General features: G+C 71.9%; 52 protein-coding genes and 4 pseudogenes (2 of these 56 cut by a window edge). 46 read left to right on the top strand and 10 right to left on the bottom strand.

Annotation, left to right across the window (positions count from 1 at the left end; all coding sequences use genetic code 11):
* The 13 genes from ACXN5W_RS00550 to ACXN5W_RS00490 all read left to right on the top strand — a co-directional run.
* On the top strand, positions 1-723 hold the 3' portion of the coding sequence (locus ACXN5W_RS00550; protein WP_473156088.1) for an acyltransferase domain-containing protein. The gene continues 519 nt to the left of window position 1, outside the view; 723 of the gene's 1,242 nt are visible here — the last part of the coding sequence; its start codon lies beyond the left edge, outside the window; the stop codon is at positions 721-723.
* 29 nt (positions 724-752) lie between these two features.
* The gene (locus ACXN5W_RS00545) at positions 753-1,706 is read left to right on the top strand and encodes an ABC transporter ATP-binding protein (RefSeq protein ID WP_473156087.1); all 954 of its coding nucleotides are present in this window, start codon (positions 753-755) and stop codon (positions 1,704-1,706) included.
* Entirely contained in the window at positions 1,703-2,542 is an 840-nt protein-coding gene (locus tag ACXN5W_RS00540) for an ABC transporter permease (RefSeq protein ID WP_473156086.1), read from the top strand. Before ACXN5W_RS00545 ends, ACXN5W_RS00540 begins: the two co-directional genes overlap by 4 nt.
* A gap of 9 nt (positions 2,543-2,551) precedes the next feature.
* The gene (locus tag ACXN5W_RS00535) at positions 2,552-4,285 is read left to right on the top strand and encodes a glycosyltransferase family 2 protein (RefSeq protein WP_473156085.1); all 1,734 of its coding nucleotides are present in this window, start codon (positions 2,552-2,554) and stop codon (positions 4,283-4,285) included.
* Entirely contained in the window at positions 4,273-5,568 is a 1,296-nt protein-coding gene (locus ACXN5W_RS00530) for a glycosyltransferase (RefSeq protein ID WP_473156084.1), read from the top strand. The genes ACXN5W_RS00535 and ACXN5W_RS00530 overlap by 13 nt, the downstream gene beginning before the upstream one ends.
* Complete coding sequence (locus ACXN5W_RS00525) at positions 5,565-5,834, top strand: MbtH family NRPS accessory protein (protein WP_473156083.1); 270 nt, start codon at positions 5,565-5,567, stop codon at positions 5,832-5,834. The genes ACXN5W_RS00530 and ACXN5W_RS00525 overlap by 4 nt, the downstream gene beginning before the upstream one ends.
* Entirely contained in the window at positions 5,831-6,301 is a 471-nt protein-coding gene (locus tag ACXN5W_RS00520) for a DUF4345 domain-containing protein (protein WP_473156082.1), read from the top strand. The genes ACXN5W_RS00525 and ACXN5W_RS00520 overlap by 4 nt, the downstream gene beginning before the upstream one ends.
* Positions 6,258-6,494 (top strand): hypothetical protein, encoded by a 237-nt coding sequence (locus ACXN5W_RS00515; protein ID WP_473156081.1) that lies wholly within the window; start codon positions 6,258-6,260, stop codon positions 6,492-6,494. Before ACXN5W_RS00520 ends, ACXN5W_RS00515 begins: the two co-directional genes overlap by 44 nt.
* A gap of 28 nt (positions 6,495-6,522) precedes the next feature.
* The gene (locus ACXN5W_RS00510) at positions 6,523-7,188 is read left to right on the top strand and encodes a rhomboid family intramembrane serine protease (RefSeq protein ID WP_473156080.1); all 666 of its coding nucleotides are present in this window, start codon (positions 6,523-6,525) and stop codon (positions 7,186-7,188) included.
* Positions 7,189-7,406: 218 nt separating this feature from the next.
* On the top strand, positions 7,407-8,189 hold the full coding sequence (locus tag ACXN5W_RS00505) for a polysaccharide deacetylase family protein (protein ID WP_473156079.1): 783 nt from the start codon (positions 7,407-7,409) through the stop codon (positions 8,187-8,189).
* A 265-nt stretch (positions 8,190-8,454) separates the two neighbouring features.
* Positions 8,455-10,491 carry a threonine--tRNA ligase gene (thrS, locus tag ACXN5W_RS00500; protein WP_473156294.1) on the top strand — a complete coding sequence of 679 codons (2,037 nt, stop codon included), beginning with the start codon at positions 8,455-8,457 and terminating at the stop codon, positions 10,489-10,491.
* Between the two features lie 104 nt (positions 10,492-10,595).
* On the top strand, positions 10,596-11,624 hold the full coding sequence (locus tag ACXN5W_RS00495; RefSeq protein WP_473156078.1) for a pectinesterase family protein: 1,029 nt from the start codon (positions 10,596-10,598) through the stop codon (positions 11,622-11,624).
* Positions 11,625-11,670: 46 nt separating this feature from the next.
* On the top strand, positions 11,671-12,186 hold the full coding sequence (locus ACXN5W_RS00490; RefSeq protein WP_473156293.1) for an HIT family protein: 516 nt from the start codon (positions 11,671-11,673) through the stop codon (positions 12,184-12,186).
* A 56-nt stretch (positions 12,187-12,242) separates the two neighbouring features.
* Here ACXN5W_RS00490 and ACXN5W_RS00485 read toward each other — a convergent pair whose 3' ends face one another.
* Complete coding sequence (locus ACXN5W_RS00485; protein ID WP_473156077.1) at positions 12,243-14,411, bottom strand: elongation factor G-like protein EF-G2; 2,169 nt, start codon at positions 14,409-14,411, stop codon at positions 12,243-12,245.
* A 241-nt stretch (positions 14,412-14,652) separates the two neighbouring features.
* Here ACXN5W_RS00485 and pgsA point away from each other — a divergent pair, with 241 nt between their 5' ends.
* From pgsA to ACXN5W_RS00430, 11 genes are all read left to right on the top strand, one after another.
* Positions 14,653-15,282 carry a phosphatidylinositol phosphate synthase gene (pgsA, locus tag ACXN5W_RS00480; RefSeq protein ID WP_473156076.1) on the top strand — a complete coding sequence of 210 codons (630 nt, stop codon included), beginning with the start codon at positions 14,653-14,655 and terminating at the stop codon, positions 15,280-15,282.
* Positions 15,279-16,223, top strand: a complete 945-nt coding sequence (locus ACXN5W_RS00475; protein WP_473156075.1) for a phosphatidylinositol mannoside acyltransferase — start codon at positions 15,279-15,281, stop codon at positions 16,221-16,223. Before pgsA ends, ACXN5W_RS00475 begins: the two co-directional genes overlap by 4 nt.
* Positions 16,224-16,241: 18 nt before the next feature.
* Positions 16,242-17,402, top strand: coding sequence for a glycosyltransferase family 4 protein (locus ACXN5W_RS00470; protein ID WP_473156074.1), 1,161 nt, complete (start codon positions 16,242-16,244; stop codon positions 17,400-17,402).
* Between the two features lie 90 nt (positions 17,403-17,492).
* Positions 17,493-17,987 carry a hypothetical protein gene (locus ACXN5W_RS00465; RefSeq protein ID WP_473156073.1) on the top strand — a complete coding sequence of 165 codons (495 nt, stop codon included), beginning with the start codon at positions 17,493-17,495 and terminating at the stop codon, positions 17,985-17,987.
* A 208-nt stretch (positions 17,988-18,195) separates the two neighbouring features.
* A complete protein-coding gene (gene pdxS, locus ACXN5W_RS00460) occupies positions 18,196-19,107 on the top strand; it encodes a pyridoxal 5'-phosphate synthase lyase subunit PdxS (protein ID WP_473156072.1) in 912 nt (303 codons plus the stop codon).
* 123 nt (positions 19,108-19,230) lie between these two features.
* Positions 19,231-19,857, top strand: coding sequence for a pyridoxal 5'-phosphate synthase glutaminase subunit PdxT (pdxT, locus tag ACXN5W_RS00455; RefSeq protein ID WP_473156071.1), 627 nt, complete (start codon positions 19,231-19,233; stop codon positions 19,855-19,857).
* Between the two features lie 155 nt (positions 19,858-20,012).
* A complete protein-coding gene (locus ACXN5W_RS00450) occupies positions 20,013-20,762 on the top strand; it encodes a YebC/PmpR family DNA-binding transcriptional regulator (RefSeq protein WP_473156070.1) in 750 nt (249 codons plus the stop codon).
* Positions 20,763-21,146: 384 nt separating this feature from the next.
* Positions 21,147-21,707, top strand: a complete 561-nt coding sequence (locus ACXN5W_RS00445) for a GNAT family N-acetyltransferase (protein WP_473156069.1) — start codon at positions 21,147-21,149, stop codon at positions 21,705-21,707.
* Positions 21,708-21,864: 157 nt separating this feature from the next.
* Positions 21,865-22,374 (top strand): MarR family winged helix-turn-helix transcriptional regulator, encoded by a 510-nt coding sequence (locus ACXN5W_RS00440; protein WP_473156068.1) that lies wholly within the window; start codon positions 21,865-21,867, stop codon positions 22,372-22,374.
* Positions 22,371-24,224: an MFS transporter gene (locus ACXN5W_RS00435; RefSeq protein WP_473156067.1), complete on the top strand. Its 1,854-nt coding sequence runs from the start codon at positions 22,371-22,373 to the stop codon at positions 24,222-24,224. Before ACXN5W_RS00440 ends, ACXN5W_RS00435 begins: the two co-directional genes overlap by 4 nt.
* Before the next feature lie 190 nt (positions 24,225-24,414).
* Entirely contained in the window at positions 24,415-25,059 is a 645-nt protein-coding gene (locus tag ACXN5W_RS00430; RefSeq protein ID WP_473156066.1) for a ribonuclease FAU-1 family protein, read from the top strand.
* Between the two features lie 154 nt (positions 25,060-25,213).
* Here ACXN5W_RS00430 and ACXN5W_RS00425 read toward each other — a convergent pair whose 3' ends face one another.
* From ACXN5W_RS00425 to ACXN5W_RS00410, 4 genes are all read right to left on the bottom strand, one after another.
* Positions 25,214-25,885 carry a class I SAM-dependent methyltransferase gene (locus tag ACXN5W_RS00425; RefSeq protein WP_473156065.1) on the bottom strand — a complete coding sequence of 224 codons (672 nt, stop codon included), beginning with the start codon at positions 25,883-25,885 and terminating at the stop codon, positions 25,214-25,216.
* Between the two features lie 298 nt (positions 25,886-26,183).
* Positions 26,184-27,182, bottom strand: a complete 999-nt coding sequence (locus ACXN5W_RS00420) for a transporter (protein ID WP_473156064.1) — start codon at positions 27,180-27,182, stop codon at positions 26,184-26,186.
* Complete coding sequence (locus tag ACXN5W_RS00415) at positions 27,179-28,081, bottom strand: ABC transporter ATP-binding protein (RefSeq protein WP_473156063.1); 903 nt, start codon at positions 28,079-28,081, stop codon at positions 27,179-27,181. Before ACXN5W_RS00415 ends, ACXN5W_RS00420 begins: the two co-directional genes overlap by 4 nt.
* Entirely contained in the window at positions 28,078-28,485 is a 408-nt protein-coding gene (locus ACXN5W_RS00410) for a GntR family transcriptional regulator (RefSeq protein WP_473156062.1), read from the bottom strand. Before ACXN5W_RS00410 ends, ACXN5W_RS00415 begins: the two co-directional genes overlap by 4 nt.
* Positions 28,486-28,874: 389 nt before the next feature.
* Here ACXN5W_RS00410 and ACXN5W_RS00405 point away from each other — a divergent pair, with 389 nt between their 5' ends.
* From ACXN5W_RS00405 to ACXN5W_RS00350, 12 genes and pseudogenes are all read left to right on the top strand, one after another.
* Positions 28,875-30,440, top strand: coding sequence for an MFS transporter (locus ACXN5W_RS00405; protein WP_473156061.1), 1,566 nt, complete (start codon positions 28,875-28,877; stop codon positions 30,438-30,440).
* Between the two features lie 22 nt (positions 30,441-30,462).
* A complete protein-coding gene (locus tag ACXN5W_RS00400) occupies positions 30,463-31,032 on the top strand; it encodes a TetR/AcrR family transcriptional regulator (protein WP_473156060.1) in 570 nt (189 codons plus the stop codon).
* 245 nt (positions 31,033-31,277) lie between these two features.
* Positions 31,278-31,802, top strand: a pseudogene (ruvC, locus tag ACXN5W_RS00395) (crossover junction endodeoxyribonuclease RuvC); the annotation flags it as partial.
* Positions 31,803-31,948: 146 nt separating this feature from the next.
* Positions 31,949-32,551 (top strand): Holliday junction branch migration protein RuvA, encoded by a 603-nt coding sequence (gene ruvA / locus ACXN5W_RS00390; RefSeq protein WP_473156059.1) that lies wholly within the window; start codon positions 31,949-31,951, stop codon positions 32,549-32,551.
* 111 nt (positions 32,552-32,662) lie between these two features.
* A pseudogene (locus ACXN5W_RS00385) lies at positions 32,663-32,876 on the top strand (Holliday junction branch migration DNA helicase RuvB); the annotation flags it as partial.
* Positions 32,877-32,893: 17 nt separating this feature from the next.
* Positions 32,894-33,682: pseudogene (locus tag ACXN5W_RS00380) on the top strand (LAGLIDADG family homing endonuclease); the annotation flags it as partial.
* Positions 33,683-33,691: 9 nt separating this feature from the next.
* Positions 33,692-34,729 (top strand): Holliday junction branch migration DNA helicase RuvB, encoded by a 1,038-nt coding sequence (gene ruvB, locus ACXN5W_RS00375; RefSeq protein ID WP_473156292.1) that lies wholly within the window; start codon positions 33,692-33,694, stop codon positions 34,727-34,729.
* 145 nt (positions 34,730-34,874) lie between these two features.
* A complete protein-coding gene (yajC, locus tag ACXN5W_RS00370) occupies positions 34,875-35,234 on the top strand; it encodes a preprotein translocase subunit YajC (RefSeq protein WP_473156058.1) in 360 nt (119 codons plus the stop codon).
* Between the two features lie 142 nt (positions 35,235-35,376).
* Entirely contained in the window at positions 35,377-37,296 is a 1,920-nt protein-coding gene (secD, locus tag ACXN5W_RS00365; protein ID WP_473156057.1) for a protein translocase subunit SecD, read from the top strand.
* Between the two features lies 1 nt (position 37,297).
* Positions 37,298-38,491: a protein translocase subunit SecF gene (secF, locus tag ACXN5W_RS00360; protein WP_473156056.1), complete on the top strand. Its 1,194-nt coding sequence runs from the start codon at positions 37,298-37,300 to the stop codon at positions 38,489-38,491.
* Positions 38,492-38,599: 108 nt separating this feature from the next.
* Positions 38,600-39,163: an adenine phosphoribosyltransferase gene (locus ACXN5W_RS00355; protein ID WP_473156055.1), complete on the top strand. Its 564-nt coding sequence runs from the start codon at positions 38,600-38,602 to the stop codon at positions 39,161-39,163.
* Between the two features lie 203 nt (positions 39,164-39,366).
* Entirely contained in the window at positions 39,367-41,892 is a 2,526-nt protein-coding gene (locus tag ACXN5W_RS00350) for a RelA/SpoT family protein (protein WP_473156054.1), read from the top strand.
* 121 nt (positions 41,893-42,013) lie between these two features.
* On the opposite strand, the gene ACXN5W_RS00345 is transcribed toward ACXN5W_RS00350, so the two are convergent.
* The 3 genes from ACXN5W_RS00345 to ACXN5W_RS00335 all read right to left on the bottom strand — a co-directional run bounded on the left by ACXN5W_RS00345 (position 42,014) and on the right by ACXN5W_RS00335 (position 45,160).
* Entirely contained in the window at positions 42,014-42,889 is an 876-nt protein-coding gene (locus ACXN5W_RS00345; RefSeq protein ID WP_473156053.1) for an NAD(P)-dependent oxidoreductase, read from the bottom strand.
* A gap of 404 nt (positions 42,890-43,293) precedes the next feature.
* Positions 43,294-44,124, bottom strand: coding sequence for a peptidylprolyl isomerase (locus ACXN5W_RS00340; protein WP_473156052.1), 831 nt, complete (start codon positions 44,122-44,124; stop codon positions 43,294-43,296).
* A gap of 55 nt (positions 44,125-44,179) precedes the next feature.
* Positions 44,180-45,160, bottom strand: a complete 981-nt coding sequence (locus tag ACXN5W_RS00335) for a peptidylprolyl isomerase (RefSeq protein WP_473156051.1) — start codon at positions 45,158-45,160, stop codon at positions 44,180-44,182.
* A gap of 327 nt (positions 45,161-45,487) precedes the next feature.
* Here ACXN5W_RS00335 and ACXN5W_RS00330 point away from each other — a divergent pair, with 327 nt between their 5' ends.
* Together ACXN5W_RS00330 and hisS are read left to right on the top strand one after the other, a co-directional pair.
* Positions 45,488-46,204 (top strand): MBL fold metallo-hydrolase, encoded by a 717-nt coding sequence (locus ACXN5W_RS00330; RefSeq protein ID WP_473156050.1) that lies wholly within the window; start codon positions 45,488-45,490, stop codon positions 46,202-46,204.
* Between the two features lie 215 nt (positions 46,205-46,419).
* The gene (gene hisS / locus ACXN5W_RS00325; protein WP_473156049.1) at positions 46,420-47,745 is read left to right on the top strand and encodes a histidine--tRNA ligase; all 1,326 of its coding nucleotides are present in this window, start codon (positions 46,420-46,422) and stop codon (positions 47,743-47,745) included.
* A 293-nt stretch (positions 47,746-48,038) separates the two neighbouring features.
* On the opposite strand, the gene ACXN5W_RS00320 is transcribed toward hisS, so the two are convergent.
* Positions 48,039-48,557, bottom strand: a complete 519-nt coding sequence (locus tag ACXN5W_RS00320) for a PaaI family thioesterase (protein ID WP_473156048.1) — start codon at positions 48,555-48,557, stop codon at positions 48,039-48,041.
* Between the two features lie 527 nt (positions 48,558-49,084).
* Between ACXN5W_RS00320 and ACXN5W_RS00315 the strand changes: the two genes are divergently transcribed.
* Positions 49,085-50,134 (top strand): S1 family peptidase, encoded by a 1,050-nt coding sequence (locus ACXN5W_RS00315; protein WP_473156047.1) that lies wholly within the window; start codon positions 49,085-49,087, stop codon positions 50,132-50,134.
* 126 nt (positions 50,135-50,260) lie between these two features.
* Here the strand turns inward: ACXN5W_RS00315 and ACXN5W_RS00310 are convergent, their stop codons facing one another.
* Positions 50,261-50,974: a hypothetical protein gene (locus tag ACXN5W_RS00310; RefSeq protein ID WP_473156046.1), complete on the bottom strand. Its 714-nt coding sequence runs from the start codon at positions 50,972-50,974 to the stop codon at positions 50,261-50,263.
* A gap of 328 nt (positions 50,975-51,302) precedes the next feature.
* On the opposite strand from ACXN5W_RS00310, the gene ACXN5W_RS00305 reads away from it, so the two are divergent.
* The 7 genes and pseudogenes from ACXN5W_RS00305 to ACXN5W_RS00275 form a co-directional block, all read left to right on the top strand.
* Positions 51,303-51,980, top strand: coding sequence for a hypothetical protein (locus ACXN5W_RS00305; RefSeq protein WP_473156045.1), 678 nt, complete (start codon positions 51,303-51,305; stop codon positions 51,978-51,980).
* 317 nt (positions 51,981-52,297) lie between these two features.
* Positions 52,298-54,103 carry an aspartate--tRNA ligase gene (aspS, locus tag ACXN5W_RS00300; protein ID WP_473156044.1) on the top strand — a complete coding sequence of 602 codons (1,806 nt, stop codon included), beginning with the start codon at positions 52,298-52,300 and terminating at the stop codon, positions 54,101-54,103.
* A gap of 7 nt (positions 54,104-54,110) precedes the next feature.
* Positions 54,111-54,926 (top strand): SDR family oxidoreductase, encoded by an 816-nt coding sequence (locus tag ACXN5W_RS00295; RefSeq protein ID WP_473156043.1) that lies wholly within the window; start codon positions 54,111-54,113, stop codon positions 54,924-54,926.
* Positions 54,927-55,024: 98 nt separating this feature from the next.
* Positions 55,025-55,564: pseudogene (locus tag ACXN5W_RS00290) on the top strand (helix-turn-helix domain-containing protein); the annotation flags it as partial.
* A gap of 182 nt (positions 55,565-55,746) precedes the next feature.
* A complete protein-coding gene (locus ACXN5W_RS00285) occupies positions 55,747-57,039 on the top strand; it encodes an MFS transporter (protein ID WP_473156042.1) in 1,293 nt (430 codons plus the stop codon).
* 62 nt (positions 57,040-57,101) lie between these two features.
* Entirely contained in the window at positions 57,102-57,326 is a 225-nt protein-coding gene (locus tag ACXN5W_RS00280) for a hypothetical protein (protein ID WP_473156041.1), read from the top strand.
* Between the two features lie 120 nt (positions 57,327-57,446).
* Positions 57,447-57,671 carry the 5' portion of a replication-associated recombination protein A gene (locus ACXN5W_RS00275; protein WP_473156040.1) on the top strand. It continues 1,473 nt past the right edge of the window, so 225 of the gene's 1,698 nt are visible here — the first part of the coding sequence; its start codon is at positions 57,447-57,449; the stop codon falls past the right edge of the window.

The following is a 57,671-nucleotide window of genomic DNA, read 5'->3' as shown; positions in this document are numbered from 1 at the left end:
GCCGAGGTCGCGCCGTTCCTCAGCCCGGACGTGGCGTTGGGTGCGGTGAACGCGCCCCGGCAGACCATGCTGGCCGGGCCCGCCGGGCCGCTGGCCGAGACGGCGGGCCGGCTTCGTGCCGCCGGGTACGTCTGCCAGCGGATCGGTTGTTCCGTAGCGTTCCACAGCCCGGCGGCGGCGCACCTGGTGGCCGATTCGCTGCCGCTGATCCGCCAACTGCGGCTCAGCCCGCCCCGGTTGCCGATCTACTCGGCCTACACCACCTCCCGGCTGACCGCCGCGCTGGCCGCCCGGCCCGAGTTCTGGGCCAGCCACGCGGTCGAGCCGGTGCTGTTCTGGCCGACCCTCGACGCCCGGCTGGCCGAGCGGGACCTGCTGCTGGTCGACGCGAGCCCCGGGCAGGTGCTCGCGGTCGCCGCGCGCCGGCACCCGGCCGTGCTGGGCGGGCGCAGTTCGGTGCTGGCGCTGCTGCCGGCCCGGCGCGGTGGCGGTGAGGCCGACCGGAGCGCCGTGGCCGCCGTCGCCGCACGCATCCGGGCCGAGGGGCACCACATCACCGGGCCACCCGCCGGGACTGCCGGGCCACCGCCATCCGCCGGGACTGCCGGGCCACCGCCATCCGCCGGGACTGCCGGGCCACCGCCATCCGCCGGGGCCGCGGTGCCGCCGTACGCCTCTCCAACCGTCGTCGAACCGCGCTGGCCGGGCGACGGGAACCGTTGACGTCGACAGCCGCCACGAAGGAGCCGAGGATGACGCGAGCCGCGATCACCACGACCGGTCTACGCAAGGAGTACCAGTACGGGCCGCACACGATCAAGGCCGTGGACGGCATCGATCTGTCGGTTGCCGAGGGCGAGTTCTTCGGCCTGCTCGGGCCGAACGGCGCCGGCAAGTCCACCACGATCGGGATGTTGACCACCCGGATCCGGCCGACCGGCGGTACCGCCACGGTGGCCGGGATCGACGTGCTGGCCCGCCCGGTCGAGGTCCGCCGCCGGGTGGCGGTGGTGACCCAGCGCAACACCATGGATCGGCAGATATCGGTGCTGGAGAACCTCGAGTTCCGCGGCCGGTACTTCGGGATGGGCCGCCGGGAGGCCCGGCGGCGCGCGCTGGAACTGCTGGAGGAGTTCGGCATCGCCGACAAGGCTTCGGCGTCGCTCGACGAGGTTTCCGGCGGGCAGGCCCGGCGGGCGATGATCTGTCGCGCCGTCATGCACCGGCCGGAGGTGCTGGTCCTGGACGAGCCGTCGGCCGGGGTGGACCCGCAGACCCGGCTGCACCTGTGGGACCTGCTGCGGCGACTGCACGCCGAGGGTCAGACCGTGCTGCTGACCACACACCATCTCGACGAGGCGGAGTCGCTGTGCCAGCGGATCGCCATCGTCGACCACGGCCGGGTGGTGGCGGCGGGCGGCATCGACGAGATCAAGAACGCGGCGGGCGCCGAGTCGGTGACCACCGTGGTGTTCACCGGTGACGCGACGCCGGCGGCGGAGACCGCGAGCAAGATCGACAATGTCACCCGGGTCGAGGTCGAGGGACACCGGATGCGGGTCCACGCCACCCAGACCGCCGGGCTGGTCGGCGAGCTGGCCGCGGCCGGCGCCGACCAGGGACTGTCCATCCAGGACGTCGCAACGCTGCGGCCCAGCCTGGAGACCGCCTTCCTCAACCTCACCGGACGGGAGTACCGGCAATGACCCTGATCGCGCTTCCGCACGCGGGACTGAGCACCCGGCGGATCGGACTGCACACCTTCGGCGCCCTGCTGGCCCGGGACCTGCGTGTGCTGCGCGGGCAGTTCGGCTCGCTGCTGGTCCGGGCCGTCATGCAGCCGCTGGCCTTCACCTTCGTCTTCACGTACGTGATGCCGAAGATCGGGTTGGCCGGCGCGCCCGGCGTGGACGGGCGGGCCTTCAGCACGATCCTCGTGCCGGGTCTGGTCGCCATCACCATCGCCATCCAGGGGATCATGGCGGTGACCATGCCGTTGCTGCTGGAGTTCTCGTACAACAGGGAGATCGAGGACCGGGCCATGGCGCCGCTGCCGGTGTGGGCCCTCGGCGTACAGAAGATCGTCTCGGGCGCCCTCCAGGCGTTCCTCGCGGGGGTGCTGGTCTTCCCGATCGTCCTGCTGGTCCACGCCCGGGGGCAGGCGCCGTACGTCCACGTCTACCAGTGGCCGCTGTTCGTGACCGTGGTGCTGCTGTCCTGCCTGCTGGGCGGCGCCACCGGGTTGCTGCTGGGCACCCTGGTCGACATCAAACGCGCCCAGCAGTTCTTCGCGGTGGTGGTGACCCCGCTGACGATGCTGGGCTGCGTCTACTACCCCTGGTCGACCCTGCACCGGCTGCCGTGGTTGCAGTTCGCCGTCCTGCTCAACCCGGTGGTCTACATGAGCGAGGGTCTGCGGGCCACCCTCACCCCGCAGCTTCCGCACCTGCCGGTCTGGGCGTTCCTGCTGGCGCTGGCCGGCGGCACGGTCGGAATCGGTGTGCTGGCGGTCCGCGCCTTCGTCTCCCGCGTGGTCGGGTAGGGGCCGGAGATGACGGTCAGCGTGGTCATCCCCACGATGCTCCGCAGCCCGCTGGTGGATCGCTGTGTCGCGGCGGCCCTGGCCGCGGCGACGCGGTGCGGACCGGAGGCCGAGGTGATCCTGGTGGTCAACGGCGCCGGCACCACCCCGGTGCCGGTGGCGGACGCCCCCGGACTGCGGGTCCTCCGATCGGACGCCACCTGCGTGTCGGCCGCCCGAAACGACGGGGTGGCGGTGGCACGCCACGACACCATCCTGTTCGTCGACGACGACCTCGTGGTACCTCCGGACTGGTGCCGGCGGATGGCCGCGGCGCTGCACGCGGGCCCGGGCGTGGCGGCCGTCGCCGCTCCGGTCCGGACCGTGGCACTGGGTCCGGTGACGGCGTTCCTGGACCACGAACGGGCCTTCGACGCCCGGCCGTTGACCGCGGACCGGGCGGCCACCGTGGTGACCGCGAACGCGGGTTACCGGCGGGACCTGTTCGCCGGACCGCCCTTCGACACGGTCCGCTATCCGGTCCTCGCCGAGGACACCGACCTCGGGCTGCGGATCAGGGAGGCCGGTGGGGCCATCGCCTGGCTCACCGACGGCGAACCCCCGGTTCACGAGGTCGCCGAGGAACTCGCGTCGCTGCTGCGCCGCGCGATGATGCAGGGCGGCGGCACCGTGCAGGTCTACCTGCAACGCCAGTCCCTGGATTTCTACCTGCCGGCACCGGTGCAGGCGTACGGCGGGTTGGCCGCCGGCACCGCGCGGGGCTGGCGGCGGTACGCGGAGGTGGCCGACCCGGCGGCGCGGACCGTGTTCGCGACCCTGGGTCTGCTGCGGCATGCGGCGATGCTGATCGGATACCTCGACGAACTCGGCCGGAGATCCGGAACCCGCCTGGTGGAACTGGACAGGCCAGCCCTGATCCGCGAGCTGACCGCCCTGTTCACCGACTTCACCGACCGGGTCGCAGTGGCCGCCGAGACCTGGCGGAACGTGCCGGTCCGGTTCACCCCGGTCGCCGGAGTCGGTGTCGACCCGGCTGGCCCGCTACCCGACCCTTCCGCCGATCCGGCCGGTCCTTCCGCCGGTCCGGCCGGTGGGCCGCCGTTGGCCGCGATCGCCCGGGTCCTGAGCCGGTGCGCGCCCATCGTGCCCGGCGCGCGGCTGCCGGCCGGGGCCGGCGGCGACGACCTGGCCTGGTTGGCCCGGCGCGAGCGGCTGACCTCGGCCCTGGCGGCGCGACTCCGCGCCGTCACCGGCCCGGCCGGTCGTACCGGTCGCACCGATTCGACCGGCCGGGGCGGGCGTATCGATCCGGCCCGTCGGAGCGGGCAGGTCGAGCCGGTCGACCGTGCCGGAACAGCGGATCCGGCGGGCGAGTCGAACGACCGGCCCAGCGTGTCGGCGAGCACGAACGCCGCCGACCGGGATGGCGGCGGGCTGTCGCTGGCCCAACTGGAGGCCGCCGGCCGGGCCGTCGGGCTCGCGGTGGGTGAGGCGTGCATGGCCTGGGAGACCGGGCTCGGCCGAACCTCTCGCCGGTGGCCCGGGGCGGCCGGGACCGGAACCGTCCGGGTGCCCCGCCGATGGCCCGGGACGTCCGCTCCGGAGCAACCCGCTCCGGCCCGGTCCGCTCCGGCCCGGTCCGGTACGGCCCGCTCCGGTCCGGAGCAAGCCGCTCCGGCCCGGTCCGGTACGGCCGTGCTGGTGCCGGACGCCGCCGCGGGGGAGCCGCCGTGCGGATCCTGATCTCCACCATCGACGCGGCGTCACATCTGCGGATCCTCGCCCCGATCGCGTACGCCGCGCGGGCTCGTGGGGACGAGGTGCTGGTGGCCGCGCCCGCCGGACTCGGACCGGAGGTCGCCGCGCACGGCCTGCCCTTCGCGCCCGTCGGCGTGGACTGGACCACCGATCCGGTCACCGCCGAGGCGATCGGCCGGCAGTTGGCGTTCGGGGCGCACCGGGACTACACGGCGACCCTGGTCGAGCGGGTGTTCCTGGGCGAGCCGGCGCTGGCGGCGGCGGCGGACCTGGAGCGGCTGGTCGGGAACTGGCGGCCCGATGTGCTGCTGCGGGTCGCCGAGGAGTTCGGCGGGTACCTGGCGGCCGAACGGGCCGGCCTGCCGCACGCGGCGGTCGCCTCCGGCTGCACCCACCTGCTCGCCGCCGCCGCGATCCGCGCGCCGCTGCGGCAGCTCCGCAGCCGGTACGGGCTGCCCGACCAGGCTGCCCCCGATCCGTACCCGTACCTGCTGGCCGCCTTCACCCCGGCCGGCTACGACGGTTACCCGACGCCCGGCACGCTGCGCCGGTACCGGCAGACCCAGCCGGGTCGGGTGGGTGAACGGCTGCCCGACTGGGTGGCCGAGCTGCCCGCGCACCGACCGCTGGCCGTCGCGGCCTTCGGCTCGGTGGTGCCGGGCCTGGACTGGAAGATGCGCCCGCTGGCGACCACCACGCTGGCCGCGCTGGCCGATCTCGACTGCGTGGCCGTGCTGGCCGCCGGCGACACCGCGCCAGCGCTCGACACCGGGCCGGCCGGGGTCCGGGTGGTTGACCGGATCGCCCAGCCGCTGCTGCTGGAGGCGGCGGACCTGTTCGTCACGCACGCCGGTTTCGGCAGCGTCCGGGAAGGGCTCCGGGCCGGTACGCCGATGGTGGCGGTGCCGGTGATCGGTGACGAGCCGTACCACGCCGAACGGCTGGCCCGGCTCGGTGTGGCGAAGACGCTCCCGGCTGTGGGGTTGCGACCGGACCGGCTCCGGGCCGCCTGCGCGGAGGTGCTGACGGAACCGTCGTACCGGGAATCCGCTCGTGCCGTGCAACGGCGGATGCTGGCGCTGCCGCCGGTCGAGGACCTGGTCGCGGACCTGACGGCGTTGGCGTCCCCCGACCCGGCGGTGTCGGTCTCGGCCGGCCCGGTGTCGGTCCCGGCCGGCCCGGTGGCGTCGTCCGGGTCGCAACCAGCGGGCTCGCAGCCGGCCGGGCCGGCAGCGACGCCGGTGACGGTCTCCGGAGGTACGGCATGATCCTGATCGATCAGTTCGACGACCCGACGGGAACGTTCCGGGTCGTCCTCGACGCCGAGGGCCACGCCTCGGTGCGGTCCGACTACCTGCCCCTGCCGCCCGGCTGGCGGGCGGTGTACCGACCGGACGACTTCCAGGGGTGTTCCGACTACCTGGACCGATACCTCGCCCGCCGCCCGACCGGGCCGGTTCGGGTGGCCGACGCCGTGCCCGGGGTCGAGCCCGTGGGCGCGGCGGAGCACAGCCGAGAGGAAGGCAGTCGATGAGCAAACGGATCCTGCAGGCGGTCGTCCTGGTGTTCGGGGTGCTGCCGATCGTGACCGGGCTGCTGGCCGTCACCGGCGGTCCCGCCGGGATGCTGGTCGCGCAACGGACGAACGCCACCGTGGACAGCGAGGTGCGGTTCATGGCGGTCTACTGGCTGGCGTACGGGGTGTTCCTGCTCTGTCTCGTACCCCGGATCGCCAGCGCTGGCGGAGCGTTCCGAGCCGCCCTGGCGGTGATGTTCGCCAGCGGACTTGCCCGGCTGTTGTCCACTCTGGAGGTGGGTCGTCCGCATCCGGTACTGTTCGCGGCGACCTTCGTCGAACTACTGCTGCCACCGGTGCTGTGGTGGTGGCAGGCGGTCGTTGCCTCGGCCACGACGCATCCTCGTGTCTCGGTCGAGCGGGTGAACGGAGGATCGGAAGATGGAGTTCAACATGCGGATCAGCGGCACCCCGCGACTCGGTAGTCTCCTCGGTCGGGTGACCGGGGGCCACCTGCGGGACATCAACCGCGAGGCCAACCGGATCATCGAACGCTCGGCCGGGCGGAGTGTCGACGAGATCACCGACGAGGTGCTGGCGATGATGCGTTCGCGGGGCCTGGACCGGGTGGATCCGGCCGAGGTCCGGCGGGCGGTGGCCGAGGCGGTCGAGAGCTGACCCGGCCGGGTGGCGCGGAGGGGAACCGATGGACAGGGACACGTTGATCGGCCTCGGCTGTGCCGCCGTGCTGATGACCGCCGGCATCCAGGTGCTGGTCCGGCTGGCGCCGAGCCCGCTGGGCCGGGCCCGGGGTGGGATTCCGGGCGCGCTCGCCTCCGAGTGGCGCCGGCCGCGACCGTTCACCCTGCTGGTGTTCGCGGTCACCGCGGCGTTCGCCGGGTGGCAGGCGGCCCGGCCGGACCTGCTGGACCGGCTGGCCCGGCACGCGGACACGCTGTCCAGCGGTCGCTGGTGGCAGTTCGGCACCGAACTGCTGGTCCAGGATCCGCTGTGGCAGGCGCCGATCAACCTGCTGGTGCTGCTGCTGGTCGGTCCGACCGTGGAGCGGCTGTTCGGGGTGGCCCGGTGGCTGCTGCTGTATCTCGCCGGGGCAGCCGCCGGGGAGGTCGCCGCTCATTCCTGGCAGCCGGACGGCGCCGGTAACTCGATCGCCGTGCTCGGCCTGCTCGGTGGCCTGTTCGGCTACGTGCTGCGTCGGTGTCCGGGGCGGCAGGTGGCAGTCCGGCTCCTCGCCGCGCTGGGTCTGGTCGCCGGCGCCGTGCTCACGCTGACCCGGGACATCCACGGGCCCGCCCTGGTCGCCGGGACCGTCGTGGGACTGCTCGTCGCGCCCCGCCGACCGAAGGACTGACGGGGGGCCGATCGGGGGCCGGTGGTGGGCCGATCGGCCTGCTGGCCGGCGGTTTCTGCTCGGTCGGCGTCGATCTCCGTGTGATCTCGGTCGCCGGTCGCGCTGCGGAGACCGGTAGGGGACAGCCGAATTTGGCAACGGACGTTACTGTCACGACCAAATCGAGGCGCTTGCTGGTGTCACGCGGGGGTGTGGGCATGGGCGTCACAAGGCGACAGATGGTGACCGGGTCCTTGCTGGCGGCCGGTGGCGCGTTCGCCGGTGCGCTGTTGACCGCGCCGCGCTGGCCGTTCGGGCCGGACCGGCTGCCCATCAGCGGCGGGTACGCGCCGGCCGGCGTGGCCCGGGTCTGGTCGTCCCGCGGGGAGGTGCCGGTCCGGTGGCACGTCTCCACCGAGCAACGGTTGGTGGCCCTCACCTTCGACGACGGCCCGGGACCCCGATGGACCCCGATGGTGCTGGACGCCCTGGACCGGGTCGACGCCCCGGCCACCTTCTTCATGGTGGGCGAGCGGCTCACCCGGTACGCCGATCTGGTCCGGGGCCGGCTGGGTCGGCATGAGGTCGGCAACCACACCTGGGCGCACCGGGACCTCGCCGAGTTGGACGAGGCGGGCGTGCGGGACCAGTTGGCGCGGGCGGACGAGGCGATCCGGCGGCTGCTCGGCCGGACCCCGACGCTGCTCCGCCCGCCGTGGGGACACCTGGGCGGCAGCACGCTGACCGTGGCCGACGAGTTCGGCTACGACGTGGTGATGTGGTCGCAGCAGATGCGCGAGGAGCTGTTCCGGCATGATCCGCCGGCGCAGGCCGCCGACATCGTCGACAACGCCCGGCCCGGTTCGATCGTGCTCGCCCACGACGTGGGCCCGGACACCCGGCTGGTGGCGTTGCGCCAGCTGGGTGCCGTGGTGAACGGTCTGCGGGCCCGGGGGTTCGAGCTGGTCACCGTCTCGGACCTGCTGGCCGCGGCCACCCCGCCGCCCACGCATCGGCTCTGAGACGGGCCCGCCGCACCCTCCGAACCCTCGTGGCCCCGGGTTGATCACGGGCGTCGCTGCCGGATTTTCCCGGAATCTCGCGACGGAGCCCATGATCAAGCAGGGTGGGGGAGTGGGCGGGGGACGGGCACGCGTGCCGGAGGGGGCGACTAGCATCGCAGTGCGGTCCGGTATACCCGGTCCGCCCATCAACCGGGCGCCGCGCGTCCGACCCGACGATCGAGGAGTTCCCGTGTCCGCAGCGCAGTCCACCGCCGCCCCGCCGATGGAGCCCATCGCCGTGCCGGCCGGGACGACGGCCGCCGCGGCCGTGGCCGCCGCGGGCCTGCCGACCAGCGGCCCCAAAGCCGTCGTCGTGGTACGCGAGAACACCGGCGCCGCCGCGGGCCAACTGCGTGACCTGGACTGGACGCCCGAGGTGGACACCGTCGTCGAGCCGGTGCCGGTCGACTCGCCCGACGGGTTGAACGTGCTGCGCCACTCGACCGCGCACGTCCTCGCCCAGGCCGTGCAGGACGTCTTCCCCGAGGCCCGGCTCGGCATCGGCCCGCCCATCGAGAACGGCTTCTACTACGACTTCGCGGTCGACAAGCCCTTCCAGCCGGAGGATCTGGACCGGCTGGAGAAGCGGATGCAGGAGATCGTCAAGTCGGGCCAGCGGTTCCGGCGGCGTCGCTTCGGCAGCCTCGCCGAGGCCCGGGCCGAGCTGGCCGCCGAGCCGTTCAAGCTCGAACTCGTCGACCTCAAGGGCGAGGGGGAGCAGGGCGGCGTCAAGAGCGAGGGGCTGGACTCCACCGAGGTGATGGAGGTGGGCGGCGGCGAGCTGACCATCTACGACAACCTCGCCGCGAACGAGGACAAGGTCTGCTGGTCCGACCTGTGCCGTGGTCCGCACCTGCCCAACACCCGGCTGATCGGGGCGTTCAAGCTGATGCGCTCGGCCGCCGCGTACTGGCGGGGTTCGGAGAAGAACCCGCAGTTGCAGCGGGTCTACGGCACGGCCTGGCCGACCCGGGACGCGCTGAAGGCGTACCTGAAGCTTCTTGAGGAGGCCGCGCGGCGCGACCACCGCAAGCTCGGCACGGACCTGGACCTGTTCAGCTTCCCCGACGAGATCGGCTCGGGTCTGCCGGTGTTCCACCCGAAGGGTGGGGTGATCAAGCGGGAGATGGAGGACTACGTCCGGGCCCGCCACCTGGCGGAGGGTTTCCAGTACGTCGGCACCCCGCACATCTCCAAGGAGGGGCTGTTCCACACCTCGGGCCACCTGCCGTACTACGCCGACGGGATGTTCCCGCCCATGGAGTTCGAGGGCGCGGACTACTACCTCAAGGCGATGAACTGCCCGATGCACAACCTGATCTACAAGTCGCGCGGCCGGTCCTACCGGGAGTTGCCGATGCGGTTGTTCGAGTTCGGGTCGGTGTACCGGTACGAGAAGTCCGGCGTGGTCCACGGGCTGACCCGGGTGCGCGGCTTCACCCAGGACGACTCGCACTCCTACTGCACCCGGGAGCAGGCGCCGGACGAGGTCAAGCACCTGCTGGGCTTCGTGCTCGGCCTGCTGCGGGACTTCGGCATCGACGACTTCTACCTGGAGCTGTCGACGCGGGACGACTCCAAAGCGGACAAGTTCGTCGGCTCCGAAGCCGACTGGGCGACGGCGACCGCGGTGCTTGAGCAGTGTGCCCGGGAGACCGGTCTCGACCTCGTCCCGGATCCGGGCGGCGCGGCCTACTACGGGCCGAAGATCTCGGTGCAGGCCCGGGACGCGATCGGCCGTACCTGGCAGATGTCGACCATCCAGTACGACTTCAACCAGCCCCGGGGTTTTCAGCTGGAGTACCAGGCCGCCGACGGGACCCGGCAGCAGCCCGTCATGATCCACTGTGCGAAGTTCGGGTCGATCGAGCGTTTCGTCGGGGTGCTCACCGAGCACTACGCGGGGGCGTTCCCGGCGTGGCTGTCCCCGGTGCAGGTGATCGGCATCCCGATCCGCGAGGAGCACACCGGGCACCTGGCCGAGTTCGTCCGGCTGCTGCGTGTCGAGGGCGTCCGCGCCGAGGTGGACACCTCGGACGACCGGATGCAGAAGAAGATCCGGACCGCCCAGCAGCAGAAGATCCCGTTCATGGCCATCGCCGGTGACGCCGACGTGGCCGCCGGGGCGGTGTCGTTCCGCTACCGCGACGGTTCGCAGCGCAACGGCGTGCCGCTGGCCGAGGCGGTCGCCCACGTGCTGGAGATCGTCCGGTCGCGCACCAACTCCGGCCCGTCGGCGGAGCCCGTCCCGGTGAGCTGAGCGAGCCTCGACGGTCCCGTCGTCCCATTGACCGTCATCGCTTGAGGGCGTAGCGTTTCCGCAGTCGGCGCAGAAAGCGCTTTCTCTCATTTCGGGGAGCGGACATGCGACGCAGGACGTTTCTCACGGCGGCGGCGGTCGTACTGGGCAGCCCGGCCATCGCCGCTCCGGGCCGGGGCCTCACGGTGGCCGCCGACGGCTCCGGCGACGTGACCGGGATCCAGGCCGCCGTCGACGCGGTCCCCCCGGGCAACACCGAGCCGTTCACCATCCGGATCAGACCCGGGGTGTACACCGGCCAGGTGATCATCCCGGCCGACAAGCCGTACATCGCGTTCCACGGCCAGGGCCGGCAGCCCGGTGACGTGGTCATCACCGACGACCGGGCCAACGGCACGCCGAAGCCCGACGGTGGCACCTGGGGGACCTCCGGCAGCGCCTCGGTGACCATCTCCGGCGCCGACTTCACCGCCCGCAACCTCAGCTTCGCGAACTCGTTCGACGAGGCGGCGCATCCCGAGATCACCAACCGGCAGGCGGTCGCCGTCCTCACCCGGGCCGACCGGTTGGTCTTCGACAACGTCCGCTTCCTGGGCAACCAGGACACGCTCTACGTGAACAGCCCCGACGTCGCCACGGTGAGCCGGAGCTACTTCCGGCGGTGTTACGTGGAGGGCGACGTCGACTTCATCTTCGGCCGGGGGACCGCCGTGTTCGACAGGTGCGAGATCCGGTCGCTGTCCCGGGGCTCGGCCACCAACAACGGGTACGTCACGGCGGCCAGCACCGACCGGGCCAACCCGTACGGCTTCCTGCTCTGGCGGTGCCGGTTGACCGGCGACGTCGAGCCGGGCACCGTCTCCCTCGGCCGACCCTGGCATCCGAGCAACGACCCGAACGCCATCGCCCAGACGGTGGTCCGGGAGTCCGTGCTCGGCGCCCACATCGCCGCCGCCCCGTGGAGCGACTTCGGCACCTGGCCCTGGCGGGAGGCCCGGTACGCCGAACACCGCAACCGTGGTCCGGGCGCCGGGACCGGCCCGGACCGGCCGCAACTGAGCGAGGAGCAGGCGAGCGCGCTGACCCCGCGCGACTACCTGGCCGGTACGGATGGCTGGCATCCGATCCGCTGATCGTATTATCGCCGGTGTGACTGGGCAGCGGGACGCGCACACGGACCTGGCCGACGGTCTGGAGCGGTTGTGGACACCGCACCGGATGACCTACATCTCCGGGCAGGACTCCCCGGAGGGGGGCTACGAGAAGCCGGCGGGGTGCCCGTTCTGCCAGGCGCCGGGCAAGAGCGGTGACGACAGCCTGGTGGTCACCCGGGGCGAGTCGGTGTACGCCGTGCTCAACCTCTATCCGTACAACCCGGGTCACCTGCTGATCTGCCCGTACCGGCACGTGGCGGACTACACCGAGCTGACCGCCGAGGAGACCGCCGAGCTGGCGTCGTTCACCCAGCGGGCCATGCGGGTGATCCGGAAGGTCAGCGGGGCGCACGGGTTCAACATCGGGATGAACCAGGGCGGGGTGGCCGGCGCGGGCATCGCCGCCCACCTGCACCAGCACGTCGTGCCCCGCTGGGGCGGAGACGCCAACTTCATGCCGGTGATCGGCCGCACGAAGGTGCTGCCGCAGCTGCTGGTCGACACCCGCGACCTGATCGCCACCGCCTGGACTCAGGGGTAAGGAAGGGCCCCCTGTTATCGCATCTTGTATAGGAAGGGCCCCCTCCTAACCGCTACTCAGTGGCCGGTACGGGCGGCGTGCTCCTTACGGACCTGCTCGGCCAGGTGTTGCGGCATCGGATCATGCCGCGCGAACGACCGGCGGAAGGTGCCGGCGCCGGAGGTCATCGAGCGCAGCTCCACGGCGTACCGGATCAGCTCGGTGGCCGGCACCTCGGCGCGGATGAGCGTCCGGTCCGCCGCCTCCGGGTCCGCCTCGGTGCCGAGCACCCGGCCGCGCCGGCCGGACATGTCGCTCATCACCGCACCCACGAACTGCTCGGGCACCTGGATCAGCACCTCGTCCACCGGTTCCAGGAGGGCGACCTGGCCCCGTTCGGCGGCCTCGCGCAGGGCAAGGGCGCCGGCGGTCTGGAACGCCGCGTCGGACGAGTCGACGCTGTGCGCCTTGCCGTCCACCAGCGTCACCCGCAGGTCGACCATCGGGTAGCCGGCCACGATGCCCCGCTCCAGTTGGGCCCGCACGCCCTTCTCCACCGACGGGATGTAGTTGTGCGGCACCGCGCCGCCGACCACCCGCTCGGCGAACTCGAAGCCGCTGCCCCGGGGCAACGGTTCCACCTCGATGTCGCACACGGCGTACTGGCCGTGGCCGCCGGACTGCTTCACGTGCCGCCCGTGGCCCTTGGCGGCCACCGCGAACGTCTCGCGCAGCGCCACCCGGACCGGCTCGGTCTCCAGGTCGACGCCGCCGCTGCGCAGCCGGTCGAGCACCACGTCGGCGTGCGCCTCGCCCATGCACCAGAGCACCAGCTGGTGGGTCTCGGGATTGCGGTCCAGCCGCAGGGTCGGGTCGCCGGCCACCAGTCGGGCCAGGTTCTTCGCCAGCGCGTCCTCGTCGGCCCGGCTGCGGGCGACGATGGCCACCGGCAGCAGCGGCTCGGGCATCTCCCAGGGCTCGACCAGCAGCGGGTCGTCCTTGGCCGAGATGGTGTCACCGGTCTCCGCGGTGCCCGACTTGGTGATCGCGCACAGGTCGCCCGCGACGCACTCCGGCACCTCCCGCAGCGCGGCGCCGAGCGGACTGTAGAGGTGCCCGATCCGCTCGTCGGCATCGTGGTCCGGATGGCCCCGCTCGGCCATTCCGTGCCCGGCGACGTGCGCCGTCAGGTCGGGTCGCAGCGTCCCGGAGAAGACCCGGACCAGCGACACCCGCCCCACGTGCCGGTCGATGGTGGTCTTGACCACCTCGGCGACCACCGGTCCGGCCGGGTCGCAGGTCAACGGCGGACGGGGTGAGCCGTCCACGCCGGTGACCACCGGCAGGTCGTGCTCCAGCGGCGACGGGAACGCGGCGGTCAGCAGTTCCAGCAGGGCGTCGACGCCGACGCCGGTCTCGGCGCACACCGGCACCACCGGATAGAAGTGCCCGCGGGCCACCGCCTTCTCCAGGTCGGCGATCAGCACCTCCGTCTCGATCTCCTCGCCGCCGAGGTAGCGGTCCAGCAGCGTCTCGTCCTCGCTCTCGGCGATGACGCCCTCGATCAGCTCGTTGCGGGACTCGGTGATCGCCGGCAGGTGTTCCGGGTCGGGTTCGCGGATCTGGGCCGGCAGGCCGGCCGAGTAGTCGAAGATCCGGCGGGTGATCAGCCCGAGCAGTCCCGCCACCGAGACGCCGTCGTCGGCCAGCATCGGCAGGTACAGCGGCAGCACGTTGTCCCCGAAGACCCGCTGGCAGAGCGCCACGGTCTCGTCGAAGTCGGCCCGCTGGTGGTCCAGCCGGGCCACCGCGACCGCGCGGGGCATGCCGACGGCGGCACACTCCGCCCACAGCGCACCGGTGGCGGCGTCCATGCCATCCACCGCGGAGACCACGAACAGCGCCGCGTCGGCGGCGCGCAGCCCGGCGCGCAACTCCCCGACGAAGTCCGCGTACCCGGGCGTGTCCAGCAGGTTGACCTTGACCCCGTTGTGCAGGACCGGGGCGCAGGCCAGCGTCACCGACCGCTGCTGCCGGACGGCCGCCGGATCGTAGTCGCAGGTCGTGGTGCCGTCGGCGACGGTTCCGGCGCGGCTGATCGTGCCGGTGGCCGTGAGCAGCGCCTCCACCAGGGTCGTCTTCCCGGCGCCGGAGTGCCCGACCAGCACCACGTTGCGAACCCTGTCGGGTCCGGTCACCACCGGCACCGTGCCGGTGACACCTTTCTCCTGATTCTTCTGCGCCATGGGCGCACCTCCCTCGCGTGGGTGGCGACCGCCGCGCTGCGGGAGCGGCCCGGGCGATACGGGCGACATCCTCGCCCCGGCCCGTTGCGCGCCGTTCACCCGAAGTGTGTTGTGGTGAGGTAGCTCACGTTCCCTGGCTCGATCCCACACCCGTAATCGGCCCGACACAACCCTGTACGCCCAACTCGGCGGCCCCGGGCGTACCCGCCGGCAGGTGGCGACCGTTATCGTGGGACCCGCCATGGCAAAGATCTTCCAAGTCTCCGTACGCGGGGTGCTGGCCCACGTCGTCGAGCCGGTCGCCCGCACCCTCCTGCGCGCCGGCGTCTCACCCAACGCGGTGACCGTGACCGGCACCCTCGGCTGCCTGGTGGGAGCGTTGGGCTTCGGCGCCCGCGGCCACCTCGTCGCCGGGGCGCTGATCGTCACGCTCTTCGCCCTCACCGACATGCTCGACGGGACGATGGCCCGGATGCGGGGTGGGTCGTCCCGGTTCGGCGCATTCCTCGATTCGAGCATGGACCGGGTCGCCGACGGCGCGGTCTTCGGCGCGGTCACCTATCTGCTGGCCACCCGGGGTAACCACGCCGGGGTCGCGGCGGCGCTGTGCTGCCTGGTCCTCGGTCAGCTCGTCTCCTACGTCAAGGCCCGGGCCGAGGGGCTCGGGATGACCTGCAACGTGGGCATCGCCGAACGCACCGAGCGGTTGATCATCGTGGGGATCGGTGGCCTGTTCACCGGGCTCGGGGTGAGCTGGGCCCTGCCCACCGCGCTGTGGCTGCTGGCCGCCCTGTCCCTGGTGACGGTCGGCCAGCGGATCGCGCACGTCCACCGGCAGGCACAGCGGGCCGACCTGGGCGCGGGCGCGTGAGTCTGGTCGACCTCGGCTACGCCGCCGGATGGCGACTGGTCCGGATGCTGCCCCGGCGGGTCGCCGCCGCGGCCTTCACCGCGGGTGCCGACCGGGCGTACCGCGGCGGCGGTCGCGGAGTCCGCCGGCTGGCCGACAACCTTCGCCACGTCGTGGGCCCGGAGCTGCCGGCGGCCGAGCTGGATGACCTGGTACGGCGGGGACTGCGGTCGTACGCGCGGTACTACCTGGAGGCGTTCCGGCTGCCGACGCTGGACCGGGCGACGGTCCGGACGTGGTTCCGGCTGGACGGCGAGGAGGAGCTGGCCGCGGCGGTGGCCGCCGGCCGGGGGGTGGTGATCGCGCTGCCGCACGCGGGCAACTGGGACGCCGCCGGTGCCTGGGTGACCGCGATGGGGTGGCCGCTGAGCACCGTGGCCGAACGGCTGAAACCGGAGAGCCTCTACCGCCGGTTCCTGGAGTTCCGCGAGAGCCTGGGCATGGAGATCGTCCCGCTGACGGGGGGTCAACCGCCGTTGGGCATCCTGGCCGACCGGTTGGGCAAGGGACACGTCGTACCGCTGCTGGCCGACCGGGACCTGTCGAAGCGTGGCGTGCCGGTGACCTTCTTCGGTCAGCGCACCCGGATGCCGGCCGGGCCGGCGCTGCTCGCCCTGCGCACCGGCGCCCCGCTCTACACGGCGGACCTGTGGTTCGAGGCCGCGGGGCCACGGGCCCGGCTGGTCGGTCCGGTCGAGCTGCCCGCGCCGGAGACGGGCACCCTGTCCGAGCGGGTGGCCGTGGTGACCCAGCGGATCGCCGACCAGCTCGCCGCCGGAATCGCCCGGCATCCCGAGGACTGGCACATGTTGCAGCGGATGTGGCTGGACGAACCGACCGGCCCGACCGGCCCGGCCGATCCGGTTGATCCGGCTGATCTGGCCGCCTCTGGTCCGGCCTGACGCACGGGAAGGGGCGGAGTGCGGATCGGCATCGTGTGCCCGTACTCGTTCGACGTGCCGGGCGGCGTGCAGAACCACGTGACCGACCTGGCGGAGGCGCTGATCGGGCTCGGTCACGAGGTGAGCGTGCTCGCTCCCGCGGACGAGGACTCCGCGCTGCCGCCGTACGTGGTGGCGGCCGGCCGGGCCGTCCCGCTGCCCTACAACGGGTCGGTGGCGCGGATCGCGTTCGGGCCGGTCTCCACCGCCCGGGTCCGGCGCTGGCTGTCCCGGGGCGACTTCGACGTCCTGCACGTACACGAACCGCTGACGCTGAGCATCTCGCTGCTCGCGGTGCTGTCGGCCCGCGGCCCGGTGGTGGCCACCTTCCACACCGCGATGACCCGGTCCCGCGCGTTGGCCGCCGCGCAGGGCATCCTGCAACTGGTCCTGGAGAAGATCACCGCGCGGATCGCGGTGAGCGCGCTGGCCCGGCGGGTGCAGGTCGAGCATCTGGACGGCGGTGCGGTGGAGATCCCCAACGGGGTCGCGGTGGCGAAGTTCGCCCACGCCGAGCCGCTGCCCGGCTGGCCCGGACCGACCGGACCGGGCACCGGCGGGACGGTGGGCTTCCTCGGCCGGTTCACCGAGCCGCGCAAGGGCTTCCCGGTGCTGCGGGACGCCTTCGTCACGCTCGCCCGGACCCGGCCGGGACTGCGGCTGCTGGTCGCGGGCCCCGGCGAGGTCGCCGAGCTGTACGCGGGCGTACCGGCCGACCTGCGTGACCGGATCACCCACCTGGGCCTGGTCAGCGAGCCGGACAAGGCCCGGATGCTGCGTAGCGTCGATCTCTACGTGGCCCCGAACACCGGCGGCGAGTCGTTCGGGATGATCCTCACCGAGGCGATGGCCGCCGGTACGGCGGTGGTGGCGAGCGACCTCGACGCGTTCCGCCGGGTCCTCGACGGCGGCCGGGCCGGCCGGCTCTTCCCGACCGGCGACGCGGCGGCGTTGAAAACCGCGCTGGCCGTCCTGCTCGAGGACGCCACCGAGCGCCGGCGGCTGGTCGCCTGCGCCACGGAGGTGGTGTCCCGGTACGACTGGCCGGTCGTGGCCCGCCGGGTGCTGGAGGTGTACGAGACCGCGATCGAGGCGACCGACGGTCGGGTCGTCGACGAGGACTGGCTCGGACCACGCTGATCGGAGCCGGCCGGGCGGACCACGCTGATCGGAGCCGGCTGGGCGGTGGCGCGGGCGTCGCCCTGCGGCGGCGACACTACGATGCCGGGCATGTGGTGGGTGGTGGGCGTGGTGGCGGCGCTCGGGCTCGTGGCGGCGTACCTCGGTTGGACGTCGGCGCGGGTCGAGCGACTGCACGCCCGGGCGGCCTCGGCGGCCCGGGCGCTGGACGCGCACCTGCTGCGCCGGGCGGCGGCGGCCGCGGTGCTCGCCGAGGACCGGTACGCGACCGAGCTGTACGCGGCGGCGCGGATCGCGCTGGACGCCGAGCCGGACGAGCGGGAGGCCGCCGAGAACGACCTCACCCGGCAACTCCGGGCGACCGCGCTCCGGCCGGACGATCCGGCGGCGCTGGCCGTGGTGGCCGCGAGCCGGCGGTTGGCGCTGGTTCGCCAGGTTCACACCGATCTGGTGAGAGATGCGCTGTTAGCGCGAAACAGGTGGATTGTCCGGTTGTTTCGGATGAACCGCCGGCACGACCGGCCGAGCTACTTCGACATCGACGATCCCACCCTGGTGGCCCAGCCGGACATCTCGGTCGGCTAGCGCCCGGCGGTCCCCGAGTGGCCCGGGGTCCCGAGTGGCCCGGCGTCCCGAGTGGCCCGGCGTCCCGCGCGTCGGTGGCGGCGGGTTATCCACGCCACACGGCAGGCCACCGTGGGCTCGATTGGTCGTCGGCGGCTGTTGGATCCGGACGTAAACTCGGGTCCCAGCAGCCTGAGACAGCCCACCGCCCAGTTTGAGTGAGGACACCGTGTCGGACACCACCCAGCCCGCCGCCACTCCCGTCGTCGGCACCGCCCGCGTCAAGCGCGGGATGGCCGAGATGCTCAAGGGTGGCGTGATCATGGACGTCGTCACGCCCGACCAGGCGAAGATCGCCGAGGACGCCGGCGCGGTCGCGGTGATGGCGCTGGAACGGGTCCCCGCCGACATCCGCGCCCAGGGCGGCGTGTCCCGGATGAGCGACCCCGACATGATCGACGGCATCATCAACGCCGTCTCGATCCCGGTGATGGCCAAGGCCCGGATCGGCCACTTCGTGGAGGCGCAGATCCTCCAGTCGCTCGGTGTCGACTACGTCGACGAGTCCGAGGTGCTCACCCCGGCCGACTACGCCAACCACATCGACAAGTGGGCGTTCACCGTCCCCTTCGTGTGCGGGGCGACCAACCTCGGCGAGGCGCTGCGGCGGATCACCGAGGGCGCCGCGATGATCCGGTCGAAGGGTGAGGCCGGCACGGGCGACGTCTCCAACGCCACCACCCACATGCGGAAGATCGGCGGCGAGATCCGCCGGCTCACCTCGCTGTCCCCGGACGAGCTGTACGTCGCGGCCAAGGAGTTGCAGGCGCCGTACGAGCTGGTCAAGGAGGTCGCCCAGGCCGGCAAGCTGCCGGTGGTGCTGTTCACCGCGGGCGGCATCGCCACCCCGGCCGACGCGGCGATGATGATGCAGCTCGGCGCCGAGGGCGTGTTCGTCGGCTCGGGCATCTTCAAGTCCGGCAACCCGGCGCAGCGCGCCGCCGCGATCGTCAAGGCGACCACCTTCCACGACGACCCGGACATGCTCGCCAAGGTCTCCCGGGGCCTGGGTGAGGCGATGGTCGGGATCAACGTCGAGGAGGTCCCGCAGCCGCACCGGCTGGCCGAACGCGGCTGGTGAGTCGAAAGGAAGGGCCCCCTCTTATCGCTTTCGGTATAGGAGGGGCCCCCGTTTAACGCGCCCCGTCCACAAACGCGCGCCAAACGCGCGCCCGGTCAACGTGTCCGGAAGGGAACCTCGGGAATGAGTCAGCCGGTCATCGGCGTCCTCGCGCTGCAGGGCGACGTCCGGGAACACCTGCGGGCGTTGGTCGAGTCCGGGGCGCGGGCCGTTCCGGTCCGCCGTCCGGCCGAGCTGGACGACGTGGACGCGCTCGTCATCCCCGGCGGGGAGTCCACCACGATCAGCAAGCTGGCCGAGATCTTCGAACTGCTGGAGCCGATCCGCAAGCGCCTCGGCGAGGGAATGCCGGCGTACGGGTCGTGCGCCGGCATGATCATGCTGGCCACCGAGGTGCTCGACGGACGGCCCGACCAGCGGAGCTTCGCCGGCATCGACATGACGGTCCGGCGCAACGCCTTCGGGCGCCAGGTGGACTCGTTCGAGGTTCCGGTCCGGATCGAGGGGATGTCGGGTCCCGACTTCCACGCCGTCTTCATCCGGGCGCCGTGGGTGGAACGGGTCGCCGACGAGGTACGGGTGCTCGGCCGGGTCACCGAGGGCCCGGCCGCCGGGCGGATCGTGGCGGTCCGGCAGGGCAACCTGATGGCCACCTCGTTCCACCCGGAGCTGACCGGTGACCACCGGGTTCACGCGTACTTCGTCGATCTCGTCCGCGGGGCGAAGTCGGACATCGCGCCCCGCCCCTGACGCCCGCCGGTCGGGCCTCGGTAGGATTGACGGCGGTTCGGCAGGGCCTTCTGCCCGCCACGGCTGTCCACCCCGTGTCAGACGGGGTCTCCGCGTGGAGTTGGCGGGTCGTGCGGGGCGGTCGAGGCAGACGGCGGGAACAACGGAGGTAGCAGATGTCCGGCCACTCCAAGTGGGCGACCACCAAGCACAAGAAGGCGGTCATCGACGCCAAGCGCGGCAAGATGTTCGCCAAGCTGATCAAGAACGTCGAGGTGGCGGCCCGGACCGGTGGTGGTGACCCGGCCGGCAACCCGACGCTGTACGACGCCATCCAGAAGGCCAAGAAGAACTCGGTCCCCAACGACAACATCGACCGCGCCGTCAAGCGCGGCTCCGGGTTGGAGGCCGGCGGCGCCGACTGGCAGACCATCTTGTACGAGGGGTACGGGCCGAACGGCGTGGCGCTGCTCATCGAGTGCCTCACCGACAACCGCAACCGGGCGGCCACCGAGGTACGCACCGCGCTGACCCGCAACGGTGGCTCGCTGGCCGACGCCGGCTCGGTGTCGTACATGTTCTCCCGCAAGGGCGTGGTGATCGTTCCGAAGAACGGGCTGAGCGAGGACGACGTGCTGATGGCCGTCCTGGACGCCGGCGCCGAGGAGGTCAACGACCTGGACGAGGCGTACGAGGTGGTGAGCGAGCCGGGCGACCTGCTCGCCGTGCGGTCTGCGCTGCAGGACGCGGACATCGAGTACGAGTCGGCCGAGTCGTCGCTGATCCCCAGCGTGAACGTGCCGCTGGACGAGGACGGCGCCCGCCGGATCTTCAAGCTGATCGACGTGCTGGAGGACTGCGACGACGTGCAGAACGTCTACGCGAACTTCGACGTGTCCGACGAGATCATGGCCGCCGTCGGCTGACCCGACGGACTCGATGACGCCCGGCCGGCCCGGTTGATCCGTCGTACCTCCGGGTCGGTCCGTCGCGTCTGCGGCCAGTCCACGTCGCGCCAACGGGGCCGGAACCGGAGATGTCGTTACCGACCGTAATCTCGGCTGTTGGTACCCGTCCTTCACCGTCCATGCCTGTGAGTCATAGATATGGCTGACAGGCACGGACGTCATGCGGGAGCTGAGTCTCGGCGAGGCAACCTGCCGGAATGGTAGGGACCAGGCCGGTCCGGCGGCCTGCCGCGATGGTGGGACCAGGTCGGTCCGGCGGCCTGCCGCGATGGTGGGATCCGGTCGATCCGGGTGCCTCGGCCGTACCGAACGGCTGTCGGAGCGACGGCGTACCCTGCCGGGGTGCTCACCCCCGACTACCCTATCCGGACCGCGCGGCTGGACCTGCGTCCCTTCGTCGCCACCGATCTGGCGGCGCTGCACGCCTACCGGTCCCGGCCCGAGGTGGTGCGCTACCTCTATGAGGAGCCGGAGGACGAGGCGGCGAGCCGGGCCAGCCTGAAGCGTCGGCGGCAGCGTACGGCGTTGCGGGTCGGTGGTGACTCACTCAACCTGGCGGTGGTGGTCCGGGAGACCGGTCGGCTGGTCGGGGACGTGCAGCTCGCCTGGATCAGCGCCGAACACCGGCAGGGTGAGATCGGGTACGTCTTCCACCCGGACGCCGCCGGCCGGGGATACGCCACCGAGGCCGGTGCGGCCCTGCTGCGGATCGGATTCGACGGGCTGGGCCTGCACCGGATCATGGGACGGCTGGATGCCCGCAACACCGCCTCGGCCCGGGTGCTCGAACGGCTGGGCATGCGGCGCGAGGCGCACCTGCGGGAGAACGAGTTCGTCAAGGGGGAGTGGACCGACGAAGTCATCTACGGCCTGCTCGCCAGCGAATGGCGGGCCGCCGCCTGAGGCCCGCCGCCCGCCGGGACCCTCTGTCCGCCGGGGCCCTCCGCCCGTCGGGACCCGCCGCCCGCCGGAACCCTCCGTCCGGCGGCAGATTGTGGCGCTGGCAACAGTCCGTCCAGATACATAAGCAGCTTCTATAAGCGGCTGATATAAATTTCGGGTGACAGCCTCGGAGGAAGCCCGGCCACCGGCGACCGATCTCGACCGGCTGGTCTGTGATTTCGAGCGGTTGATGCGGGTGCTCCGCCGGGCGACCGCGCCGGACGGGCTGAGCCTCACGGCGGCCTCTGTGCTGTCCCGGCTCGACGACCTCGGGGCGCATCGGCTCTCCGACCTGGCGATCGCCGAGGGGGTCACCCAGCCGGCCATGACGCAACTCGTGTCGCGGCTGGAACGCGAGGGCCTGGCCGAGCGCGCCGGTGACCCGGCCGACGGGCGAGTGGTGCTGGTCCAGATCACAGCGGCCGGCCGGGAGCGGATCCGGGAACGCCGTCGCGCCCGGGCGGAGAAGCTGCGGGGCCTGCTCGCCGGGCTGCCGGCCGAGGATCGTGCCGCGCTCGCCCGATCACTGCGGATCGCGGACCGACTGACCGGGTCGGCGATGGACCCGAATTGGGCGGCGGGGACCGGACCGGATCGGTCCGGCAAAGACGAGGGGGAGACGGCGTGACCACGAAGTCGGATCTGAACGGTGCGCCCACGGGCCGACCGGCGCGCGGTGGTGCCCGCGGCGCGCTGGCCGGCGGGGCGGATCACCCGCACTACAAGTGGGTGGCGCTGTCCAACACCACCCTCGGCACGCTGCTCGCCACCATCAACTCGTCCATCGTGCTGATCTCGCTGCCGGCGATCTTCAACGGTGTCCACCTCAACCCGCTGGAACCGGGCAACGTCAGCTACCTGCTCTGGATGCTGATGGGCTACATGCTGGTCACCGCCGTCCTGGTGGTCACCCTGGGCCGGCTCGGCGACATGTACGGCCGGGTGCGGATCTACAACGCCGGGTTCGCGCTGTTCACCGTCACCTCGATCCTGCTGGCCATCGACCCGCTCGACGGTGGCGCGGGTGCGCTCTGGCTGATCGGCTGGCGGGTGCTCCAGGCCGTCGGTGGGTCCATGCTGATGGCCAACTCGGCGGCGATCATCACCGACGTGTTCCCGGCCCGCCAGCGTGGCACCGCGCTCGGCATCAACATCGTCGCCGGCATCGCCGGCTCGTTCCTCGGCCTGGTCCTCGGCGGGGTGCTCGCCGAGTGGAACTGGCGGTCGGTGTTCTGGGTGAACGTCCCCATCGGACTGCTCGGCACCGTCTGGGCGTACCGGTCGCTGCACGACACCGGGCTCCGGCGGCCGGCCCGGATCGACTGGTGGGGCAACCTCACCTTCGCGGTCGGTCTCACCGCGCTGCTCGCCGGCATCACGTACGGCATCCAGCCGTACGGCGGGCACACCATGGGCTGGACGAACCCCTGGGTGCTGGCCGGCCTGATCGGCGGGGTGGCCGTGCTCGTCGCGTTCTGCCTGATCGAGGCGCGGGTGGCCGAGCCGATGTTCCCGCTCGGCCTGTTCCGGATCGCCGCGTTCGCCAGCGGCAACGCGGCCAGCCTGCTCGCCTCGATCGCCCGCGGTGGCCTCCAGTTCATGCTGATCATCTGGTTGCAGGGCATCTGGTTGCCGTTGCACGGCTACAACTACGAGCAGACGCCATTGTGGGCCGGCATCTACCTGCTGCCGCTCACCATCGGTTTCCTGGCCGCCGGTCCGCTCGCGGGCGCGCTGTCCGACCGGTTCGGCGCCCGGCTGTTCGCCGCCGGTGGCCTGGTCGTGATGGCAGCCTCGTTCGCCGGGTTGCTGCTGATCCCCAGCGACTTCAGCTATCCGGTCTTCGCCGCCCTGGTGTTCCTCAACGGCCTCGGCGGTGGCCTGTTCGCCGCCCCGAACACCTCGCTGGTGATGTCGAGCGTGCCGGCCCGACTGCGCGGCGCGGCCTCCGGGATGCGGGCGACGTTCCAGAACGCCGGCATGGTGCTGTCGATCGGGGTGTTCTTCTCGCTGATGGTGGCCGGCCTCGCCTCGTCACTGCCGAACACCCTCGACTCCGGCCTGACCGCCCAGGGCGTACCGGCGTCCGCCGCGCACGCGATCGCCCAGCTGCCACCCGTGGGTACGCTGTTCGCCGCGTTCCTCGGCTACAACCCGATCGCCTCGCTGCTCGGCCCGGCGCTGCTCGGCGCCCTGCCGGCCGCGAACGCGCACGCGCTCACCGGGCGGCAGTTCTTCCCGCACCTGATCTCCGGGCCGTTCCACGACGGTCTGGTGATCGTGTTCTGGTTGGCCATCGTGATGGCCCTGGTCGGTGCCGTGGCCTCGCTGTTCACTCCGCGCGGCCGGCCCGCCGACGAACCGGACCTGATCAGTCGGGAGGCCGAGTTGGCCGACGAGTTGGCCGCCGTACCCCTGGCACCGGCATCCCGGACGGCCGGGCCGCTCGCCGGTGAACGGTCCGGCGAGACCGGTTGAACCGACGGCGGCCGGGTTCCCCCGGCCCGGCCGCCGTCCCGGCCTGTTTGTCCCGCCGCCGTCCCGGCCCGTTTGTCGCGCCGCTGTCCCGGCCTGTTTGTCGCGCCGCTGTCCCGGCCTGTTTTGTCGCATCGTGTCGGACCGGTGCGCCGTGCCGGCCCGACCCACCGGGGCTGGCTACCCTGGCACGGTGACCGAGACCGATCGGCGGTTCGCGCCGGGCGAGGTGGTCCTGCGCCGGGAGACCCTCCGGGACGAGGTCTGGATCGCCTTCCCGACGATCTGTGTACGGGACAGTCCCGAGGTGCTGGCTCTCTACGTGCCGCCGGGTGCGCCGTTCGGGTTCCCGGCGGGGAACATCTCGGCCAGCCGTCATCCCTGGCAGGGCGCGCGCGACCGTTGGGCCGGGCACGGCAAGCTGATGCTGCACCGGCCGGGTGAGGCGCATTCGGTGGATGTCTTCTGGACCGGCGCGGACCGGACCTTCGCGGGCTGGTACTTCAACCTCCAGGACCCGTACCGGCGTACCCCGCTCGGCATCGACACCCTCGACCACGAGCTGGACCTGTGGTGGCCGGCCGGCGCGGACCGGTACGTCTGGAAGGACGTCGAGCTGTTCGCCGAGCGGCTGGCCGAGGGCTGGTATCCCGGGCGCGAGGCGGAGATCCGGGCCGAGGGCGATCGGATCGCGGCCCTGCTGGACGCCGGACGGCGCTGGTGGGACGAGGAATGGGCGGCGTGGCGGCCCGACCCCACCTGGCCGGTGCCCGAACTTCCCCGGGGCTGGGACACCCCACCTCACCGCCCCACGCCGGCCACCGTCCCGTCTCGCTGACGCGACCGGCCGCCTGGCTGGGCGCCCTCCCTATCGTCCCCGGCCGACTCAGAGCCGCCCCGCGCTGGCCCTGACCCGAGCCGGCCGGCGCTCGCACGGCCCCAATCCCGTCCCGGAGTGGGACGCGGTCGGGCCAGTGGCGCAACGACGCAGGTCAGGCCGGCTTGCGGGCCCGTACGGCGAGCACGATGGGAGTCGGGGGGCCGCCCTCGGCGAACCGGTCCAGGGTCAGCCCGGCCGCGAGGATGTCGTGCAGCAGGTCCGGCAGGGGCCAGTGGTTGGCGCCGACCTTGTCGCGGATGCCCTGCCTGGTCCACGAGTCGGTGGTCCAGTGTCCGTCGAGGTAGCCGGGCCGGATCAGCACCGCCGACGGATCGCTGCGATCGGCGAACCCACCGCAGAAGCAGGGATGCACACCGACGTGTACGAAGACGCCGCCCGGAGCCAGGACCCGGGCGGCCTCGCGGAGCACGCGCGGATAGTCCGGCATGTCGGTGTGCGCCATCACGGTGATCACCGCCGGCAGCGAGCCGGTCCGGACCGGCAGCCGGGCGGCGTCGGCGCGGGCGGCGGGCAACCGGCCCCGGGCATGCCGCAGCATCCCGGTGGACAGGTCGACCCCGATCGGGGTCCAGCCGAGCCCGCGGAGCTGGGCGGCGTGTACCCCACCGCCGCAGCCGATCTCCAGACAGTTTCCCGAACCCGATCCGAGCAGGTCGTCCAGGACGGCCTGGATCCCCAGCGGGTCGCCGGCGGCCCGCTGGTCCGCCATGAAGGAGTGTTCGTACCAGTCCGCGATCTCGTCGTACGCCGCCGTCGGTGCCATCGTCCGACCCCTCTCTCAGCCCCGTGTCACGGTCCATTCGAGCGGGCGACGAGGCCCGGCGCGAGCCCGGACGGCCCGCGTTCGCCACAGGCTGAACCAGCCCGCCCGTCCGCCGACGGCCCGCCCGTCCGCCGACGGCCCGCCCCGTCCGCCGACGGCCCGCCCCGTCCGCCGACGGCCCGCCCCGGGACTCGGCGGCCCGCCCCGGGACTTTCGCAGATCTTGGAATCGTGCTACCCCAGGAAGGGCAGCACGATTCCAAGATCCCCAGTAGCGCGGGCGTCCGCGTGGCGGCTGGTTAGGAGATGCGGCGGCGGACCTGGTGGACCGCGAGCCAGATCAGCAGGGCGGCGAGCGCCACGAAGATGCCCGACTCGATCCACTGGAACGTCCAGAACCGTTCGACCGGTTGCACGATCCACTCGTTGTACGCCCCGGCGCCGAACTGCTGGACGCACTGTGCGTCCTCCTTCGGACAACCGATCTGGCCGCTACCCACCATCAGCGTGCCGTCCGCCCGGTACACCCCCACGCTGACGATCCAGTCACCGTGTAGCCGGTTGATCTCCCGGGGCGCGGTGATCAGCTCGGTCAGCCTCCGGACCGGCAGGAAGCGGGGACGGGCCAGCGCGGCGACCGCGACCCGGACGGCGATGAAGGTGACCAGGGTCGCGGCCATGGCGGGCAACCCCTTGCGCCAGAGGGTGCCGGCGGCCGTGCCCAGGGCCACCGCGAACAGCGTGTACGCCGCCGGCACGAGGCCGCGCTGGTCGAAGAAGAGATAGTTGAAGCCCTCTCCGGAGGCCCGGGCCAGCGGATCGACCCACCAGGTGGACAGGGCGGCGAACGCGCCGGCCAGGACCAGGGTGACCGCACCGATCACACCGAACTTCACCAGCGCCCACCGGCGTCGGCTGATGCCCTGGGTCCAGACGAGCCGGTGGGTGCCCTGCTCCACCTCCCGGGCCACGAGCGGGGCGCCGAAGAACAGGCCGACGAACAGGGGCAGCATGACGAACAGGATCGCCAGCACGCCGCTGAGAGTCTCGTACCGGTCGGCGAACTGCCTGGCGAGCCCCCGGCAGTCCCCGACGGCCGGGTCCGCGCCCGGCGCGCCGGGCGCGGTGGCGTTGAACTCGGCACCGGTGGCCTTGGGCAGGCAGCTTGGCAGGCCGGCGTCGGTGAAGGCGTGTCGCATGGCCAGACCGGTCAGCACCATGACGACCGCGATGGCGGCGAAGCCGAGCAGGGCGGCCAGGAACTGCGCCCGGTGCTGCCGCCAGGTGAGCCAGATCATCGGATGGCCTCCAGTCCGGTACGGCCCGGTCCGGGCAGGGCGCCGGCGGACGGGTCGGCGAGGTACGCGAGCACGAGATCCTCCAGGGTGACGTCACTGACGGTCCAGGCCGGATCGACGATGGGCCGGTCGGTGCGGACCAGCAGCGTGGTCTGCCGGTCGGTGTGGCTCTCCCGGACCACGGTGCCGAGGTCGGCGCGGGCGGTGTCGTCGCGGCGCGGTCCGACCAGCAGCCGGTGTTCGGCCAGCAGGGACTCCACGTCGCCGAGCACCTGCACCCGGGCCGCCTGTAGCACGATGAGGTAGTCGCAGACCCGTTCCAGGTCGCCGAGCAGGTGCGAGGAGAGCAGGACGGTGCTGCCATGCTCGGCCACCGCCCCCATCAGCGCCTGCATGAACTCGCGCCGGGCCAGCGGGTCCAGGCTGGCCACCGGCTCGTCCAGCAGCAGCAGGTCGGGCCGTTTGGCCAGCGCGAGGGCGAGGGCCACCTGGGCGCGTTGCCCGCCGGACAGCTTCCCGACCCGGCGGTCGAGGGGGAGCCGGAGTTGTTCCATCCGCTGCCGGGCCAGGTCCGCGTCCCAGCGCCGGTTGAGCTTCCCGCCCATGGTGATCAGCTCGGCCGCGGTGAAGTCGCGGTACAGCGGGGTGTCCTGGGCGACGAACCCGATCCGGGACAGCAGGTCCGGGTCCTCGGCGGGGGACCGGCCGAGCACCCGTACCGTGCCGGCGTCCGGCCGGAGCAGTCCGACCGCGAGGTGCAGCAGGGTGGTCTTGCCGGCGCCGTTCGGCCCGACCAGCGCGGCCACCCGCCCGGCCGGCACGGTCAGCGAGCAGTCCCGCAGTGCCCAGTCCCGGCCGTACCGCTTGCCCAGGCCGGTGGTTTCCAGTGCCGTGCTCACGCTATTCCCTCCTGAAATCGACCGTTGTGAAACGTGGTCCGGAGGGTGGTCTCGACCAGCGCGACCACGTCCTCCTCGGTGAGCCCGGCGGTGTGCGCCCGACGTAGCCACGTCTCAAGGTCCCGGCGGAGAACCTTCTGCGCGGCGAGCGCGGGACCGGCCAGGGTCCGCCGGACGAAGGTGCCGACCCCGGGTCGGCCCTCGACCAGACCCTCGATCTCCAGTTGCCGGTACGCCTTGAGCACGGTGTTCGGGTTGATCGCGAGGGACTCGGCGACCTCGCGCACCTTCGGCAGCTGGTCGCCGGGCTCGGCCAGGCCGGTGCGCAGGGCCTGTTTGACCTGCTGCACCAGTTGCAGATAGGTGGCCGCCTTGGAGTGGCCGTCCAGATGGAACTCGATCAACGAGGCGCCTCCGGTTCTGTCGACTTTAACTACGGCAGTAAGACAATAGCTATATGAGATTGGACGGTCAACGACGTCCTGGGTCACCGGCGTCCCGCTCTGCGGCGCCCTCGGTCAAGTGGCGCCCTCGGTCGAGCGGCGCCCTCGGTCGAGCGGCGCCCTCGGTCGAGCGGCGCCCTCGGTCGAGCGGCGCCCTCGGTCGAGCGGCGCCCTCGGTCGAGGACGGTCAGGGCCACGGCGCTCCCGGTCACCGCGCCCGGGGGGCAAAGGTGAGATGGCTGTCACATTAGGAAACGAGACGGTTCCGTATCGTAGATCGACCGCTTAGGCTTCCTCCCGATACGGATCTGTGCCGTATCGAAATCTATGGACATGGGGGGACAGCGGACATGGAGCCGCACGAGAACACCGGACACCCCCGGCGCTGGGCGATCCTGGGGGTCCTGGTCGTCAGCCTGCTGGTGGTTGTCCTCGACAACACCATCCTGAACGTCGCTCTCCGCACGCTCGCCGACCCGACGCACGGGCTCGGGGCCACGCAGAGCGAGCTGGAGTGGTCGATCAATTCCTACACGCTGGTCTTCGCCGGCATGCTGTTCACTTTCGGCGTGCTCGGCGACCGCTACGGGCGCAAGCGCTACCTGCTGATCGGGCTGGCGGTCTTCGGACTGTCCTCGCTGCTGTCGGCGTACGCGCAGAATCCCGGCCAGCTGGTCGCGGCGCGTGCCGTGATGGGCCTGGGCGGCGCGGCGATCATGCCGGTGACCCTGTCGATCATCTCGAACGTGTTCGACCCGCGGGAGCGGGCCCGTGCCATCGGGATCTGGTCCGGCGCGGTCGGCCTGGCCGTCGCCATCGGCCCGGTCCTCGGCGGTACGCTCCTGGAGCACTACTGGTGGGGATCGGTCTTCCTGGTCAACGTGCCGATCGTGCTGGCCGGACTGGTTGCGGTCGCCCTGCTGGTGCCCGAGTCCCGCGATCCGCGCCCCGGCCGGGTCGACGTGGTCGGCGTGCTGCTGTCGGTCATCGGCCTGGTGGGCCTGTCGTACGGCATCATCGACGGCGGGGAGCACGGGTTCGGCCGGCCGCTGGTCTGGGCGGCGATCGTCGGCGGCCTGGCGGTGCTGGCGGGATTCGTCGCGTACGAGCGGCGGATCGAACACCCGTCGCTGGACGTACGGCTGTTCCGGGTCCCCCGGTTCGCCGCCCCGGTCGCGGTCGTCGGCCTGGTCTTCTTCGCCGCCATGGGCGTGATGTTCTTCAGCTCGTTCTACCTGCAGCTGGTGCGTGGCTACAGCCCGTTGCAGACCGGTCTGCTGTTCCTGCCGTTCGCCGCTGCCCAGCTGTTCTTCGCGCCGCGTAGCGCGGCGATGGTCCGGCGGTACGGTGCCCGGGCGGTCTCCGCGGTGGGCCTCACGCTGATCATGCTGGCCACCGTGGCCTTCGGCCTGGTCGGCGCCGACACGCCGATCTGGCTGGTGGCCGTCACGTTCTTCGTGCAGGGCATCGGGATGGCCAACATCATGCCGCCGGCCATGGAGTCGATCATGTCGTCGCTGCCGCGCGAGCGGGCCGGGGTCGGTTCGGCGGTCAGCAACACGGTCCGGCAGGTGGCCGGTGCGCTGGGTATCGCCGTCCTCGGTTCGGTGCTCGCGGCCGTCTACCGGAGCCAGGTCGACACGGCGACCGGCGCGCTGCCCGAACCGGCCCGCACGGCCGCCAACGAGTCGATCTCCGGCGCGTACGGCGTGGCCGAGCGGCTGGGTGCGGCCGCACCGGATCTGATCTCGGCGGCGAACGGGGCGTTCGTCTCGGCCATGCACTGGGCGGCGTTCCTGTCGGCGATCTTCTCGGCCATCGGCGTCCTCGTGGTGCTGCGCTGGATGCCCGGCCGGACCAGTGTGCCGCAGGTCGAGCCGCAACCGGCCGGCGAACCGGAGCTGGCCCCGGCGTGACAAATCGGAAACAATGGTGGGCATGACCTCCACCGCTGCGGACGAAGCGATCATCGAGGCGACCCTCGACCTGCTGGCCGAGGGAAGCACCATCGAGGCGATCTCGATCGAGGCCATCGCGGCCCGCGCCGGTGTCGGCAAGGCCACCATCTACCGCCGGTGGCCGGGCAAGGACGCGCTGCTGCGGGACGCTCTGCGGACCCTCAAGGGTCCGCCACCGGTGGCGGACGGCCGCAGCATCCGGGAAGACCTGATCACGCTGCTCAGCACGATCGGCCGGAACAACGACCCACGCGCCGTGAAGATCATGCCGTGCCTGGTGCCCGAGGTGCATCGCAGCGCCGAGCAGCACCGGCTGTACGAGGAGCTGATCGAGCCGCGCCGTGAGGCGATGCGCGGCGTGCTCCGGCGCGGGATCGAGGCCGGCGAGCTGCGGCCCGACCTGGACATCGACGTCTGCATGATGATGATGACCGGGCCCATGCTCATGCAGAAGCTGCTGCGCTGGCGCACCGACATCACCGAGCAGGAGTTGGCGGAGCGGATCGTCGACGCGATCTGCGGCGCCATGGCCACCCCGCCACCGGCCTGACCGCGCGACTGCCGCTCCGCACGACTTTCACCAGGGTTGGTCATGGGTTTGACCGCGACCGGAGGCGGTGGCCAGCGCCGCCCGGTCCCGGCCGGCCGACCCGCCTCGCCCGCCGGCGGATCGCGGGAGGAAACCCAAGATCAAGGGCAGTGGGCGGCGCGCGGCGTGTCACCGGACGGCGCGCCGACGGGCCTCGGTAGGGTGTCGAACATCCGTACGTGTGGCGGGGGTTCGGGGGAGGGGACGTGGTACGCGTGCTGGGCGTCGACCCGGGCCTGACCCGGTGCGGAGTCGGCGTGGTCGAGGGAGTGCCGGGCCGCCCGTGCGCGCTGGTCGCCTACTACGTCGTCTACACCGATCCGGCCGATGACCTCGCGCTGCGCCTGCTGCACCTGGACCGGTCGCTCACCGAACTGGTCGCCGAGCACCGGCCGCAGAGCGTGGCCGTCGAGCGGGTGTTCAGCCAGCACAATGTACGCACGGTGATGGGCACCGCCCAGGCCAGCGCGGTCGCCGTGCTGGCTGGCGCGCGGGCCGGGCTGCCGGTGCAGACGTACACGCCCAGCGAGGTTAAGGCGGCGATCACCGGTTCGGGCCAGGCGGACAAGGCGCAGATGACCACGATGGTGACCCGGCTGCTGCGGCTGGACGCCCCGCCCCGACCGGCCGACGCGGCCGACGCGCTGGCGCTGGCCATCTGCCACATCTGGCGCGGCGGCACCCGGTCCAAGCTGGCCGCCGCCGCCGAACGGGTCCGGCGGTCCACCGGGGACGGCCCGGGTGGTTCCGCGATCGGTGGCGGCCGGGCTCCGGCGGCAGGCGGCGGTCGAGGATCCGTGATCGGTGGCGGCCGGGGTTCCGTTCCGGGGAACGGCCGGGGAGGGCCTGCCGGTGGCGGGCGACGAGGAGGGGTTCGATGATCGCCAGTGTGCGCGGCACGGTCGCCGCGGTGTCGCCGGACGGCGCGGTGATCGAGGTGGGCGGGGTCGGCCTGGCCGTACACTGCGCCCCCGGCACCCTGGCCGGGCTGCGGGTCGGCGAGTCGGCGCGGCTGTCCACCAGCCTGGTGGTCCGGGAGGACTCGCTCACCCTGTACGGCTTCGCCGACGACGACGAGCGGCAGTTGTTCGAGCTGTTGCAGACCGCCAGCGGGGTCGGTCCCCGGCTGGCCCAGGCGGTGCTGGCGGTCCATTCGCCCGACGTGGTCCGCAAGGCCGTGGCGAACGGGGACACCGCCACGCTCACCCGGGTGCCCGGGATCGGCAAGAAGGGCGCCGAACGGCTGGTACTGGAGCTGCGGGACCGGATCGGGCCGGTGCCGATCGGACCGGACGGCGTCGGCGGGGTGACCACCGGCGCCTGGATCGAGCAGGTCCGGCAGGCGCTGATCGGGTTGGGCTGGACCGCCGCCCAGGCCGACCAGGCGGTGGCCGCCGTCGCGGAGGGCCTCGACGGTCCGGTGCCACCGGTGCCGGTGCTGCTCAAGCAGGCCATCCGGCTGCTCGGCCGGACCCGATGACGGCGCCGGGCCAGGGATCGGTGCCGGGCCCGATGACGGCGCCGGGCCGGGGATCGGTGCCGGGCCGCACGCGACGGCGGTGGACCCGATGACGGTGGGAGGGACGAAGCGGTGAGTGAGGCCGAGGGCCTGGTGTCGGCGTACGCCGACGACGCCGAGCGGGAGGCGGAGGCCACCGTCCGGCCGCGGCGGCTGGCCGACTTCATCGCCCAGCACCGGGTACGCGATCAGCTCGACCTGCTGCTGCGCGGCGCGATGGGCCGGGGTGCGCCGCCCGATCACATCCTTCTGTCCGGTCCGCCCGGTTTGGGGAAGCCGGTCTCGGTGGACGCGCTCGTTCTGATGGCGGACGGGTCGCGCCGACGGCTGGGCGACGTGCGGGTGGGAGATCAGGTGATCACTCGCACCGGGGAACCGGCCCGGGTCGAAGCCGTACACGAGCAGGGCGAGCTCGATTGCGTGCGGATCCGGACGGTGACCGGTCGGGAGGTGGTGGCCGCTCCGGATCACCCGTTCTGGACCACCGAAGGTTGGGCCAAGGCCGGTGACCTGACCGAGCGGGACGTGCTGGCCAACGTTCTCTGTCCGGAACTCGCGGCGGAGTCGACCCAGGAGACGGACGAGTACCGGCTGGCCGGTTACCTGATCGGTGACGGCTGCACCACGAACCAGGTCACCTTCACCGGCGGTGACCCAGACGTTCTGGCCGACTTCCGGAACGTCTGCGATCGCCTGGGTCACCGGCACATCACCAGACCCAACAGTGCCCGCAGTTCGCTGATCAGGGTTTCCGGTCTGCGGGACTGGCTGCGCGACTGCGACCTGCTCGACAAGAACGCCTGGCAGAAGCGGGTACCGGAGTTCGTCTTCCGTGGCGACACCTGGCAGGTGAGCGCGTTCCTCGGGGCGTACTTCGCCTGCGATGGCACGGTGAGCCGCCGGGGGCGTGAGCGCTACGACCTTGTGATCGAGTTCTACAGCGTTTCCCGTGGCTTGCTCGAAGATGTGCAGCACCTGCTGTTGAGGCTTGGCATCCAGTCTCGTCTCAAGCTGAAGCGAGGGCGGTATCAAGGCCGGCCGCACGAGTCCTGGCGGCTGTCGGTGACGAGCCAGGACGATGCCGCCCGGTTCGCCGAACGGATCACCGTGCTGGGCGAGCGGGGGCGCCGCCTCGTCGAGTGGGCTCCGCGCCGTGACCGCTTCGACGAGGGACTCGCGACGGACCAGGTGGCGGCGGTGGGACCGGCTGGGTTGCACGCCTGTCGCTGTCTCACGGTCGCCGGGGATCACACGTTCACCGTCAACGACCTTGTCGTACACAACACGACCCTGGCCAACATCGTGGCGGCCGAACTGGGTACCGGCATCCGGGTCACCAGCGGGCCGGCGATCGAGCGCTCCGGCGACCTGGCGGCGATCCTGACCAGCCTGGCCGAGGGCGACGTGCTGTTCATCGACGAGATCCACCGGATCGCGAAACCGGCCGAGGAACTGCTCTACAGCGCGATGGAGGACTTCCGGGTCGACGTGGTGGTCGGCAAGGGTCCGGGGGCGACCGCCATCCCGCTGGACGTGGAGCCGTTCACCCTGGTCGGTGCCACCACCCGGTCGGGCCTGCTGACCGGCCCGATGCGGGACCGGTTCGGGTTCACCGCCCACCTCGACTTCTACAGCCCGGCCGACCTGGAGTCGCTGCTGCACCGCTCGGCGCGGATCCTGGGCGTACCGATCACCGACGAGGGCGCCGTGGAGATCTCCGGCCGGTCCCGGGGCACCCCCCGGATCGCCAACCGGCTGTTGCGCCGGGTCCGGGACTACGCCGAGGTCCGGGCCGACGGCGTGGTCACCCTGGAGACCGCCCGATCGGCCCTGACGGTGTACGACGTGGACGCGCTGGGCCTGGACCGGTTGGACCGGGCGGTGCTGACCGCGCTGGTCGACTCGTTCCGGGGCGGGCCGGTGGGGCTGTCCACCCTGGCGGTGGCCGTGGGGGAGCAGCCGGACACGGTCGAGGAGGTCTGCGAGCCGTTCCTGGTCCGGGCCGGTCTGCTGGCCCGGACCCCACGGGGCCGGGTCGCCACGGAGGGTGCCTGGCGCCATCTGGGGCGTACTCCGCCGAATGGTACATTTGGCCCCGCGAGCCCCTCGGTGCCCGATCTGTTCGGCGGCGGGACCTGAGGCCCGTGATGGGTTCGTGATCTGCACCGCATTCGGCGTTCCCAGAATCAGGGATTAGACTCGCCGCGGTCTGTACAGGACGTGAGATCCTGCCTCCGCTGCGCGTGCTTCGCCGGGCGCGGAGGCCAATGGGAAGGTATACACCGTGCCATACGCAGCACAGGGCGGCGGAGGAGCCGGCGGGTTCGTGCCGCTCCTCATGATCGCACTGCTCTTCGGCGTCATGTACTTCATGATGATCCGACCCCAGCAGAAGCGTCGCCGTGAGGCCGCGCAGATGCAGTCCGAGATCGGTCCGGGCGACCAGGTGGTCACCATCGGCGGCGTTTACGGTACTGTGACGAGCGTCGATGACGAGACCATGATGCTGGAAGTCGCGCCCGGCGTGCAGATCCGGTTCGCCCGTCCGGCGATCGCTCGGGTCGTCCCGCCGGTGACCCCGGAGTCGGCCGAGTCGATCGAGTCGCTCGAGCCCGTCGCCGACGAGGTACGTGTCAAGGAGTGATCTCACCCGTACGGTGAGGTGACAACCCGCACACCGCCACCCCGTGCCGGATCCGCCGGTGCGGGGCGTAACCAGCCGGGCGCACGCCGCCCCCGACCCGCCGCCGGACCGCCGGCCGCACGCGCAGGGAGACAGGACAGCCGTGGCACCACCTCAGGGACAGATGCGTCCCGGCCGGCAGCTCGCCGTGCTCGGGTTCATCTTCGTGGTCCTCTATCTCTTGGTGTTCCTGGCCTACGGGGCCAGTGGTAGCTTCCGAGATCGGCTGCATCCCAAGCTCGGTCTGGACCTGATCGGCGGCACCCGGGTGACGCTGGTGGCGACCCAGGCCGGCGGCAAGCAGCCCAACGCCCAGCAGATGGAGCGGGCCCGCCAGATCATCGAGCAGCGGGTCAACGCCAAGGGCGTCGCCGAGGCCGAGGTGGTGACCGAGGGCAACCGGAACATCGTGATCTCGTTGCCCGGCTCGAACCCCAACCTGAACGACATCGGCAACGCCGCCGAACTGCGGTTCCGCAAGGTGCTCAAGGCCGGCGACGGCAGCGGCGCGGCCGCCGCCCCGGCGCCGAGTGCCAGCGCGAACCCCTCCGGGAGCCCCGCGCCGTCCAGCAGCGCGTCGCCGAAGGCGAGCGCGTCGCCCAAGGCGTCGGCCACGGCGGCGATCAAGCCGTCCCCGACGGCCGGCACGACCCCGAGCAGCGGCGGTCAGGGCGGCGGCGAACTGGCGCCGACGCCGACCCCCTCGGCCTCGGCCTCGGCCAGCGCCACCCCGACCGCCTCGCCCAGCACGTCGGCCACGGCGCTGGCGCCGGACACCGCCGCCGTGCAGGCCAAGGTCGGCGCCGCCGCCTGGCAGGCCGCCTCCGGTCTGCAGGCGCCGGCCGACACCAGCCAGGACCCGACGCTGGCCGACAAGCTCAAGCCGTTCTCGACGCTGACCGGCCCCGAGGTCGCGGTGCTGCCGGCCGCCATGCAGTTCAACGTGCCGACGATCAGCTGTGCTCAGTTGGACAAGCGGCCACCGGCCTCGATCAGCGACCCCGAGCAGCAGGTGGTGTCCTGCGAGGGCGGCGCCTCGAAGCTGCTGCTGGACAAGGCGAAGGTGCTGGGCACCGACGTGAGCGGTGCCTCGCCGCAGCTCGACCAGCAGAGCCGCTGGGTGGTCAGCCTGAACTTCACCGGCGACGGCCAGGGCAAGTGGACCAACCTGACCCGCGAGGCGTTCAGCAACGAGGGCCAGGGCTGCGACGCCAGCGCGCTGGGCCAGGACCAGCACTGCCGGGTGGCCGTGGTGCTGGACAACCTGGTGATCTCCTCGCCGGAGATCCAGGGCGTGCTCAGCGGCGACTCGCAGATCACCGGTAGCTTCACCAACAAGAGCGCCACCGAGCTGGCCAACCAGCTCAAGTACGGCGCACTGCCGATCACCTTCACCCAGGCCGAGGGGCAGAGCATCACCGCGACACTCGGCGCCGCGTACCTGCGGGCCGGCCTGCTGGCCGCCGGGATCGGCATGCTGCTGGTGGCGATCTACGCGTTCTTCTACTACCGGCTGCTCGGCACGGTGATCTTCCTGAGCCTGATCCTGTCCGGCCTGCTGGTCTTCGGCGCGCTGGTGGTGCTGGGCCGGAGCATCGGGTTCACCCTGACCCTGGCCGGCATCGCCGGGTTCATCGTCTCGCTCGGTGTGGCCGCGGACTCCTTCGTGATCTACTTCGAACGGTTGAAGGACGAGATCCGCGACGGCCGCAGCCCGCGCAGTGCGGTGCCCCGGGCCTGGGCCCGGGCCCGCCGGACGATCATCTCGGCGAACGCGATCACCCTGATGGCGGCCGTCGTGCTCTACCTCGTCTCGGTCGGCACGGTGAAGGGCTTCGCCTTCGCCCTCGGTCTGGCCACGATTCTGGACCTGGTGGTCGTGTTCCTCTTCCGGCACCCGATCATGACCATGTTCGCCCGGACCCGGGCGTTCCTGTCGCCGCGGGTCAGCGGCCTCGGCCGGGTCCTGCGTCAGGACGATTCCGAGCCCACCACCCGCAACACGCGCGTGAAGGAGGCCTGAGATGGCCCGCAGCGGTCTGGCAACCCGCCTCTACCGGGGCGAGGCCGGCCTCAACATCGTCGGCCGGCGCAAGCTGTGGTTCGGCATCGCCGGTTCCGTGCTGCTGGTGGCGATCCTCAGCATGGCGTTCCTCCGGTTCAGCCTGGGGATCGAGTTCTCCGGCGGCAACTCGTTCCAGATTCCGGCCTCGGTCGGCACCCTGCAACAGGCCGAGAGCGCCGTCGGCGACGCGCTGACCGGCGACGAGCGGGTGGTCTCCAGCCAGCGCATCGGCGGGTCCGGCGGCAAGGCGACGTACGAGGTCCGCACCTCGGAGCTCAGCCCCGAGCAGGCCACCGGGGTGCAGAACGACCTGTCCCAGCGGTTCTCCGTGCCGGCCGACCAGATCAGCGCCAACCGGGTGAGCGCCGCGTGGGGTGGCCAGGTGACCGGGCGGGCCCTGCTCGGTCTGCTGATCTTCCTGGCCGTGGTGACCGCGTACCTGATCCTGCGGTTCGAGTGGCGGATGGCGGTGGCCGCGGTCTCGTCGCTGCTGTTCAACCTGGTGGTCACCGCCGGCATCTACTCGCTGGTCCGGTTCGAGGTCACCCCGTCGACGGTGATCGGCTTCCTGACCATCCTCGGCTTCGCGCTGTACGACGTGGTCGTGGTGTTCGACAAGATCCAGGAGAACACCCGAGGCATCACGGCGAGCAACACCCAGACGTACGGGGAGGCGGCCAACCTGGCCGTCAACCAGACGCTGATGCGGTCGATCAACACCGGTCTGGTGGCGCTGCTGCCGGTCGGTGGCCTGCTGTTCATCGGCGCGTTCCTGCTGGGCGCGGGCACGCTGAAGGACCTCGGTCTGGTGCTGTTCGTCGGTCAGGGCATCGCGGTCTGCTCGTCGATCTTCTTCGCCACGCCGGTGCTGGTGACGCTGAAGAACCTCGAGCCGCGGATCCAGACGCACACCAAGCGGGTGCTGGCCCGGCGTGCCGCCGGTGGCGGCCGGGACACCGCCGGCCGGCGGCCGGCCAAGGCGCCGGCGGACGCCCGCCCGGCCGTCGAGAGTGCCCCGGTGGAACCCGAGCAGGACCGGGCGGCCATGGCCGGTGCCGCACCCAAGGTGGGCGCGAGGCCGACCGGGAAGCGGGCCGCCGGATCGCGCAACCGGCCCGGTGGCGGCCGGCCCGGCGGCTCCAAGCGACGCTGACCGGGAACCACCACCTACCTGATCCATCGCCGATTCCGTACCCGCGCCGGACGATCGACCTGTCCCGGTGCGGGTACGGAATCGGCGTTTCGACGTGAGGAGTGCAGGGTGAGCCCGACCGGGGCCGAGGTACGCGGGGACAGCGGCGTCGAAGCCGCCCGGCTGGTCGCCAGCCGGGTGCTGGACGTGCCGGACTTCCCGCAGCCGGGCGTGGTGTTCAAGGACCTGATGCCGCTGTTCGCCGACGGCGAGGCCTTCCGTGAGGTGATCGACGGCATCGTGGCGCACCACGGTCGGCAGTCCTTCGACGTGGTGGCCGGGGTCGAGGCCCGCGGGTTCGTCGTGGCGGCGGCCGTCGCGTACGCGGCGGGGGTCGGCGTGGTGCCGGTGCGCAAGGCGGGCAAGCTGCCGCGCGCCGCCTACGCGGCCTCGTACGCCCTGGAGTACGGCGAGGCGACCCTGGAGGTGCACCAGGACGCCTTCACGGCCGGGCACCGGGTACTCGTGGTGGACGATGTGCTGGCCACCGGCGGTACCGCCGAGGCGACGCTGGATCTGGTCGAGCGCGCGGGCGGCACGGTGGCCGGGTTCACGGTGCTGGTCGAGCTGTCCTTCCTCGGCGGCCGGGACCGGGTGGCGCCGCGCCCCGTTCATGCCCTGCTGACGGTTTGACGCCGCGCCGGCGTCCGGCCGCCGGTGCCGGGCGGACACCGGCTCCGGCGGGGTACCTTCGGGGGAGGCGCATGCCGCCCCGTACGCGGGTACCATTGCCCTTTTCCGGCCGGTGACGGACCGACCCCGAGGGGTCATCCGTCCCGGACGGCGCCGGACCGGTCGGCTCCGACCGGTTTCACCAGCGAGCTGTGAGGAGGCCGGTGTCCCACGATGTCGCCCCTCTGACGGAGGGCACGGTGCATCCCACGGGTGACGCGCAGGGCGCGACTCAGCCGGGCGCGACCGCCACCGGGATCGGCCGGGACAGTGTTCCCGGTCCGGTCGATCCGGCCGGTCGGGATGTCGCGGCCGGGGCGGACCCGGACGGCGTGTCGCGGCCGGATTCGGGCGCCGAGATCGGCGGGGTGCCCACCAGCCCCATTCCGGACGGCGAGGAGACCGGCACCGGCACCAACGGGTTCGGTCTGGCGGGTGCGCCCACCGGACGGCGGGTCCGGGCCCGGTTGGCCCGGTTCAACGCGCCATGGCAGACCTCGCAGGTCAGCGAGGTGCTGGAACCGCTGATCTCCACCCACCGCAACAGCCACCCGAAGGCCGACGCGCGGCTGCTCCAGCGTGCCTTCGACATGGCCGCCCGCTGGCACTCGGGTCAGTACCGCAAGTCGGGCGATCCGTACATCACCCACCCGCTGGCGGTCGCGACGATCCTGGCGAACCTCGGAATGGACACCACCACCCTGGTGGCGGCGTTGCTGCACGACACCATCGAGGACACCGAGTACACCCTGGACGAGATGCGCACGGACTTCGGTCCGGAGGTGACGCTGCTGGTCGACGGGGTGACCAAGCTCGACAAGGTGAAGCTGGGCGACGCGGCCAAGGCCGAGACCATCCGCAAGATGGTGGTCGCGATGGCCAAGGACCCGCGGGTGCTGGTGATCAAGCTGGCCGACCGGCTGCACAACATGCGGACGCTGTCCTTCCTGCCCGCGCCGAAGCGGGAGCAGAAGGCCAAGGAGACGCTGGAGATCCTGGCCCCGCTGGCCCACCGACTGGGTATGAACACCATCAAGTGGGAGCTGGAGGACCTGGCCTTCGGGACGCTGTTCCCGAAGCGGTTCGAGGAGATCAACCGGCTGATCGGGGAGCACCAGCCGCAGCGCGAGGCCCTGCTGCGGCAGGTCACCAACAAGGTCCAGATCGACCTGCGCGCCGCCAAGATCAAGGCGGAGACCACCGGCCGGCCCAAGCACCTGTACTCGATCTACCAGAAGATGATCGTGCGGGGGCGGGACTTCAACGACATCTACGACCTGATCGGCGTCCGGATCCTGGTCGAGACGGTCCGGGACTGCTACGCGGCGCTCGGGGTGATCCACGCGAACTGGCAGCCCGTGCCGGGCCGGTTCAAGGACTACATCGCGATGCCGAAGTTCAACATGTACCAGTCGTTGCACACCACCGTGATCGGGCCCAGCGGCAAGCCGGTGGAGATGCAGATCCGGACGTACGCGATGCACCGCACCGCCGAGTTCGGCATCGCGGCACACTGGAAGTACAAGGAGCAGAAGGGCGCGACCGTCGTCGGCCCGCCGGCGCACATCGACGAGATGACCTGGCTGCGGCAACTGCTGGACTGGCAGCGCGAGGCCAGCGACCCGAGCGAGTTCCTGGACGCGCTGCGGTTCGACCTGTCCAGCCAGGAGGTGTACGTCTTCACCCCCAAGGGTGACGTCATCCCGCTGCCGACCGGCTCGACCCCGGTGGACTTCGCGTACGCGGTCCACACCGAGGTGGGACACAAGTGCATCGGCGCGCGGGTCAACGGCAAGCTGGTGCCGCTGGAGTCGACCCTGTCCAACGGCGACGTCATCGAGATCTTCACCTCGAAGTCGGACACGGCCGGGCCGACCCAGGACTGGCTGGGCTTCGTCAAGAGCCCCCGGGCGCGCACGAAGATCCGGCAGTACTTCAACAAGGAACGCCGCGAGGAGGCGATCGAGGCCGGTAAGGACGCGATCGTCAAGGCGATGCGCAAGCAGGGCATGCCGTTGCAGCGGATGCTGTCCAGCGACAACCTGTTGACCATCGCCCGCGACCTGCACCTGGCCGACGTGGCCTCGTTGTACGCGGCGGTCGGCGACAGCCAGGTCTCCGCCCAGTCGGTCGTGCAGAAGCTGATGGCCAGCTACGGCGGCGAGGAGGGCGCGGTCGAGGACATCGCCGAGACCGCCGTGGCCACCCGCCCGCCGCGCAGCCGGGCCAACAACCACGACCCGGGCGTGGTGGTCCGGGGCGTGAGCGACGTCTGGATCAAGCTGGCCCGCTGCTGCACCCCGGTACCGCCGGACACCGTCTTCGGCTTCGTCACCCGCTCCGGTGGGGTCAGCGTGCACCGGGACGACTGCGCGAACGCCGAGGACCTGAAGGTGCAGTCCGAGCGGATCGTCGAGGTCAACTGGAAGCTGACGGCCGCCTCGACGTTCCTGGTCGCCATCCAGGTGGAGGCGCTGGACCGGCATCAACTGCTCACCGACGTCACCCGGGTGCTCTCCGACGAGCGGGTCAACATCCTGTCCGCGACCGTCACCACCACCCGGGACCGGGTGGCGGTGAGCCGGTTCAGCTTCGAGATGGCCGACCCGAAACACCTGGGGCACCTGCTGGCCGCGGTACGCAAGGTGGACGGGGTGTTCGACGCGTACCGGGTGACCTCGGGAGCCTGACCACCGCGGGCCCGGATCCGGCCGTTCCGCCGGGTCCCCGGTCCGAGCGGGCGTCCCAGGGCCGGCGTCGCAGCCGTCAGCGTCGCAGCCGTCAGCGTTGCAGCGGTCAGCGTTGCAGCGGTCAGCGTTGCAGCTTGCGGGCCACGACGGTCAGGTCCTCGTCACCCATGCCCTGGTCCACGGCCCGCTCCCACTCGGCCACGATCCCACCGGCCGGGGCGAACCGGTCCACATCCACGGTTTCCAGGGCCAGCCTGAGGTCCTTGAGCGCCAACGACAGCGAGTACTCGGCGGAGTATTCGCCGGCCGCGATCCGGCGCAGCTTCCCGGCCGCCCAGAGCGGCACGAGCGGGCTGCCCTCCAACGCGGTGAGCATGGTGTCCAGTTCGAGGCCCAGCGCGCGGCCGACGCCGAGTGCCTCGGCGATGCCCTCGTTCAGGAACGACATGTACGTGTTGTTCATCAGTTTCACCCGGGTGCCCGCGCCGACCGGCCCCAACCACAGCGTGCGGTGTCCCAGCGCGTCGAAAACCGGCCGCAGCGGGCCGGCGGCGACGTCCTCGGGGCCGGACGCGAAGATCGTGAGTTGTCCCTGCGCGGCCGGGCCGCGACTACCGGCGACCGGGGCGTCCACCAGGGTCACCTCGGGCCGCCGCTCGGCGACGAGCTGGGCGGTCCGCTCGGTGCCGGGGACACCGATCGTGCTCATCTGGGCCCATACCGCGCCCGGCGGGATCGCGGCGAGCATCCCCTGATCGTCGGCGATCGACAGCACGGCGTCCGCGTCGGTCACCATGGTGATCACGACCTCGGCGTCCCGTACCGCGTCGACGGGGTCGGACGCCACCCGGGCACCACGGTCCCGGAGCGGGCCGACCGCCTCCGGACTGCGGTTCCAGACCGTCGTGGGATGGCCGGCGTCGATGAGCCGGGTGGCCATCGGCTGACCCATCCCACCCAGTCCGAGAAAGGCGATTCGTCGCTGTTCCAGCGTCATGCCCGCATCCTTCCCGCGCCGGTTCCGCCAAAACCGCCCGTGCCTGTCGGCGCGAGGATTCCGCCGAGGCCGCTCACTCTGGGCGGTCAGGCTTGATCCCGTCGTGAGCGGCCTCGGCGGAACCCAACCACGTCCGGTCGGCGAGGCGCTGCGGCCACCCACGACACGAGCGTGTACCGAGCCGCTCGGCGCCGAGCGACCGGGGTGTGCCGGGCCGCTCTGGCCGAGTGACAGGGTTGTGCCGGGCCGCTCTGGCCGAGTGACAGGGTTGTGCCGGGCCCGCCCACGGCGGGATCAAGCCTGACCGCCCAGAGTGGGTGGGCCCGGCACAACCCGGGCCTAACAGCTGGCCCGGCACAACTCCGGGCCCAACTGCTGGCCCGGCACAACTCCGAGCCCGACTGCTACGACTGGGTCATGGTGAGGTCCTTGATCAGGACCTCCTTCTTCGGGTGGCCGCCGCCGGCCTGAGCCCCGAAGGCGCCGTCGTCACCGGCCTTGGCGATCTCGTTGACCAGATCCATGCCCTGGGTGATGGTGCCGAGCACGGTGTAGCTGGGGTCGAGTTGCGAGTCGCCGTACACGATGAAGAACTGGCTGCCGGTGCTGTTCGGCGCCTGGGTCTTGGCCATCGCGATGACCCCCGCCGGGTACGGCGGACGCTTGTCGGTCGGCAGGTTCTCCTCGGCGAACCGGTAGCTGGGGCCGCCCTGCCCGTCGGTCTGCCGGTAACCCTTGCCGGTGGCGCTCGGGTCGCCGCACTGCAACACCTGGATGCCCTGGGTGACCAGTCGGTGGCACTTGGTGTTGTCCCAGAAGTCCTTGCTGGCCAGGTACTCGAAGCTGGCCGCCGTGCACGGCGTGGCGGCCCGGTCGACCTTCGCCTTGATCGGGCCGAGGCCCGTGTCGATGGTCAGCACGTCGGTGCCGGTCTTCGGCACCGACGTCGGCGGGAGGCCGACGTCCTTGACCTGCGGGGACTTCTCCTGGCCGGTCAGCTGGGTCCAGGTGCACTGCGTCATTCCGCTGTCGGCCGCGGTGTTCTTCTTGCCCGAGTCGTCGTTCATGGCCACCAGCGCCCACACGCCGCCCGCCACGACCAGGAGCAGCACCACGCCGCCGGCCGTCAGGTTCCGCGTCCGCCGGCGCCGCCGCGCCTGCTCGGCGCGCTCCTGCATCTCCTTCTCCAGCCGCGCCTTCGCGGCGGCGCGCTGCCGCTCTCTCGTGGACGTCACGGTGGCTCCTCCTGGACGTGTCCGTGTGCTGCTGGGTGATGCGCCGGCCGAGCGGTCAGGACCGGCTGCTGGCGCTCGCTGTGGGGGTGGCCGACGGTACGCCGGTCGGCGTACCCCCGTTGGCCGGGGTGGCGGGCGTCCCGGTGGCCGGGGTGGCCGAATCCGGTTCGCCCACCGTGAGGCTCTGGATCACCACGTCGTTCTTGGGCTTCACCTTGGCACCCTTCCCATTGTCCACGGTCGGGAGGGCACCGATCTTCTTGATCACGTCCAGACCGGAGGTGACCGTCCCGACAATCGAGTAGCTGGGCGAGGAGGTGATGAAGTCCTTGAAGAAGATCAGGAACTGACTGCCGCTGACCCCGGGCGGGGTGTTGACCATGGCCACGGTCCCGGCCGGGTACAACGGAGCCTGCTGCGGTGGCGCACTCGCCGACGGGCTGGCGGACGGGCTGGCCGACGCGCTCGCGGAAGGGCTCGCCGACGGGTCGGCGGACGGGCTGGCCTCGGGCGCCGCCGGGACGTTCTCGTTGTAGAACGAGTACGTCGGCCCGCCCTGTCCGCTGTCGCCGGGGTCACCGCAGCGGACCGCCCCCTCGGTGGTGATCTCGGCGCACTTCGTGTTGTCGAAGAACTTGCTGCTGGCCAGGTACGCGAAGCTCGCGCCGGCACACGGGGCGGTGGTGAGGTCGAGGGAGACGGTGACCGGCGCACCCTGGTTCGTGGTGATCGTCATCGGCCGGGTGCCGCTGGTCGGCAGGCCGGTGGTGGGCGGCCGGCCGACGTCCTTGGCGTTCGGGTTGGTGGCGGTGTCGACCGGAGTCCAGGTGCAGACATCCTCGGCGGTGTTCTTCGGTTTGCTGTCGAAGGCGCCCAGCGCCCACGCCGAACCCCCACCGATCAACAGCAGCGCGACCACGGCTCCCACGCCGGCCTGGATGCGGCGTCGACGCCGCAACGACGCGGCCCGGCGGGCCATCTGCCGGTCGAGCTTGGCGCGCGCCAGTTTGCGCTGCCGGTCCCTGCTGGAAGGCACCCGCCGTCCCCTCTCGCTCACCTGTCCGTCACCGGCGCGGCTGTGTGGGCCGCCCCGGAATTCGAGTGCGCCACGCCACACGCCCGCCAGAGTGTACGGGTTACCGCTGGGAAAATGGTGTACGAGGTGTGCCGTGCGGTATCGAATGATGTCAGGCCGTACGCGACCGGCCGTCCGCGCCCCCGGCCGGTCGCACGGTCTGGACGCTGTCACCGTCGGTCGGTTGGGCGGCTCGGGACGGCCCCGCGGGCGGCCGGTGACGGAAGGCCGGGGGGTGAGCGGATAGGCTCGCGTCGGAAGACGCAGACGCTACGAGGGGATGCGGACGTGTTCGTCGCCGGGTTTCCCGCCGACGCCTTCGGCACCAACTGCTACCTGGTCGCCACGGCGCCGGGGGAGCAGTGCGTGGTGGTCGATCCGGGCATCGGCGTCCTCGACCGCCTCGACGACCTGCTGACCGAGCACCGGCTGCATCCCGCCGCGGTCCTGCTGACCCACGGGCACCTCGACCACTGCTTCTCGGTGGCGCCGGTCTGCGGAGCGCGGGGGATCACCGCGTACGTCCATCCGGCCGACCGGGAGATGGTGGCCGACCCGGCGAAGGGGCTCTCGGCGGACCTGGCCGGGCTGTTCGGCGGGCGGCTGCCGTACACCGAGCCGGAGGACGTTGCCGAGCTGACCGACGGGGCGACCCTCAGCCTGGCCGGCCTGGAACTCACCGTCGACCACGCGCCGGGCCATACCGGCGGGTCGGTGCTGTTCCGGATGCCGGCCGCCGGCTCACAGTGGGACGCCGAGCAGCTGTGCCTCAGCGGCGATGTGCTGTTCGCCGGTTCCATCGGACGCACCGACCTGCCGGGCGGCAGCATGCCGGCGATGCTGACCAGCCTGCGGGAGAAGATCCTCCCGCTGGCGGACGACACCGTCGTGCTGCCCGGCCACGGTCCGCAGACGACCATCGCCCGGGAACGGGCGACCAACCCGTACCTGCGGCAGGTCATGGGGCACGACGGCGGGCGACCGGCGCCCGCACGGGGGCTCTAGGGCGTCACCGCGCCGCAGCGCGGCCCGACCCCACCCCGGCGCTGACCCGGCGCCCCCGCACCGATCCGCCGGCGCACTCCGCGTACCTCGTGGAGTCGTGCCCACCGACGTTCCCGCGCGGCCACCCCGGCGGCCGGGGACGTCGGGGCGAGCTTCCCCGCGCGGCCACCGCGCGCCGACCACCCCGGCCACCGCCGGGATCCGAACGGAGAATGATGAGCAAGCCCACGTCGATCTCGGGCTTCCCCGAGTGGCTGCCACCGCAACGCATGATCGAGCAGTACGTCATCGGCCGGATCCGCGACACCTTCGAGCTGTACGGCTTCGCGCCGCTGGAGACCCGCTCGGTGGAGCCCCTGGACCAACTGCTCCGCAAGGGTGAGACCTCCAAGGAGGTGTACGTGCTGCGCCGGCTCCAGGCCGACGACAACGACTCCTCCGACGCCGCCCTCGGGTTGCACTTCGATCTGACCGTGCCGTTCGCCCGGTACGTCCTGGAGAACGCCGGCAAGCTGCAGTTCCCGTTCCGGCGCTACCAGATCCAGAAGGCGTGGCGGGGCGAACGCCCACAGGAGGGGCGCTACCGGGAGTTCCTGCAGGCCGACATCGACATCGTGGACCGGGACACCCTGCCCGGCCACTACGAGGCGGAGCTGCCGCTGGTCGTCGGCGACGCCCTCGGTGGCCTGCCGATCCCGCCGGTGGTGATCCAGGTCAACAACCGGAAGGTCTGCGAGGGCTTCTACCTGGGCATCGGGTTGACCGACCCGGCCGCCGCCCTGCGAGCGGTGGACAAGCTCGACAAGATCGGCCCGGATCGGGTGGCGGACCTGCTGGTGGAGACCGCGGGAGCGACCCCGGCACAGGCGAAGGCGTGCCTGGCGCTGGCCGAGATCTCCGCGCCGGACGCGTCGTTCGCGGACGCCGTACGGGCGCTGGGCGTCCGGCACGAACTGCTCGACGAAGGGCTGGAGGAGTTGGTCCGGGTGGTCGAGACGGCCGCCGCGCACGCGCCCGGCCTGTGCGTGGCGGACCTACGGATCGCCCGCGGACTCGACTACTACACCGGCACCGTGTACGAGACCCAACTGCGCGGGTACGAGCGGTTCGGCTCGGTCTGCTCCGGCGGCCGGTACGACAACCTGGTCAGCTCGGCCTCGGTGGCGTACCCGGGGGTGGGCATCTCGATCGGGGTGAGCCGGCTGCTGGGGCTGCTGTTCGGTGCCGGTGAGCTGTCCGTGTCCCGGTCGGTGCCCACCTGCGTGGTGGTGGCGGTGGCCGCCGAGGAACACCGGGCGGCGAGCGAGCGGATCGCCGGCGTGCTGCGCCGGCGCGGCATCGCCACCGAGGTGTCGCCGAGCGCGGCGAAGTTCGGCAAGCAGATCCGGTACGCCGAGCGGCGGGGCATCCCGTACGTCTGGTTCCCGGGCCTGGACGGCGCGGCCGACGAGGTCAAGGACATCCGGTCCGGGGAGCAGGTCGAGGCCACGGCGGACGGGTGGGTCGTGCCGGAGGCGGATCTGCGGCCGGTCATCGGCTGACGGGTTCGGGGTTCGGGGTTCGGGGTTCGGGGTTCGGGGTTCGGGGGGAAGGTTCCGCCGGTGAGGGGTGAGCGGGTGGGACCTTCCGATCCGACCGTTCGCGCGGTGAGGGGTGGGCGGGTGGGACCTTCCGATCCGACCGTTCGCGCGGTGAGGGTTGGGCGGGTGGTGGGCCGTCTGGCGGAACGTTCCGATCCGGCCGTTCGCGCGGTGGGGGTTGGGCGGGTGGTGGGCGGCCTGGCGGAACCTTCGGGTTCGACCGGCCCGGGCGGCGCGGGGTGGGCGGGTGCTGGTCAGGCGGGTGGGGTGTCGGTGGCGTAGATCAGGCAGGTCGAGGTGGCGTGCGCGGCCAGCCGGCCGGTTCCGTCGGTCAGCCGCGCCTCGGCCAGGGCGGTCCGGCGGCCTCGCTGGAGGACGGTCCCGACGCAGGTCAGCATGCCGGACGCCACCGTGACCGGGCGGAGGAACTTGACGCTCAGGTCCAGCGACGTGTAGCCGACGCCGGCCGGCAGCGTGCTGTGTACCGCGCAGCCGGCAGCGGTGTCGAGCAGGGTGGACAGGATGCCCCCGTGGACCGTTCCGAGCGGGTTGTAGTGGAACTCGCGTGGTTCCATCTCGACCACCACGTGCCCCTCGTCGGCCGTCAGCCGCTCCACCCCCAGCAGGTGCATCACCGGGGGAGTGGCGATCTCGCCGGCGCTCATCGCGCGCAGGAGGTCCAGTCCGGCCCGTCGGCCGAGGTGCGCGGCGCTGAGCGCGGGGTCGGGCCAGGAGAAGGTGCGGGTCCGGACGTCGGGCTCGGTCTGCGTCATGTCGGCCAGCTTGGCACCCGGCGGCGACGGCGAGCCAACCGGCGTGCCGAGGACTGTTCCGCTGCCACCGGGAGCTGACTGTCCAAGAGGTGCCGGCGGGCCGGCCGAGGTGTCCCGAACCGCGCCGGACGGGGATCCGGAATGGGGTTGCCGGGCGCGACAGACCGGAGGCGCGAGGGGTGGAAATGATGGTAACGAGGCGGTCTCACGACGTGGTACGACGCCGTCCTTGGCGCGCTTCGCGCATTGGCCTTGATGATTTCAATGAAAGTGGCATCGCCGTCCCTGCCTGCGGTTTCTCCGTCAGTGAGGGTCGGAACGGGCTAATGCTAGCGAGGCTTCATCGAGGGTGGCAAGTATGACAGCAAACGTCAGGGCGGAAATATTTTCGTAACGGCAACGTATTGAAGATGATCTCAAACATGTGAATACTTCTCCTCACTCGGGCGGCACCCCCGATCGCCGCGCCGGGTGGGACGTGTCAACCCCCGGCACGTTCGTCCATCCCCCCAAACGGGAGGCCCCGCATGGGACCCATGAGGTCTACGCTCCGCCGTCTCGCCATCACCGCGGCAGCCGGCTCCCTCGTCGCTGGTGCGTTGGCTGGCGCGCCCGCCAGCGCCGCGCCGGCCGGCAACGCATCCCCCGACGCCGCCGCGGCCCTCGCCCAGCGGCTCGGTGACCGGGCCGCCGGCAGCTACGCCGACGCGTCCGGCAAGATGATCGTCGCCGTCACCGACGCGACCGCCGCCCGCGAGGTGCGCGCCGCCGGCGCCACCCCGAGGCTCGTCACGCACAGCGCGTCGGAACTGAAGGCCGCCACCGGCACGCTGGACGCCACCGCCAAGGTGCCCGGCACCGCCTGGTGGATCGACCCGGCCAGCAACCAGGTCGTGGTCTCGTACGACAGCACCGTGACCGGCGCCAAGCTGGCGCAGGTGCGGACCGCGGTCGGCAAGCTCGGCGGGACCGCCCGGCTGGTGTCCGAGCCGGGCGTGCTGAGCAAGCGGCTCTCCGGTGGCCAGGCCATCTACGTCAGCTCGTACCGCTGCTCACTGGGCTTCAACGTCCGCAGCGGCAGCACGTACTACTTCCTCACCGCCGGGCACTGCACCAACCTCGGCTCGACCTGGTACTCCAACTCCAGCCACACCACCACGCTGGGCACCCGGGCCGGCACCAGCTTCCCCGGTAACGACTACGGCATCGTGCGGTACACCAACGGGACCACCCCGCCCGGCGACGTGTACCTGTACAACGGCAGCTACCAGGACATCACCAGCGCCGGCAACGCGTACGTCGGCCAGGCCGTGAAGCGCAGCGGCAGCACCACCGGCGTACACAGCGGGACGGTGGGCGCCACCGGTGCCACGGTGAACTACGCCGAGGGCAGCGTCTCCGGCCTGATCCGCACCAACGTCTGCGCCGAGGGCGGCGACAGTGGCGGCTCGCTCTTCGCCGGCAGCGTCGCGCTGGGCCTGACCTCCGGCGGCAACGGCAACTGCTCGTCCGGCGGGACGACGTACTTCCAGCCGGTCACCGAGCCGTTGAGCGTGTACGGCGTGAGCGTCTACTGATCCCCGGGTAACCGGTCCAACCGCGTCAGCCAAGCCACTGCGTCGACCGCACCACCCCAACCGATCGAGCCGTCGGACCCCCGTCCGGCGGCTCGATCGTTTCCGGCGACGATGCCCGGTACCGGATCATCCGCTCGCGACGAATCCGTCGGTGAGCACGACCGCCCCGTGCGGTGCCTGACACTGCACCCGGATGGTGAGCTTCTCCGCACCCGACACGTCGGAGGTCAGCGGCTGTGGGGCGGTCATCAACGCGTCGAGTTGTCTGCCCGCGGTGTTCACCACGAAGGTGCCGTCCCGCTGCGGTAGGGCCAGGTACACCGTGACGTAGACCCGGCTGTCCTGGTCGTCGGTGCTGGGAAAGTACGGCTTCACCATGGCGGACAGGTCCACGTACTCCTGTTTGAGCAGGTACGTGACCTCCCGGTAGAGGTCGCTGCCCGCGTTGCTCGGGCAGCTGATGGTGACCGGGCGATCGTAGCCGGGCTGGTTTCGGAACGGACGCGGCAAATCAGTCAGGTTGCCACCACCCGCCTCCACGGGCAGCGCGTCCAGGTGGACGCCCCCGGGCCTGGCCGTCGGTCCGCTCGGTCCGGGCAATGGCCCGGTACCCCCCGTCGACTCGACGATGTTCGGCGACACCGAGACCGGCGCTGACAGGGTGGGCGTTGGGTCGGCGTCGTGCCCGGTGAGCGCGAGGTAGGCGGGAATGCCGGCGGCCGCCGTCACCAGGACGCCGGCCAGCGCGATGCGATCCGCTCTGACCCAACCACGTCGTCGCTTGGCGGGGTGCGTGTTCGCCGGTCCCGTGGCGGATTGGTGGGATTGGTTCTCCGGCACGATTCTCCCGGGTTTTCTCGTGTGTATTTGCGACAGCCGTTTCTATCATCAAGTGAGTCGGAGAGAATTGCTGGGGGTGCGCTGTCAGATTCCCGATAGCGGATCCGAGGACACTGTGAAATAAACGGCCGCCCAACCTATTCGCCTGACCAGTGTTTGGAGTACACGTATGGCTGACGAGTCTCCGGGTTCTGCCTCTGGACCGGGCGCACCGGGCGCCATTCCGCCCCCTGGGCCCGGCATTTTCCCCGGGCCCGCTTCGGCATCCAGCGTCTCCGGCCATACCGGGCCCGGCCAGGCCGCCGGCCGGTCCCGGCTCGGTCCGCTGGTGGTCGTCAGCGCCGCGGTCCTGGCGCTGCTGCTGGCCGTGGGCTCGCTCGTGGTGGCGTGGCGCGCGCTCGACCAGGCCAAGGACGCCAAGTCGATCGCGTTGTCCCGGGGCGTGCAGCAGCCCGGGCCGTCCGCGCCGGGGGATCCGGCGACACCACCACAGGGCAATGCGACGGAGGAGTCGAACCCACCATCACCGACCGATCTGGACGTTCCCCGATCGCCGGGCACTCCGCCCGAGTTGACCGGCCGGACCGCCTATGACCCGAGATACCAGGACCAGACGCTCACCCTGACCGCGCGGTGCGGCTACAGCATGGACGTCGACCTCGACGAGCCCCGGGCCAACATCCCCTCGGAAGGCAGCGACCTCACCTTCCACCGGGGCTGCGCGACGGACCCGTCGACGCTCCGTCTGGGCGACGGTGTCGAAGGCAGTCAGGCGGCCGAACCGGGGATGACACCGCAGGAGTGCGGCCAGCAGATCCGGAAGGCGCCGATCGCCGAGGAGGCCAGCATTCCGGTACGCAAGGGAATTGCCTTCTGCGCCACCACCAACTATTCGGCGGCACAGGCCGGCGGGCGGCCCTGGATAATGGTGCTCGCGGAGATCGCCGGTGAAGGAAACGATGGTTCCGTCACGCTGAGGCTGACGGCCTGGAATATTCCAGGCTGATTCTCCGCCGGCTTGGTCGAACCGTGATGGCCGATCGAACCGGATTGGCGACGGTTCGGTGAATTGGCCGGATCGGCAATCGCATTCGACCGATCGGTCGACCACTCCGATCCACCGGATCGGTCGATTCCAATCCACCGGATCGGTTGATCGCGAGGCGTCGGCGCCGGGCGGGGTGTCCTCGGGAAGGCCCGCCCGGTCCGGTCCCCGGCATCCGGCGCCGGGCTCCAGCGGGCGTGCCGGGTAGCCGCCGGAACCGTCCGGCCGTCCTGACAGAATGCGGGGGCAGACCGTTCCACGATGAGGAGACGCTTCCCGTGATCCGTACCCAGAACGCCGGGAGCCTGCGCGCGACGGACGCCGGCAGCACGGTGACCCTCGCCGGCTGGGTGGCCCGCCGGCGCGACCACGGCGGGGTGATCTTCGTCGACCTGCGCGACGCCTCCGGCGTGGCGCAGGTGGTGTTCCGCGAGGAGGACGCGCACGCGCTGCGCAACGAGTTCTGCGTCCGGGTCACCGGCGAGGTGACCCGGCGGCCCGAGGGCAACGAGAACCCGGAGCTGCCGACCGGCGAGGTCGAGGTGACCGCCATCGAGCTGGAGGTGCTGTCCGAGGCCGCGCCGCTGCCGCTGCCGGTGGACGACCAGGTCGAGGCCGGTGACGACGTACGGCTCAGGTACCGCTACCTCGACCTGCGGCGCGGTGGCCCGGCGCGGGCGATGCGGCTGCGTTCGCGGGCCAACCAGCTCGCCCGGGGGGTGCTGCACGAGCACGACTTCCTGGAGATCGAGACCCCGACGCTGACCCGGTCCACCCCCGAGGGCGCCCGGGACTTCCTGGTGCCGGTCCGGCTCCAGCCCGGCACCTGGTACGCGCTGCCGCAGTCCCCGCAGCTGTTCAAGCAGCTGCTGATGGTCGGCGGCATGGAGCGGTACTACCAGATCGCCCGCTGCTACCGGGACGAGGACTTCCGGGCCGACCGGCAGCCGGAGTTCACCCAGCTGGACATCGAGATGTCGTTCGTCACCGAGGACGACGTGATCGATCTCGGCGAGCAGATCGTCGCGGCGCTCTGGTCCGACCTGGCCGACCACGAGATCCCCCGGCCCATCCCGCGGATCACCTGGCACGACGCGATGGCCCGGTACGGCTCGGACAAGCCGGACCTGCGGTACGGCGTCGAGCTGACCGAGCTGACCGACTACCTGCGCGGCACGCAGTTCCGGGTGTTCGCCCAGGCGATCGACGCCGGCGGGTACGTGGGCGCGGTGGTGATGCCCGGCGGTGCCGCCCAGAGCCGCAAGGAGCTGGACGGCTGGCAGGACTGGGCCAAGGCGCGTGGCGCGCGCGGCCTCGCGTACGTGGTGCTGGACGCCGAGACCGGCGAGCCGCGCGGGCCGGTGGCCAAGAACCTGTCGCCGGAACACCTCGGTGGACTCGCCGACGCGGTCGGCGCCAAGCCCGGCGACGCGATCTTCTTCGCCGCCGCCACGCACGCCCGGGAGGCGCAGGAACTGCTCGGCGCGGCCCGGGTGGAGATCGCCCGGCGGGCCAAGCTGATCGACGAGAGCGCCTGGGCGTTCTGCTGGGTGGTCGACGCGCCGATGTTCGAACGGACCGACGAGGGCGGCTGGACCGCCGTCCACCACCCGTTCACCTCGCCGAACGCGGACTGGATGGACCGGTTCGAGTCCGCTCCGGACCGTGCGCTGGCGTATGCGTACGACATCGTCTGCAACGGTAACGAGATCGGCGGCGGTTCGATCCGTATCCACCGCGGCGACGTGCAGCGCCGGGTGTTCGACCTGCTCGGGATCACCCCGGAGGAGGCGCAGGACAAGTTCGGCTTCCTGCTGGAGGCGTTCAAGTACGGCCCGCCGCCGCACGGCGGTATCGCCTTCGGCTGGGACCGGGTCTGCATGCTGCTGGCCGGTGCGGACTCGATCCGTGAGGTCATCGCGTTCCCGAAGACCCGGGGCGGGTTCGACCCGTTGACCAGCGCGCCCACGCCGATCACCGCGCAGCAGCGGGCCGAGGCGGGCATCGACGCCAAGCCGAAGCCGGCCGCCGCGCCGCACGCCGGTACGGCCGGTCCGGCCGCCCCGGTGGCCGACCCCACCTGAGGCGGCCGTGACCGTGCTCGTGGTGGGCGCGAGCGGGTATCTCGGCGCTGAGCTGTGCCGGCAGGCGGTCGCGGCGGGGGAGCGGGTGGTCGGCACGTACCGGCGGGTCGCCCCCGACCTTCCCGGCGTCGAGAGCCGCCGGCTGGACGTCCGGGACCGGTCCGCGGTCGGCGCGCTGCTGACCGAGGTACGTCCGGACGCGGTCGTGAACACCGCGTACGACACCCTCGACTGGGCGACCACCGCGGACGGGGCCGGGCATGTCGCGCTGGCCACCGCCGGGGTCGGGGCCCGGCTGGTGCACCTGTCGTCCGACGCCCTGCACGCCGGCCGGCCCGATCCGTACGGCGACGACGAACCGCCGTCCCCGGTCAACGCCTACGGTGCCGCGAAGGCCGCGGCCGAGGCGGCGGTCCGGCTGGTCCATCCGGGTGCCGTGCTGGTACGCACCTCGTTGATCATCGGTGACCGGCGCAGCAAACAGGTCCAGCTCTGCCTCGACGCGCTGACCGGTTCGGCGAGGCTGTTCTCGGACGAGATCCGCTGCCCGGTGGGGGTGACCGACCTTGCCGCCGCGGTCCGGGAGCTGGTGTCGTCGTCGTACGCCGGTGTGTTGAACGTGGCCGGTGCGGACGCGCTGAGCCGGCCCGCGCTGGGCCGGCTGGTGGCGCAGCGGTACGGCCTGGACGCCACCGGGCTGCGGACGGCCCCCCGGGTCGAGGCCGGGGCGGGACGGCCCGGCGAGGTGCGGCTGGACAGCTCACGAGCCGCCGGCCTGCTGCGGACCCGGATGCGCGGCGCCCGCGAGCTGCTCGCCGGCTGACCGATCCGCCGCCACGATCAGGTCGACCGATCGGGAGCACGGTCATCAACTGTGCACAGTTCCTTTGCATAAACTCTGTGCACAGGTATTGTGCAACCATGGATCGAGTGGAGGCGGCGGGCCCCAGCCGGGTGCGGCTGGACGGCCGGCAGGTACGGACCCTGGCGCACCCGCTACGGCTGCGGCTGCTCGGCGCGCTGCGGCTGAAGGGGCCCGCGACGGCGACCACGCTCGCCGCGATGCTGGACACCAACACCGGCGCCACCAGTTACCACCTGCGTCAGCTCGCGCAGGTCGGGTTGGTGGTCGAGGAGCCGGACCTGGCCAGCGGGCGGCAGCGGTGGTGGCGCGCCGGACACGATCTGAGCAGTTGGGATCCCACCGACTTCGACGACGATCCGGACGCTCGGGCGGCGGCCGAGTGGATCCAGGGGGACCAGGTGCGGATCCTGGCGGAGCGGGCCGAGCGCTGGCTCGCCGTCCAGCAGGACTTCCCGGCGGCCTGGCGCGACGCGGCCGGCATGAGCGACCTGCTGCTGACCCTCACACCCGACCGGCTCGAGGCGCTCAACGCGGAGGTGTGGCAGGTCCTCCTCCGCTACCAGGCGGAGTCGGCGGCCGGGTCTGAGGAGCCGGGACCGTCGGTGGCCGGACCGTCGTCGACCGGATCGTCGTCGACCGCATCGTCGTCGACCGGATCGTCGTCGACCGGATCGTCGGCGGCGGACGGCGGCACGCCGCGACCGTCCGGTGAGACGTCGCCGGCAGCCGTGCCGGTGCAGGTCTTCCTGGCCGGATATCCCCTGGTCGAGCAGGCCCGGTGAGCACGCTCACCGTCCGCCAGGCCCACCGTCGGTACCTGGTCCTCTACGGTCTGCGGTGGCTGCCCACCGGGCTGATCATCCCGGTGCTGGTGCTGCTCATGCGGGAGCGTGGCCTGGCGCTGGCCGAGATCGGGATGGTGATGGCCGCCCAGGGACTGCTGGTGCTCGTCCTGGAACTGCCCACCGGCGGTCTGGCGGACGCCTTCGGCCGCAAGCCGGTGCTGGTGACCGCCGCCCTGCTGAACGTCGTGTCGCTGGCGCTGTTCGCGGTCGCCTCGTCGGTCGCGCTGTTCGTGGTGGTCTTCCTGTTGCAGGGCGCGTTCCGGGCGCTCGACAGCGGCCCGCTCGACTCCTGGTACGTCGACGCGGTGCTCGCCGACGACCCGGACGCCCAGCTCGAACGCGGCCTCGGCGGGGCCGGAACGGTAGCCGGGCTGGCCATCGGTGCCGGCGCGCTGATCAGCGGTGGACTGGTGGCGCTCGGGCCGGTCGGGCCGGTCAGCGCGCTGACCACGCCGGTGCTGGTCGCCGCCGCGCTGCAACTGCTCGGCCTGGCCGGACTGCTCTGGCTGCTGGTCGAGGTCCGGCCGGCCGGCGGGCGGGACGCGCTGCGGGCCTCCGTACGCGGTGTGCCGGGGGCCATCGGCGGAGCCTTCGGCCTGCTGCGCCGCTCGCGAGTGCTGGTCGCGCTCGTACTCGTGGAGGTGTTCTGGGGCTTCGGCATGGTCACCTTCGAGACCCTGCTGCCGATCCGGCTCGCCGACGTGGTCAACGGCGCGGACCGGGCCGCCGCGCTGCTCGGACCGGCCGGCTCGGCCGCCTGGATCGCGTCGGCCGCCGGCGCCGCCCTCGCCGCGCCGGTCGCCCGGTGGCTCGGGGCGGCCCCGGCCGCCGCGCTGCTACGGATCCTGCAGGGCGCCACCGTGCTCGGAATGGGCCTGCTGGCCGGGCCGGTCGGGGTGCTCGCCGCGTACCTGGCCTGCTATGTCGTCCACGGCGCCAGCAACCCGCTGCACCAGGGGCTGCTGCACCGGCAGGTCGACGGGCCGTACCGGACCAGCGTGCTGTCGCTGAACTCGATGATGGGTCAGCCGGCCGGCGCGCTCGGCGGCGTCGTGCTCACGGCGCTGGCGGGTGCCACCAGCGTCAGCGTGGCGATGCTGGCCGGCGCCCTGGTGCTCGCGGTCGCGGCGCCGCTGTACCTGCCGGCCTGGCGCGCCGTGGCGCTGAGCCCGGCGACTCGCACCGACGCCGGCCCGCCGCTCCGGTTGATCAGCCCGGGAGATTGACGGGAAGTCCGACGGGGTACATCCCGCGCCGACTCACTGGGAACCCCCACCGGAGGACTGAGATGCTCGCCATCGCCGCGGCAATAGTTTTCGGCTTCGCCCTGCTGCTGGACCTGTTCGACACGGATCTCGGCGCACACGACCTGTTCAACTGGAACACCCTGGTGCTGATCGGGCTGTTGCTGCTGTCCCTGTACCTGGCGGGTGTCGGCCGTGGGCCGCGTGGTGGCGGCGGCGGTGGCGGCGGTGGCCGCTGGTACCGGGGTCGCCGTCCGGGTCGCGGCTGAGCCGCCCGGACGACCCGATCGACCCGGACGTATGACGGGGTTGACCCGGTCGTACGACCCGACCGGCCCGGCCTTCGGCGCGTGTTCGGCGCCGTGGGCCGGGCCGGTACTGTCGTGCTGATGGAACCGGACGGCCTGTTTCCGCTCACCGAAACCGGCGGCGCGCACGAGGCGCCCGCGGTGTCTCGCGGCGTACCCACGGCTCCCGGCGGGGACGCCACGGTGGCCGGGCTGTCCCGGCCGGCGCCCGACTCGCCCCTGGCCGTCCGGATGCGCCCGGTGAGCCTGGACGAACTGGTCGGCCAGGAGCATCTGCTCGCGCCCGGCGCACCGTTGCGGCAGTTG

It is taken from the genome of Plantactinospora sp. A48 (assembly GCF_055793945.1).
Note: the sequence above shows the minus strand (reverse complement) of the source record. Positions and strands in the feature narration are given on the sequence as shown.

Bases quoted from the DNA above. Each gene is read 5' to 3' on its own strand.
- ACXN5W_RS00545 (WP_473156087.1), top strand. From the start codon at position 753: ATGACGCGAGCCGCGATCACCACGACCGGTCTACGCAAGGAGTACCAG.
- ACXN5W_RS00540 (WP_473156086.1), top strand. From the start codon at position 1,703: ATGACCCTGATCGCGCTTCCGCACGCGGGACTGAGCACCCGGCGGATC.
- ACXN5W_RS00535 (WP_473156085.1), top strand. From the start codon at position 2,552: ATGACGGTCAGCGTGGTCATCCCCACGATGCTCCGCAGCCCGCTGGTG.
- ACXN5W_RS00525 (WP_473156083.1), top strand. From the start codon at position 5,565: ATGATCCTGATCGATCAGTTCGACGACCCGACGGGAACGTTCCGGGTC.
- ACXN5W_RS00520 (WP_473156082.1), top strand. From the start codon at position 5,831: ATGAGCAAACGGATCCTGCAGGCGGTCGTCCTGGTGTTCGGGGTGCTG.
- ACXN5W_RS00515 (WP_473156081.1), top strand. From the start codon at position 6,258: ATGGAGTTCAACATGCGGATCAGCGGCACCCCGCGACTCGGTAGTCTC.
- ACXN5W_RS00510 (WP_473156080.1), top strand. From the start codon at position 6,523: ATGGACAGGGACACGTTGATCGGCCTCGGCTGTGCCGCCGTGCTGATG.
- ACXN5W_RS00505 (WP_473156079.1), top strand. From the start codon at position 7,407: ATGGTGACCGGGTCCTTGCTGGCGGCCGGTGGCGCGTTCGCCGGTGCG.
- thrS (WP_473156294.1), top strand. From the start codon at position 8,455: ATGGAGCCCATCGCCGTGCCGGCCGGGACGACGGCCGCCGCGGCCGTG.
- ACXN5W_RS00495 (WP_473156078.1), top strand. From the start codon at position 10,596: ATGCGACGCAGGACGTTTCTCACGGCGGCGGCGGTCGTACTGGGCAGC.
- ACXN5W_RS00485 (WP_473156077.1), bottom strand. From the start codon at position 14,411: ATGGCGCAGAAGAATCAGGAGAAAGGTGTCACCGGCACGGTGCCGGTG.
- pgsA (WP_473156076.1), top strand. From the start codon at position 14,653: ATGGCAAAGATCTTCCAAGTCTCCGTACGCGGGGTGCTGGCCCACGTC.
- ACXN5W_RS00465 (WP_473156073.1), top strand. From the start codon at position 17,493: ATGTGGTGGGTGGTGGGCGTGGTGGCGGCGCTCGGGCTCGTGGCGGCG.
- pdxT (WP_473156071.1), top strand. From the start codon at position 19,231: ATGAGTCAGCCGGTCATCGGCGTCCTCGCGCTGCAGGGCGACGTCCGG.
- ACXN5W_RS00450 (WP_473156070.1), top strand. From the start codon at position 20,013: ATGTCCGGCCACTCCAAGTGGGCGACCACCAAGCACAAGAAGGCGGTC.
- ACXN5W_RS00425 (WP_473156065.1), bottom strand. From the start codon at position 25,885: ATGGCACCGACGGCGGCGTACGACGAGATCGCGGACTGGTACGAACAC.
- ACXN5W_RS00420 (WP_473156064.1), bottom strand. From the start codon at position 27,182: ATGATCTGGCTCACCTGGCGGCAGCACCGGGCGCAGTTCCTGGCCGCC.
- ACXN5W_RS00405 (WP_473156061.1), top strand. From the start codon at position 28,875: ATGGAGCCGCACGAGAACACCGGACACCCCCGGCGCTGGGCGATCCTG.
- ACXN5W_RS00400 (WP_473156060.1), top strand. From the start codon at position 30,463: ATGACCTCCACCGCTGCGGACGAAGCGATCATCGAGGCGACCCTCGAC.
- ruvA (WP_473156059.1), top strand. From the start codon at position 31,949: ATGATCGCCAGTGTGCGCGGCACGGTCGCCGCGGTGTCGCCGGACGGC.
- secF (WP_473156056.1), top strand. From the start codon at position 37,298: ATGGCCCGCAGCGGTCTGGCAACCCGCCTCTACCGGGGCGAGGCCGGC.
- ACXN5W_RS00345 (WP_473156053.1), bottom strand. From the start codon at position 42,889: ATGACGCTGGAACAGCGACGAATCGCCTTTCTCGGACTGGGTGGGATG.
- hisS (WP_473156049.1), top strand. From the start codon at position 46,420: ATGAGCAAGCCCACGTCGATCTCGGGCTTCCCCGAGTGGCTGCCACCG.
- ACXN5W_RS00320 (WP_473156048.1), bottom strand. From the start codon at position 48,557: ATGACGCAGACCGAGCCCGACGTCCGGACCCGCACCTTCTCCTGGCCC.
- ACXN5W_RS00315 (WP_473156047.1), top strand. From the start codon at position 49,085: ATGGGACCCATGAGGTCTACGCTCCGCCGTCTCGCCATCACCGCGGCA.
- ACXN5W_RS00280 (WP_473156041.1), top strand. From the start codon at position 57,102: ATGCTCGCCATCGCCGCGGCAATAGTTTTCGGCTTCGCCCTGCTGCTG.